Raw genomic sequence first — 54,867 nt, 5'->3', positions numbered from 1 at the left:
TGTTCGATCAGGCTCCGCGAAATCGAGATCGGTGGCGACAGGCGGATGCCCTGGCCGTCGTCCTCCACATCGCGCGCCAACGCGGCGCCGACCTCGTCGGCACTGAACCAGCGCGCGTCTTCCAGCTCGCCATCCACGGTCGGCAGGTCGTCATGCGCCTGTGCACGGAAGCCGACCATCAGCGCGCCGGGGAACGGCCACGGCTGCGAACCGAGGTACTGGCAGGCGGTCACCCGCACCTTGCTCTCCTCATGGACTTCGCGCACCACGGTCTGCTCGAAGGTCTCGCCAGGTTCGACGAAGCCGGCCAGCACCGAGTAACGGCGCGGGGCCCAGTTCGACTGTCGGCCCAGCAGCAGCCGGCCCTGGTTTTCCACGGCGACGATCACCGCCGGATCGACGCGCGGATAGTGTTCGGTGGAACACTGCGCGCAACGGCCGACGAAGCCGCCACGGGCAAACGCCACCGCGCCGCCGCATACGCCGCAGAAGCGGGTGCGCGAGTGCCAGTAGGACATGCCACGGGCATAGCTGAAAGCGGTGGCATCGGCCATCGGCCACAACAATGCAGCCTGGCGCAGATCGAGTCGGCGTGGCGCGCTCACGGTGACATGGGTGGCTTCGACCGAGAACCATGCCTGATCACCGCGAAGCCCCAGGAAAACTGCGGCGCCCGGGCCACCGCCGACGTCGGCGCCGGTCAGCGCCAGCGGCTGGTCGTCATCGCCGGTGAAGGCGCTGCCATCGTGATCGAGGACAAGGATGCGCGCGCCCGGCCACAGGCGCGCCAGTGCATCGGCATCTTCGCGCAGGGCATCGGCGCGCTCCAACGGTTCGCCAACGAAGGCAAAACCGGAAAGCGGCGAAGGAGTATTGGGCATCCGCCAAGCGTGCCGCCAATCGATGCAGGTGGCAAGCCGCAGGCTTTGCGGAAACCGTCTGTGGGTGTGGAGCTTGCTCCACACACCTTGTCGCGCGGGAAACAGGCCCCGCGCCCTGCTTACATGCTGAAACTGCTGCCGCAGCCGCAGGTGGTCTTTGCGTTCGGGTTGCGGATCACGAACTGGGCACCCGTCAGGCTCTCGGTGTAATCCACCTCCGCGCCCATCAGGTACTGCAGGCTCAGCGGATCGACCAGCAGGGTCACCCCGCTGGTCTGTACCGCCAGGTCATCCTCGGCACGGTTCTCGTCGAACTCGAACCCGTACTGGAAGCCCGAACAGCCGCCTCCCTCGATGTACACACGCAGGGCCAGGTCGGGGTTGCCCTCTTCCTGGATCAGGGATTTGACCTTGGCGGCCGCCGACTCGGTGAAGTTCAGCGGGCGCTCCAGCGATTGGTAATCGGGCGCGGCAACCGGGGTGGCGCCGGGCAGGGAGACTAGCGTGCTCATGCTGCGAGCATGGGGGTGCCGACGACGGCTTTCAAGCCATCGCCTCGGCCAGCTTGCGACGCGCGGCGGTATCGCCCTTGCCATCATGGGCGTCTTCGCCTTCCGGCGCCGGCAAGGCTGCCATCGGGGCGCTGGCATGGATCAGGCGGCCGTTCAGCTGCGCGCCCGCGTTCATCTCCACCACCTGGTAATGGACGTTGCCATTGACCCGTGCGCTCGGGGTCAACTCGACCTTCTCGGTAGCGTGTACATCGCCGTCCAGGCGGCCACTGATGACCACCACCTGGGCCCGGATCTCACCTTCGATCACGCCGTGCTCGGCAACCGTCAGGGTCGCACCACTGGCGCCTTCGGCGGCGATCACCTTGCCGTGGATGCGGCCTTCCACATACAGGCCCCCACTGAATTCCACATCACCGCGGATCACCACCTGGTTGCCGATCAGGGCATCCACCACCAGCTGGCCTTCACGGTTGGATTTGCTGCTTCCGAACATCTGCCTACTCCCCTTTGCTGGCCGGCGCACCGGCCTGTTTCCAGTCGAATACCTGGGTGGTACCCCCCGTACCACTCCCCAATGTCACCCGCACGCGTTGCGGGGTGAAGTCAGCCGGCAGCATCACGCTGCCGGTGAGCTGCTGGAAGTACCGGAACGAGTAGTCCTGTCCCGGCACCTTGCTGCGCTGGTGCAGATCATCCCAGCTGATCGTGGCCAGCTTGCCGTTCTTCACGCCTTCCACGGTGAAGCGCATCTGCCCCTGGCTGATGGCCCCGCGGTTGAGGTTCTGGGTCAGCACGGCGGTGTACTGCCAGGTGCCGGCCGCTTCCGGGCTGAACTCGATCGAATGGGTGTTCAGGCCCTTGCGCTGGCTGGTCGAGCCGACCAGCCGCTCATAGAAGGCAACATCGGCGCGCAGCCCGGCGATTTCCTCATCGCGCTCGGCCAACGAGGACTGCACCTCGGTATTGGCGGCACGGCTGATGCGGTCGGAGGCTTCCAGCGTGGCCTGCTTCTGGCGCAGCTCGGTCAGCTGCGCCTGCAGCGCCTCGGCACGCTTCTCGGCGGCCTGCAGGCGCTGGCCCTGGGCATCGCGCGGGGTGGCCATCCAGCAGCCGCCAAGCACCGCCAGCACCAGGCTGAGCAGCCAGATGCCGCCGATCACCAGCAGGCGACGACGGTCGGCAGGCGGTTGCGGCGCGCCGGGCAGGCGGACCTGCACGCGCATGGGAGGACGGTTGGTCATGGGTGGTTTCCGGGGTATCGCAAGGGCGACACCGGTACGGCCCCTGTGGCAAACGACGGGCTAGTGTATGACAGGACGGGTGGGTTTCCTGCGCAGTGGCCGGCCACGGTCGGTGGCGTTCAGGCACGCCATCGTCGATAGTGTGGCCCCCTGCACAGTTCCGTCGCCGGAGCATCGCCATGACCGAAGCCCACCTGTTCGTGATCGGCATCCTGCTGGCCTGGCTGGCCGGTATCCGCGTCTACCTCACCGTGTTCGGTGTCGGCCTGGCCGGGCTGCTTGGCTGGGTCGATCTGCCCCCCGCCCTGCAGGCCACCGAATCCTGGTGGGTGCTGGGCACCTCGGCGGCGCTGGCGGTGGCCGAGTTCTTCGCCGACAAGATCCCTGGCGTGGATTCGGTGTGGGACCTGGTGCAGACGCTCGCGCGCGTACCCGCCGGCGCATTCCTTGCGGCGGCCACGCTGTCGCCGGATGGCCAGCTGGGCACCGGTGCGCTCGCCGCCGGTGCCGGCGTCGCCTTGGCCAGCCATGGCCTGAAGGCCGGTACCCGCGCCCTGCTCAACACCTCGCCGGAACCGGCCAGCAACTGGGTCGCCTCTGCGGCCGAAGACACCGTCGTGATCGGTGGCCTGGCCCTCGCCCTGGCACACCCGTGGATCGCGCTGATCGTGGTGCTGGCCTGCAGCCTGGCCGGTGCGCTGCTGGTGTGGCTGGTCTGGCGCGCCCTGTGGAAGGGCGTGCGCTGGCTGGCGCGCGGTGCATCGGCAGCACCGCCAGGGCACACCGGTACCGGCTGAGCGCCGGGCTTGTCGCATAATGGACGCGAACACCAGGAGCACCGATGGCCGCAAACGAATCCCCCGCGGGCGCCCGCCCGGGACGCGCTGAAACCCCTCCGGCCGACCATTGGCAACGCTGGGCCCCCGAGACGGCACCTCCGGCCGTGGACCCACGGATGGCGGCGACCCCATCCCCTGTCGCGGCCGATGCGTCCACGCCGGCCAACAGCGCGCCGCCGCCGCTGCCCGGCCCGGTCGCACTGGCCGACGCCGGCAACAACGATCTGGCCCCGTCGCCATTGGACTCGCCCTACCGCGTGCTGATCGTTGAAGACGATCGCGCGCAGGCCCTGTTCGCGCAGAGCGTGCTGCACGGCGCCGGCATGCAGGCGATCGTCCACAACGATGCCGATGCCGCGCTGCAGGCCATCAAGGAGCACCGCCCCGACCTGATCCTGATGGATCTTCATCTGCCCGGCCTGGACGGCATGCGCCTGACCGCGCTGATCCGCCAGCAGCCCGGCCTGCAGCTGCTTCCGATCGTGTTCCTCAGCGGTGATCCGGATCCGGAGCGCCAGTTCGAAGTTCTCGACAGCGGCGCGGACGACTACCTGAGCAAGCCGATCCGGCCCCGCCACCTGATCGCAGCGGTGGCCAACCGCATCCGCCGCGCACGAGCCCAGGCCGCGACCCTGCCCGGCGCCACCGGCGCACCGGCCACCAGCAATCCGGAAACCGGCCTGCCGACGCGCCACCACGTGCTGCAGCAGCTCAACACCGCACTCGCCCACCGCGATCAGGGCGGCGTGTTCTTCATCGAAGTGGCCAGCGCGCTGGGCCTGCGCGAACGCTATGGCTATGCCGCGTTTGAACGGCTGATGGTGCAGGCCGGGCAGCGCCTGGCCGAAGCCGGCCATCCGCACCTGCTGGCACGCCTGAACGACAACAGCTTCCTGCTGCTGGCCCGCAGCGCCGACGAGGACGCCCTTGACAGCATCGCTGCCAGCCTGCGCGAGCAGCTGTCGGCACGTGCCTTCGTGATCCGCGACGACGAATCCGTGCACCTGCGCGGCGTCGTTGGCTACGCACCGCTGTCACCGGGCTTCGACGATGCCAACAGTGCGTTGGAAGCCGTCGAGCGCACCACCCTGCAGGCGCGCCTGCTCAGCGCCGGGGTGGCCGGCCATGTGCACCGCCAGGCAGTCACCGAACAGGAACACCTGGCGCTGCTGGAAGGACAGCTGGAACTGGCCTATCAGCCGATCGTCGCTGTTGCCGGCGGCAACACCGCGCAGTACCAGTTGCTGTTGCGCCTTCGCCAGGCCGACGGCACCGTGCTGGCGGCCGGGCAGGTGATCCCGGCCGCGGAAGCCGCAGGCCGCATCGCCGATCTCGACCAGCAGGTGATGGATCACGCGCTGGGGCTGCTGGACCTGTACCGCCACGCGACGCAGCCACTGAACCTGTTCGTCTCGCAGTCGCTGCGCACCCTGCAGCGCGACGCCTTCGCCGACTGGCTGCTGGAATCACTGCAGCAGCGCGACCTGCCGGGCAGTGCACTGGTGATCGACGTGCGCCTGCCGGACGCACTGATCCACACCGTGCCGCTGCAGCAGTTCTGCCAGCGCATGGCCAGTGCCGGGGTGCGCTTCTGCCTGAGCCAGTTCGAACCCAGCGGCGAGGCCGATGCCCTGCTGAACCAGCTGCCGCTGTCGTTCGTGCGCATGGCTGCGCGCTTTTCCAGCAGCCACGCCAATCCGGCCACGCGCGAGGAGCTGCGCAAGGCGATCGATCAGGCCCATGCCGCCGGGCTGCAGATCATCGGCCAGCAGATCGAGGATCCGCAGGCTGCGGCGGCGATGTGGGTCGGCGGCGTCGACTACATCCAGGGCAACATGGTGCAGTCGGCCGGCAGCGACCTGAACTTCGACTTCCACAACGCGGTGCTCTGACGTGCCGCTGTGGGGCGTGCTGCTGGTTGCCCTCGCCGCGGCCACCATCGCGCTGATGGTGCTGGGCCTGCGGCTTCGTGCGCGCGACCGTGCGCTGGCGCAGCTGCAGCGCACGCACGGCGCGCTGGCCGCTGAACGGGACCAGCTACGCCATACCACTGAACGCCAGGGCCAGCTGGAACAACAGCTGCTGCAGGCCAAGCAGGCCGCCGAGGCGGCCGTGCTTGCCAAGGGCGAGTTTCTGGCCACGATGAGCCACGAGATCCGCACCCCGCTCAATGGCATCCTGCCGATGCTGGAGCTGATCGCACGCGGGCCACTGGGCGAGGACCAGCGGCAGATGCTGGCCACCGCCTCGGCCAGCTCGCAGCAGCTGCTGCGCATCGTCGACGACATCCTCGACTACTCCCGGCTGGAAGCACAGGCGCTGGAGCTGGAAATCACCAGCTTCAACCTGCGCGATCTGCTCGACGGCGTGGTGCAGCTGATGCAGCGCGCCGCCGACGCCAAGGGCTTGGCACTGGGCCTGCAGCTGGATCCATCGGTGCGCCTGCCGGTGCGCGGCGACCCGGTGCGCCTGCGCCAGGTGCTGAGCAACCTGCTGGCCAATGCGATCAAGTTCACCGCCCGCGGCCAGGTGCAGCTGCGTGTGCTGCGCCTGGGCGAAGGTGCCGCGCAGCACCAGCTGCGCTTCGAGATCATCGATACCGGCATCGGCATCGACGACGCGCTGCAGGCACGCCTGTTCCAGTCTTTCAGCCAGGCCGACGCATCCACCACGCGCATCTACGGCGGCACCGGCCTGGGCCTGGCCATCTGCAAGCGCATCATCGACCTGATGCACGGGCGTATTGGTGTGCAGTCCACGCCCGGCCAGGGTGCTACGTTCTGGTTCGAGATCCCGCTGCTGAAGGTTCCTGGCGACCTGCCGGCGATGACGCGCGCGCCGGCACCGCTGCTGCTGTTCAGTGCCGATGCAACGCTGCAGGCACGCATCGAGCGCATCGCTGCCCACCATGGACTGCAGGTGGAGGTGCTGGCGCAACTGGACAGCGTGGTCGAGCGCCTGCGCGCTCCCGCGCGGCCCGGAAAACCGGCACCCGCCTGGCTGCTGGTCGATGCGCGCGCACGCCGCAACGGCGAGGCCACGCTGCAGCTCGCACTGGGGGAACGCGACGACGACGATGCACTGCAGGTACTGTGGCTGCAGGAGGATGCGATTGCGCAACGCCCCCGCCAGCGCCAGCTGCCCTCCCACTTCGACGACGCCGCCCTGCATGCACTGCTGGCGGCACCGGTCGCCTCTGCCCGCCCCGCTGCGCTGCTGGCCAGCGCGGAACACGAGCAACCGGCTGCCACGCTGCCGCCGCTGCATCTGCGCGTGCTGGTGGTGGAGGACAATACGGTGAACCGGATGGTGGCCGAGCAGCTGCTGCGGGTGTTCCAGTGCGAGGTGCGCAACGCCGCCGATGGCGAACAGGCCCTGGCCGCCCTTCGCGAAGGCGGGCTGGACATCGTGCTGATGGATTGCCAGATGCCGGTGCTGGACGGCTACGCCGCCACGCACCGCTGGCGCGCCGAAGAAGCGGAAACCGGGCGTGCGCGACTGCCGATCATCGCGATGACCGCCAATGCGATGGCCGGCGACCGCGAGCGCTGCCTGCAGGCCGGCATGGACGATTACCTGTCCAAGCCGATCGCGCGCGCAACGCTGCATGCGCTGCTGCAGCGCTGGGGTGGCGGTAAAGCCGCAGCACCTGCACGGCCTTCTGTGGAGCCGGGTGATGCTCGCCTGACGGCCAATTGCAGTCGCACGCCATCAGCCGAGCATGGCGCGGCTCTACAGAATCCGGAAAAGCAGGTGGCGCCAGCACCACAACCGGTGCTCGACCGCGATGTGCTGGATGAACTGCACGCGGTGATCGGCGATGCTGCCACCCAGATCGTCACGGCATTTCTTGAAGATGCGCCAGCGATGGTGCAGCAGTTGCAGCTGGCCGCGCGGAACAGCGATGAACCGCGCATGCAGGCCGTCGCGCACAGCCTGAAATCATCAAGCGCGAACGTGGGGGCGTTGTCGCTGTCGGCGATCGCGCAGCGGATCGAGCACGAGACCCGTAGTGGCAGCCTGCAGCGCCCCGCAGTGGCGGTGGCGCTGCTGGTTGCGGAATTCGCCCGGGCGCGCGTTGCACTGACGGGCTACCTGGCACAGCATCGCGCCGGCCAGGACCGCTGATTCACTCTTCCAGCTTGCTCAGCAGGTACTTCGGCTCGCCGATACGCTCGATCAGGTCGAGCTGGGTTTCCAGCCAGTCGATGTGTTCTTCCTCCGAGTCGAGGATCTTCACGAACAGCTGGCGGCTGACATAGTCGCCAACCGAATCGGAATAGGCCACCGCCTCGCGCAGGGTGACCACGCCATCGCGTTCCAGCGACAGGTCGCACTGCAGGATTTCGGTGGGGTTCTCGCCGATGCGCAGCTTGCCCAGCGCCTGGAAGTTCGGCAGGCCTTCGAGGAACAGGATGCGGTCGGCGAGCATGTCGGCATGCTTCATCTCGTCGATCGATTCCTTGTACTCGTGTTCGGCCAGTTCCTTGATGCCCCAGTTCTTCAGCATCTTGGCGTGCAGGAAGTACTGGTTGATCGCGGTCAGCTCGTTGTAGAGGACCTTGTTGAGGAATTCGATGACCTTGGTGTCGCCCTTCATGGGGATGCTCCTGCACGCTGAAAACGCAGGCACTGTAACGCCTTGCGTGCGGTGGTGAAGGAACGCGAATCGTGCGCATTGGCCTGCGCGGTTGCAGGTGAAGGACGCGAAAGCGCGGCGTCAACAGGCCGCGAGGAAACGATCAGGCAACCTGGGCCAGGCCCAATACCGGCAGCGGCAGATCGTGCGTCGCGCGTGCCTTGGCCAGCAGGTCGCCGGCCATGTCCAGGCACGAACCGCAGGTGGCACCGCAACCGGTACGCATGGTCAGTTCGGCCACCGTGCTGACGCCATGGCTGGCGGCTTCGCGGATCTGGTGGTCGGTGACTCCGTTGCAGATGCAGACGTACACAGGCGGGAACCGGGCTGACAGGCCAGAAGCGGCCTGTTGCGTATTCCAATGGAAACGAGAATGGTTGTCAATCAGAGACCTGAACCATTCTCGATACCGTTCAGAGTCGGATTGACCGGCCCGGCGGGCAGCCAGGTCCTGCTGGAAACAGCCGGCGGGGGACGCGTTGTGACGAATCGGCCCACAGCCTGCGTGGCCTCCCATTCAAACCGCCCCGGACTCCCCCTTGGCCTTGCGCGGCCAGTAGCCGCCGCGCTTGGGCGTGCGCTTCCGGGGCCTGTCGTGGCCGGCTGCGTGGCCCGGCATCCAGGCCTCGGCGGCACTCTTGGGCATGGCGCTGACGCCCTGCCCGGCCACCCCACGCGCCAACGGCGCCAGGTGTCGCAGCGCGCGCGCATAGACGCCACGCTTGAACATCACCACGTGCTCCACCGGGTACCAGAAGTCCACCCACCGCCAGTGGTCGAACTCGGGCGAGTCGGTATGGTCCAGCTGCACATGCGATTCATCGCCGGTCAGGCGCAGCAGGAACCAGACCTGCTTCTGCCCGATGCAGACCTGCCGCTCATTGCGGCGGATGGCCCGTGCCGGCAGCTTGTAGCGCAGCCAGCCGGGCGTCGCCCCGAGCACTTCCACGTGCTCAGGCAGCAGGCCGGTCTCTTCCTGCAGTTCACGATACATGGCCTCGACAGGCGTCTCGTCGGTGTTCATGCCACCCTGCGGGAACTGCCAGCCGTCCCGGCGCACGCGTCGTGCCCAGAACACCTGGCCGTCCTGCCGCATCAGCACGATGCCGACGTTCGGTCGATAGCCGTCCGGATCGATCACGATGCGGACTCCTAAGAAAATCTACTGGTCGGGACTATCCCATGCCCTCTGTCGGCCCACAAGCGCGGCACAAAAGTGTTGACAGGGCCGATACACATCCGCAGAATAGCGGGCTCACCAAGGCTATGTAGCTCAGCCGGTTAGAGCACAGCACTCATAATGCTGGGGTCGGTGGTTCGAGTCCACCCATAGCCACCACGCTGAAAATCAAGTTGTTTTTCAGTGTGAAAAGTGAGAAAATAGTTGCACGTTTTGCCCCGTCGCCAAGCGGTAAGGCACCTGACTCTGACTCAGGCATTCGGTGGTTCGAATCCATCCGGGGCAGCCAAATTAAAAGCAAAAGGCCAGATCGAAAGATCTGGCCTTTTGCTTTTGATTTGGTCGCGCATTCCACCTTATCCCCGCGCCTGTCGGCGCGCCCCCCTTGAACAACAAGGGGGCTCTTCTCCAGAGAGAGGCCCGGGGTCGGATCCTTTTCCCAAGGAAAGGGCTCTGACCCCACCCCTTCCGAGATGCGAAACCATGGGTAGTGCCGGCCGCTGGCCGGCAACCCGGAAATGCATCCCCCCCGAAACGACAAAAGCCCGGCCGAAGCCGGGCTTTTGCTTTCCCATCCAGCGGGCTCCTGAAGGAGCCCAACCAGGCGCGGTAGATCAGCGCTTGGAGAACTGGGTGGCGCGGCGGGCCTTGTGCAGACCAACCTTCTTACGCTCGACTTCACGGGCGTCACGGGTCATGAAGCCAGCCTTGCGCAGCTCGGACTTCAGGGTTTCGTCGTACTCGACCAGAGCACGGGCGATGCCCAGACGGATCGCACCGGCCTGGCCGGTGGTGCCGCCGCCAGCGGCGGTGACCAGGATGTCAAAGCTTTCGGTGTTCTTGGTCAGCTCGAGCGGCTGGCGCACGATCATGCGCGCGGTCTCACGACCAAAGAACTCGTCCAGCGGACGACCGTTGACGGTGATGTTGCCCGAACCCTTGCGCAGGAACACGCGAGCGGTGGAGGACTTGCGGCGGCCAGTGCCGTAGTTTTGAGTGATAGCCATGATTAGATATCCAGAACCTGCGGCTGCTGTGCGGCGTGCGGATGCTCAGTGCCGGCGTAGACCTTGAGCTTGCGGTACATCTGGCGACCCAGCGGGCCCTTCGGCAGCATGCCCTTGACGGCGATCTCGATCACGCGCTCCGGGTGGCGCTCCAGCGCCTGGGCCAGGGACTCGGTCTTCAGGTTGCCGATGTAACCGGTGAAACGGTGATACATCTTGTCCTGCAGCTTCTTGCCGGTGACGGCAATCTTTTCTGCATTGATGACGACCAGGTAGTCGCCGGTATCAACGTGCGGGGTGTAGACCGGCTTGTGCTTGCCACGCAGACGGCGGGCCAGCTCGGTGGCGAGACGGCCCAGGGTCTTGCCCTCGGCGTCGACGAGGTACCAGTCGCGCTGGACGGTCTCGTTCTTGGCAGTGAAAGTGCTCATGAAGAACTCTATGTTAGGTCGGGCTCATTGCGGCGAACGGCTCGCCGGAACTCTGCCACGCGTTGTGAAAGGTGAAGCGTAAGAGGCGGGATTGTACGCAGGTCAAGCCCCCGGTGCAAGCCGGCCATGTCCCGGGTTGGCAGGGGGCCGGAGCCGGGGGAGAATCGAGGGGTCTTCCGTCCCACCGCGTACCGCCATGACCGTGCTCCGCCAGACCACACCGCTGGACCACCTGCTGACCGAAGCGCAGCGCGCCTTGGACACGGTGTTCGGCAACCCGCCGGCGGCCCGCCCCTACCCGGCCGCGGACACCAGCGAGCCGGGCATGGACAACGCTGAACGCCGCCACGCGGCCGGGCTGATGCGGATCAACCACGTCGGCGAAGTCTGCGCACAGGGCCTGTATTTCGGCCAGGCCGCCGTGGCCCGCGACCCTGCCACGCGTGAACACCTGCTGGAAGCGGCCCAGGAAGAGACCGACCACCTGGCGTGGTGCGCCACCCGGCTGGGCGAGCTGGGCAGCCGCCCGAGCCTGTTCAACCCGTTGTGGTACGCCGGCAGCTACACCATCGGCACCCTGGCCGGGCTGCGCGGCGACGGCTGGAACCTCGGTTTCGTGGTCGAAACCGAGCGCCAGGTGGAAGCCCATCTGGACGAGCACCTGGTCGACCTGCCGGCCGGCGACCTGCGCAGCCGTGCGGTCATCCAGGTGATGAAGGAAGACGAAGCCCGCCATGCGGAGCACGCCGAGCAGGCCGGCGCACGCCGCCTGCCGTTCCCGATCCCGGGCGTGATGGCGCTGGCCTCCAGGGTGATGAAGACCATCGCCTACCGCATTTGAAGGGTCGCCCGCACCAACGGTGCGGGCCTACCAGGAGGTGCGGGGGGCGACGGTGGGGCCCGACCGTTGGTCGGGCCATCCATCAGTTGGGCGACACCAGCTTCAGGCCGATCACGCCGGCCACGATCAGGCCCACGCAGGCCAGGCGGGCCGGCGACGCACTGTCATTGAACAGGTAGATGCCGAGCACAGCCACGCCCATGGCACCGATGCCGGTCCAGATCGCGTAGGCCGTACCGACCGGGATGCTCTTCATCGCCTGGCTCATCAGGTACAGGCTGATCAGGGCCGATACCACCGTGGCAACGGTGGGCAGGGGTTTGCTGAAGCCTTCGGAGTACTTCATTCCGAGGGCGAAACCGATCTCGAACAGGCCGGCCAGCAGCAGGTAGATCCAGGGCATGGGTGGGGGCTCCTTACCTTTCTTGAGAAAAACGAAACGGCCCGGTGTTTTCACACCGGGCCGTGGGTCGGTACATCACCGTGGAACTGTAACGTGTGTGGGGCACTGGTTCCACGGGGCGGGTCGTCCCGCCTGGGTGGCGATGCCTGCGGGCATCGCACATGGGACTTACTCGGACAGGTTCCGGCCGTGGAACAGCTCTTCGATCTCGCGCTTGAGCAGCGCTTCGATCTTCATGCGTTCCTTGAACGAGAGGTTCTTGGCCTTTTCCTCGAACAGGTACTGGTCCAGGTCGAAGTCCTTCAGGTGCATCTTCGTGTGGAAGATGTTCTCCTGGTAGACGTTGACGTCGAACATCTCGTAACGCGACTTGATGTTCTTGGCCAGGAAGTTCTGGATCGAGTTGATCTTGTGGTCGATGAAGTGCTTCTTGCCCTTCACATCGCGGGTGAAGCCACGGACGCGGTAGTCCATGATCACGATGTCCGACTCGAGGCTCTCGATCAGGTAGTTCAGGGCCTTCAGCGGGGAAATGACGCCACAGGTGGCCACGTCGATGTCCGCGCGGAACGTGGCGATACCTTCCTGCGGATGGGTTTCCGGGTAGGTATGGACCGTGATGTGGCTCTTGTCCATGTGCGCGACCACGGCGTCGGAGATCAGCTCCTTGCCGGCCAGCTTCTTGTCGATCACCGGTTCTTCGGAGATCAGGATGGTCACCGAGGCACCCTGCGGATCGTAGTCCTGGCGGGCCACGTTCAGGATGTTGGCGCCGATGATCTCGGCGACATCGGTCAAGATCTGAGTCAGCCTGTCGGCGTTGTACTCTTCATCGATGTATTCAATGTAACGCTGACGCTCCTCTTCGGTGCGCGCGTAACACACGTCATAGATGTTGAAGCTCAGCGCCTTGGTGAGGTTGTTGAAACCCTGCAGCCTCAGGCGAGGCAACGGCTTGACCACGGCGGTCGATTCCTGTGTAAGAAGGGAAAGGGGGAATTATGGGGCAAACTGCCCCCGGGGGGAACGTGAAGACGCAAGAGTTCTGGCACACTGTTTGCCCTTAACAATTGCGCTGGTTAAGCTCCGCTATCGACCCCGTGAATCCGTTCATGCGCAGAGGGAGCGCTCCTATCGTGTCAACCGTGCGCCTAGCTAGCAGTCCACTGGCCCTGGATATCGCCACAATCGATCGTTTCCTGGCGCACAGCCACAGGCGGCGATATCCCACCCGTACCGACGTCTTCCGGCCCGGAGACCCGGCGGGAACCCTGTATTACGTCATCAGCGGCTCGGTTTCGATCATGGCCGAGGAAGATGACGATCGCGAGCTTGTGCTGGGCTACTTCGGTGCCGGCGAGTTCGTCGGCGAGATGGGCCTGTTCGTCGAATCGGACCGCCGCGAGGTGATCCTGCGGACCCGTACCGCCTGCGAGCTGGCTGAAATCAGCTACGAGCGCCTGCATCAGCTGTTCCTCGGCCCGCTGTCGGCCGATGCCCCGCGCCTGCTGTATGCGCTGGGCCAGCAGATTTCCAAGCGCCTGCTCGACACCAGCCGCAAGGCCAGCCGCCTGGCATTCCTGGACGTTACCGACCGGATCGTGCGCACCCTGCACGACCTGGCGCAGGAACCGGAGGCGATGAGCCACCCGCAGGGCAGCCAGCTGCGCGTCTCGCGACAGGAACTGGCGCGACTGGTCGGCTGCTCGCGCGAAATGGCCGGCCGCGTGTTGAAGAAGCTGCAGACCGACGGCCTGCTGCATGCCCGCGGCAAGACCGTGGTGCTGTACGGCACCCGTTGATTGCAAGGCAACCCAACGCTGCCGGAGCCATCCTGTAGAGCCGAGCCGACGCTCGGCTGCGGTACGTCAAAGGCAGCCGCGCAAGGGCTCGGCTCTACACGGCCCCTGCGCGGCCCGCTGAGCTAGGCTCGGTACATGGAGCTGAGCAGCGAATTCTGGTGGTTCATTCTCATCGGCCTCGGCGCACAGCTGGTGGACGGTGCATTGGGCATGGCCTTCGGCCTGGTGTCCTCGTCGGTGATGCTCAGCATGGGCCTGCCCCCGGCACAGGTCAGCGCCAGCATCCACACCGCTGAAGTGTTCACCACTGGCGCCTCGGGGGTGTCGCACCTCGCAGCCGGAAATGTCGATAAACGCCTGTTCGTGCGCCTGGCCCTGCCCGGCGCAGTGGGCGGTGCCGTGGGCGCGTACGTGCTCACGCAGCTCCCGGGCGAGATCATCCGGCCACTGATCTACCTGTACCTGCTGGTGCTGGCGATCATCATCCTGGCCCGCGCCGCTGGGCGCTTTATGCCCAAGGGCGAGATCCGGCGGGTGCCGGTGCTGGGCTTCTTCGCCGGCCTGCTCGACGCCAGCGGCGGCGGTGGCTGGGGGCCGATCGCGACGTCCACCCTGCTCGCCCGCGGCGGCCAGGCGCGCACCACCATCGGAACAGTCAACGCAGCCGAGTTCGTGGTCACGTTGACGGTGTCAGCGACCTTCCTGTTGTCGATGGGCGTGCAGCATCTGCAGATCGTCGCCGGCCTGCTGATCGGCGGCATGATGGCCGCGCCGGTGGCGGCGATCCTGGTCAAGCGGGTGAAGGAGCGCTGGGTGCTGGTGGCCGTCGGCGTGCTGGTGCTGGGCATCAGCCTGTTCCAGATCGGGCATGCGGTGTACGGGCACCTCTACCGCTGAAGCATCCCCTGTAGAGCCGAGCCATGCTCGGCTGAGGACGCACGGATCCCGCAACGAAGAGCAGCCGAGCATGGCTCGGCTCTACAACAGGCGCGGGTCAGGCCTTGTCGCCGCCGCGATCCACGCATCCCCAGTTGAGGATGCGGGTGCCGGCCGGCAGCACGCGGCGGAAAAACGCCACCCGCCCCGGCTTCGGGTTCACCACCACCGGCGCCTTGGCCGCCAGCAGCAGCGGAAGGTCGGCGGTGCTGTCGGAGTAGGCGATATCGATGTCGCCATAGCCGCGTTCGCGCAGCATGCGCATCTTCTCTTCGTTGTGGCAGTGCCGGGTCGGGCCAACACCGCCCAGCCGCGGGCCGACCTCGGTACCGATCACCGGTACGTCCTGATGGGCGACGAAGGCCAGGATCGCGCGGGCCAGCTCCGGCGGCGCGCCGGTGGCAACCACCACGCGATCGCCCTTGGCGCGGTGCGCGGCGAACACCTCCAGCGCCTGCGGCAGCAGCTTGGCGCGCATCTGCGCCTGGTTGCGCAGCACGTAGGCGTCGATCACCTTGTTGAAATCGCGCGCACGGTGCAGGCCGAAGCTGCCGATCCACACATAGACCGAGATGCCCGCGCGACGGGTCGGCAGCATCGCCACCATCGGCCCGGCAATCGGCGTGACCAGCAGCGCCGCCAGCATGCGCAACGGGTTGCGCTTGATCAGCGAGGCGAACAGGTGGGTACCCGAATCGCCGTCGTAGAGGGTGTGGTCGAAGTCGAAGACCACCAGCGGCGCATCCTCGCGCGGCGTCGGATAGTGCGTTGTCATGTTGCGAAGAATAGCTGACGCAGGCCCTCGCCCGGCTCTTCCACGCGCATGAAGGCCTCGCCGACCAGGAAGGCATGGATGCCTGCATCGCGCATCAGCGCCACGTCCTGCGGGCCGAGGATGCCGCTCTCGGTGACCAGCAGGCGGTCACGCGGCACCGCCTGCTGCATGTCCAGCGTGGTCTGCAGCGACACCTCGAAGGTGCGCAGGTTGCGGTTGTTGATGCCGATCATCGGCGCCGGCACCTGCAGCGCGCGCTCCAGCTCGTCGATGTCGTGCACTTCCACCAGCACGTCCATGCCCAGCGACAGCGCCAGTTCGGACAGCGTGGCCAGCTGGGTGTCGTCCAGCGCGGCGACGATCAGCAGGATGCAGTCGGCGCCCAGCACGCGCGCCTCGTACACCTGGTAGGCGTCGATCACGAAGTCCTTGCGCAGCACCGGCAGCGTGCAGGCTTCACGGGCCTGCTGCAGGTAGGTATCGGCGCCCTGGAAGAAGTCCACGTCGGTCAGCACCGACAGGCAGCTGGCACCACCGAACTCGTAGCTGACCGCGATATCGGCCGGCCGGAAATCGGGGCGGATGACGCCCTTGGACGGGCTGGCCTTCTTCACCTCGGCAATCACCGCCGGGTCGCCGTTGGCCACGGCCGCCTGCAACGCGCGTACGAAGCCACGTACCGGCGGGGCGCTGGCCACGGCGGCCTGCAGCTCCTCGAGCGGGCGCTGGGCGCGGCGCTGGGCCACTTCTTCGGCCTTGCGGGCCAGGATCGTCTGCAGGATGTCGCTCATCGTCTTCGATTCGGTGCGGGGGCGCTGAGGACGGCCATTATCGGCCATCGACGGGGTCAGGCTGAACCGCGCGCTCAGGCAACCAGCGCGCGGGTGGTCTCCACATACTGCTGCAGGCGCTGGCGGGCGCTGCCATTGGCGATGGCGGCACGGGCGCGGGCCAGGCCATCACCGATGTCGCTGGCCACGCCGGCCACGTACAGCGCGGCGCCGGCATTGAGCGCGACGATGTCCAGCGCCGGGCCGGGCTCGTTGTCCAGCACCGCGCGCAGCATCTGGATGGACTGCTCCGGGCTGTCCACGCGCAGGTTGCGGCTGGCCGACATGGCGATGCCGAAGTCCTCCGGGTGGATCTCGTACTCGCGCACCTTGCCGTCGCGCAACTCGCCCACCAGGGTGCCGGCGCCGAGCGAGATCTCATCCATGTTGTCGCGGCCCCAGACCACCATGGCGCGCTCGGTGCCCAGCTCGCGCAGCACGCGCGCCTGGATACCCACCAGATCAGGATGGAACACGCCCATCAGCACCGACGGCGCGCTGGCGGGGTTGGTCAGCGGACCAAGGATGTTGAAGATGGTGCGCACGCCCATCTCGCGGCGGACCGGCGCGACGACCTTCATCGACGGATGATGGATCGGCGCGAACATGAAGCCGATGCCGGTCTGCTCGATGGCAGCGGCCACCTGCGCTGGCTGCAGCTCGATGGCCGCGCCCAGTGCTTCCACCGCATCGGCGCTGCCGGACTTGGACGACACGCTGCGGTTGCCGTGCTTGGCCACGCGCGCACCGGCCGCAGCCGCCACGAACATCGCGCAGGTGGAGATGTTGAAGGTGTGCGAGCCATCGCCACCGGTGCCGACGATGTCGACCAGGTGGGTGCTGTCGGCCACCGGCACCGCCAGCGCGAATTCGCGCATGACCGTGGCGGCGGCGGCGATCTCGTCGATGGTTTCCTTCTTCACCCGCAGGCCGGTGAGGATGGCGGCGGTCATCATCGGCGACACGTCGCCGCGCATGATCTGCCGCATCAGGTCGACCATCTCGTCGAAGAAGATCTCGCGGTGCTCGATGGTGCGTTGCAGGGCTTCCTGGGGGGAGAAGCTCATGGGAATGCTCCTTGGATCAGGCCGCCGGGCGCTGCAGGAAATTGCGCAGCAGGGCGTGGCCGTGTTCGGTGAGGATGGATTCGGGGTGGAACTGCACGCCTTCCACCGGGAACTGGCGGTGGCGCAGGCCCATGATCTCTTCGATCGAGCCGTCCTCGTTCTCGGTCCAGGCGGTCACTTCCAGGCAGTCCGGCAGACTGTTCTTGTCCACCACCAGCGAGTGGTAGCGGGTGGCCTGGTAGCGGTCCGGCAGGCCGGCGAACACGCCCTTGCCTTCGTGGCGGATCGGCGAGGTCTTGCCGTGCATGATGTTGCCGGCGCGGATCACGGTGCCGCCGTAGACCTGGCCGATGCCCTGGTGGCCCAGGCACACGCCGAGGATCGGCGTGGTCGGGCCCAGCCGCTGGATCAGCTCCAGCGACACGCCCGCTTCGTTGGGCGTGCACGGGCCGGGCGAGATGACGATGCGCTCGGGCTTCTGCGCGGCGATCTCGTCCACGCTCATCGCATCGTTGCGCACCACCTTCACCTCGGCGCCCAGCGTCTGCAGGTACTGCACGAGGTTGTAGGTGAAGCTGTCGTAGTTGTCGATCATCCACAACATGGTCAGGTTCCGTCGCTTATCAGGAAAATGGCGTACACGTTTTCGGTGTAGGTGATGGGGCCGGCTTCGACCGACTCGGGCAGGCGGGAGCCCGTGGTCTCGATGCTGTTCATCGGTGCCTCGGGCGCGGGCGGCGAAGGCGGCGTCACCAGATCCCCACTGCTCGGCCAACTGCCGGCCTGGATGCCATAGGCAAAGTTCGGCGCTACGTCGGAAATGCTGTACAGGCCGCGCAGCCGGGTGCCGTAGGCCTTGGCCAGGCCCTGCGCGGACTCGCGGGTCCGGGCCGCCGCCTCACCCTTGAGTTCGCGGCGCAGCGCCACTTCACCCGAATAGGTTGGCGCCAGGCTGCTCACCTGTACGTTCTCGTCGGCCTTCAACGCACCCAGCACATCCTGCATCGCCTTCACGCTGGCGAAGCTCGCACGCAGCTGGCGCGATACGCGGGTACCGATGAAGACCTGCCGGTTCTGCTCATAGCGCGTCGCCGGGCCGATCCGCAGGTTGTCCGCACGCACGCTGCCGTCCACCGCCTTGTGCTGCTTGAACAGCGCCAGCGCGCGCGCCACGTTGTCCTGCACGCGGCGGCGCGCGGCGTCGGCGTCCATGTCGGTTTCTTCGATGTTCAACTGCAGGCCGAACCGGTCCGGCATCACCACCCGACGCGCCTCGCCCTTCACCAGCAGGTGCGGCTGCGACGGAATGGTATTGGCCTGCGCCCACGCAGACGGGGCCATCGTGGCCAGCAGCGACGACCACAGCAATGCGCTCAGCAGCTTCATGCGGTACTCCTTGTCTTCAACGGGAACAGCGGAAGATGCCGCGGCGCAGGCCACGGCACGGGGAGCGTCACAGGCCCTTGGCGGCCTGGGCGACGGCGCGGAACAGCGCACGGCCCTTGTTCATCGTCTCGTCCCATTCCTTGTCCGGGTCCGAGTCGTAGACGATGCCGGCGCCGGCCTGCACGTACAGGCGGCCATCCTTGATGACCGCAGTGCGGATCGCGATCGCGGTATCGGCATCGCCGTGCCAGCCGATGTAGCCGATGCTGCCGGCGTAGACGTTGCGCTTGATCGGCTCCAGTTCGCGGATCACTTCCAGCGCGCGGATCTTTGGCGCACCGCTGACCGTGCCGGCCGGGAAGGTGGCGCGCAGCACGTCGGCATAGCTAAGGCCCGGCTGCAGTTGGCCGGTCACTTCGCTGACGATGTGCATGACATGGCTGTAGCGTTCGATCACGAACTGCTCGCCCACTTCCACGGTACCGGCCCTGGAGACGCGCCCGGCATCGTTGCGGCCGAGGTCGATCAGCATCAGGTGCTCGGCGCGTTCCTTGGGGTCGGCCAGCAGCTCGGCTTCCAGTGCCAGGTCCAGCTCGGGCGTGGCACCACGCGGGCGGGTGCCGGCGATCGGGCGCACGGTGACTTCGCCATCCTGAAGGCGTACCAGGATCTCCGGCGAGGAACCGACCACCTGCAGGTCGCCGACATCGAGGAAATACATGTACGGCGAGGGATTCAACGCGCGCAGCGCGCGGTACACATCCACCGGGCGCGCCTTGAACGGCACGCTCAGGCGCTGGCTGAGCACTACCTGGAAGATGTCACCGGCGCGGATGTATTCCTTGCTGCGCTGGACCGCATCGACGAAGCCTTCGCGGGTGAAGCCGGAGACGAAATCCGATTCGTCCAGCACGTCGCTGTTGAGCGGTGCCGGATAGCCGGCGCCCGGTGCACGCAGCTTCGCAGTCAGTGCGTCCAGGCGCGCCTGCGCCTGTTCGAAGGCACCGTCGACACGCGGGTCGGCGTGCACGATCAGGTACAGCCGGCCCTTGAGATTGTCGAATACCGCCAGCTCGTTGGAGTCCAGCAGCAGGATGTCCGGCGTGCCCAGCTCATCACGGCCGGCCGGCGGGGCCAGGCGCGGCTCGATGTAGCCGATGCACTCGAAGCCAAACCAGCCGACCAGGCCGCCGGTGAAGCCCGGCAGGCCTTCCAGCTTGGGCACCGAGTGGGCGCTGCGCAGCGCCTCGACTTCGGCGAAGGGATCGGCTACCTCGCGGGTGTCCACCACCTGGCCGTCTTCGCGCACGGTCAGCGTGTGGCCGTGGAAGGCATACACGCGGCGCGCCGGCAGGCCGATGATCGAGTAACGACCAAAGCGCTCGCCGCCTTCGACGGATTCAAACAGGTAGGTATTGGGGCCGTCGGCGAGCTTCAGATAGACCGAGAGTGGCGTGTCCAGGTCGGACAGCACTTCGCGGACGACGGGAATGTGGGTGTGGCCTTCAGCGGCCTGCTGCTGAAACTGAGCGTGCGAGTTCAAGACGACTTTCCTTCCGGGACACAGCGTTATGGGGGCGGACGACGGCAACGGGCCACCATCGCCACCAACGGCGTGCGGAAGAAAGAGTATGCGGGGTCGTCAGGCTGGACACCCCTTGACTGTATCGCAGCTTGCGCGGCAGGGGAACCCTGGGAAACTGAACCACTGGACGCCCGCAGCGGCCGCGGGGACCGATGACTCTACCCCTGCCCGTCCAGCAACGGGCAACCGACCGGCAGGTGCATCCGCACCCTGCCCGGCACGCACTCGACGCGGAAGTGACGGGCCTGCACGGGTTCGCCGTCCAGGTTGAGCGTCAACGGACGCTCGGATTCCACCTGCAGCCACGGCAACCGCGCCCGTGTGGCCAGCTGTTCCAGTGCGGCCTGGGTACCGGACTTCAGCATCTGGCCGAGGGTGGCGGTGACCTCCCCTTCCAGTTCCGGAAGCACGGTCACATCCAGCAGTCCATCATCGATCAGTGCCTGCGGGCACAGCTGCTGGCCGCCACCGGCCTGGCGCCCGTTGCCGATGCCCAGCGCGATGAAGTCACCTTCCCAGGCGAAGTCCGGGCCGGACAGCCGCGCGGCGATCGGCTCGATGCGGCCCAGCTTGGCGATGCCGGTGATCACGTAGGCCAGCCCACCGAGCATCTTCTTCAAGCCGGCATCGGTCTCCACCGTCACCTGCGTGCCGAAGCCACCACTGGCGAGGTTGGCGCACCACCAGGGCGTGCCATCGGCATCCACGCGCAACAGGTCGATGGGCCGTGCCGGCACCTGGCCGATCAGCGCGAGGGCATCGCCGGGCTCGGTGGGAATGCCTGCCGACGTGGCGAAGTCGTTGGCGGTCCCCATCGGAATCAACGCCAGCGAAGGCAGCGCTTCTGCCGGTTCCTCACGATGGGCCAGCGTCTCGGCCACCGCACTGAGCGTGCCATCGCCACCGGCGGCCACGATCACGTCCACGCCATGATGGATGGCCTCGGCAACGTAGCGTTCAGCGTCACCGTCTTCCCAGGTCACCCGCACCTCCAGCTGCACGCCCTGCCCGCGCCAATGGCCCACGGCGTCGCGCAACTCTTCGTTGCCTGCGGATTTGCCATTGAGGATCAGGCGCCAGCGCGGGGTGGTCATGCGGTACTTCCAGGTCGGGGCGGCACAGGCTAGCAATGCACTGTTTGCCCGCAGTGAATGTCACGCAGGTGTCATTCAGCTGCTGGAGAATGGAAGGCCATAGCAGGGACGACGGATGGAGGCAGGATCAGCCTCCCACGCATGCAGCGAGGCCACGCCAGTGATTGGCGTGGCTTTTTTTTTTGGGGGGGGGGACGCAGGGAGTGCGAACCAGGGTTCGCACCCACCGGGTTGCGGTTCGCACCCACCACACGCCTCACCCGTTGGCGAAATCGTGCAGCGCCTGCCCCTGCAGCCGGTACACGGTCCACTCGTCCTGCGGTTTGGCACCGGCGGCGGTGTAGAACTCGATGGCCGGAGTGTTCCAGTCCAGCACCGACCATTCGAAACGGCCGCAGCCTTCGGCCACGGCCTGGCGTGCGATGTACTTCAGCAACGCTTTGCCGGCACCGGCACCGCGCTTTTCCTGGCTGACGTACAGGTCTTCCAGGTAGATGCCCTTGCGGCCCAGCCAGGTGGAGTAGTTGTAGAAGTACACCGCATAGCCGATGGCCTCGCCGTCGGCCTCGCAGATCAGCGCGCGGGCGGTGGCGTCGGCGCCGAACAGGCTCTCGGCGATGCCGATCTCATCGGTCTGCACCGAATGCTCGGCCTTCTCGTAGATCGCCAGCTCGCGGATGAAATGCAGGATCAGGCCAGCATCGGCCACGGTGGCCGGGCGAATGTTCAACACGGCCACCGTACTCATGGCTCAGCCCCGTGCCGCAGCGACGTTGGCGCGCATCTGCGCGATCACGTCCTGGTAGCTGGTCCTGGCGTTGAAAATGGCCGAACCGGCAACGAAGGTGTCGGCGCCGGCGGCGGCGATCTCACCGATGTTGTCGGCCTTCACGCCACCGTCGATCTCCAGGCGGATGTCCTTGCCGCTGGCATCGATCATCTTGCGCACCACCTTCAGCTTGTCCAGCGCCGAGGGGATGAAGGCCTGGCCGCCGAAGCCCGGGTTGACCGACATCAGCAGCACCAGGTCCAGGTCATCCAGCACCCAGTCGAGGATGTCCACCGGGGTGGCCGGATTGAGCACGATGCCCGGCTTGCAGCCCAGCGAGCGGATCAGCTGGATGGTGCGGTGCACGTGCCGGCTCGCCTCCGGGTGGAAGCTGATGTAGGTGGCACCGGCCTCGGCGAAGTCCGGGATGATGCGGTCCACCGGCTCGACCATCAGGTGCACGTCGATCGGCGCGGTGACGCCGTGCTTGCGCAGGGCCTGGCAGACCATCGGGCCGATGGTCAGGTTCGGCACGTAGTGGTTGTCCATCACGTCGAAGTGGACCCAGTCCGCACCGGCAGCGAGGACGTTGTCGACTTCCTCGCCGAGGCGGGCGAAGTTGGCGGACAGGATGGAGGGGGCGATGAGGCAGTGGGACATGGCCGGGCCTTGCAACGAGGGGAAAGTGGGTCAGCGCTTGCGCAGGGTCTTGATGCGGTCGTAGGCGGCATTGATCCGCCGCGACTTCTGCTCGGCCTGCTGCTGCAGCTCGGGGGCGGCGCCGCCAAGCCTGTCGGGGTGGTACTGCGAGATCAGCTTGCGGTAGGCGCGCTCGATCTCGGCATCGGTGGCCTCGGAGGTCAGCCCCAGCTCCCGGTACGGGTTCTCCTTGTTCAGGCGGAACCAGTCCGAATCGAAGGCGTGGCCAATCAGCAGGCCGACCACCGCGCCGAACAGCGGATTGGGCCGGAACAGCAGGGCGCCGGCGATGAATCCGAGCAGTTTTCCGTACCAGCGCATGGCGCTCCGGGGTCGACCGACGAAATGGACGCTCATTTTACGTCACAGCGGGCCCGGACGGCTTTACACTAGGCCGCCCGCTGGTCAGCGGGCCCGCCGGGTCCGTTGGGCAGCAGCCGTATCGACAACGCCCCAGGAGTGCCCGTGCCAACCACGCTGTTGCAATCCGATCTCCCCGGCCTGCCCTTGCGCCATCGCGGCAAGGTGCGTGATGTGTTCGATATCCCGCGCGAGCGGCTGCCAGCCGGAACCCCGCCGGGCGACTACCTGCTGATGGTGGCCACCGATCGCCTGTCGGCGTTCGACGTGGTCCTGCCCGACCCGATCCCGGGCAAGGGCGAGATGCTCTGCCAGGTCTCCAACTTCTGGTTTGCCAAGACCGCGCACCTGATGCCCAACCACCTGACCGGCATCGACGTGGCCAGCGTGCTGCCCGAAGGCGTGGACCCGGCGCTGTACGCCAAGCGCGCGGTGGTCACCCGCAAGCTGAAGCCGGTGCCGGTGGAAGCGATCGCCCGCGGCTACCTGATCGGCAGCGGCTGGAAGGATTACCAGCGCACCGGCAAGGTCAGCGGCATCGACCTGCCCGACGGCCTGCGCCAGGCCGAACAGCTGCCCGAGCCGATCTTCACACCCTCGACCAAGGCCGCGGTCGGCGACCATGACGAGAACATCGATTTCGACGCGATGGTGAAGCAGGTCGGTGCGGAACTGGCCGAGCGGGTGCGCGACGCCACCCTGCGCATCTACAAGTTCGCCGCCGATTACGCCCGCGAGCGCGGCATCATACTGGCCGACACCAAGTTCGAGTTCGGTACCGACGCCGATGGCCGGCTGTACATCATGGACGAGATGCTGACGCCGGATTCCTCGCGTTACTGGCCGGCCGACGAGTACGAAGTGGGCACCAGCCCGCCGAGCTATGACAAGCAGTTCGTGCGCGATTACCTGGAGACGCTGGACTGGGGCAAGACCGCCCCGGGTCCGAACATCCCGGCCGACATCATCGAGCGCACCCGCGCCAAGTACGCCGAGGCGCTGCAGCGCCTAGCCGGGATCAGCGTCGACTGATCCGCCTGCGCCCCTGGCCGGAAAGGCGGGGGGCGCGTTCGGTAGTGCCGGCCGCTGGCCGGCGCTTCGGTGAACCTGCAACCAGGCATGGCCTGGTCCTGGTAGTGCCGGCCGCTGGCCGGCGACGTCGCGAACTCGGCTATGCTCTGGTTTGCCGGCCAGCGGGCGGCACTACCGTTGTCCGAGGAAGCGACGCAGCATGCAGACATCCACCGAGCTTGCGCGGCCGATCGACCGCTATTTCGCCAGCTACTCCGACGACCACCGCAACGTGATCAACCAGCGCATCCACGTGGTGGCGGTGCCGGCGATCCTGTGGTCGGTGGTGGCCCTGCTGTGGTGCCTGCCGCCGCTGATCACCTGGTTCCAGTACGGCATCTGGTCGGCGTTCGCGATGTTCAGCGCCTGGTGCTTCTACAACAAGCTGTCGCGCCCCTTGGGCATCGGCATGCTCGTCCAGTTCTTCGTATTCGGCTGCCTGTGCCGCCTGCTGGAGGCCGAGATCGGCCTGCAGGGGCTGCGCTGGCTGGCGGTAGGGGTGTTCGTGGTGGCCTGGATCGCGCAGTTCATCGGCCACACGTTCGAGGGCCGCAAGCCCAGCTTCCTGACCGATCTGACCTACCTGCTGATCGGCCCGGCCTGGGTGATGGCCAAGTTCTATCGCAAGCTCGACTGGCGCTACTGATCGCCGGCGGCCGACAGCGGCTGTCGTTTCCTGAACGGGCGAATTCCATCACCCACACTCCACGGCGGCCCTGCCAGCCTGCGCCGGTGACTCGCTCCCCGCTTCCCGTCCGTTGACGGCAGCCCCTGTGCGACAGGGCCTGCGGTCTCCCTGCGTGGGCGTAGGGTGTCCCCCGAGGGCAACCGGGAGGGACCGCAGGAATGTGATGTTGCGCCGCGGAAAAAATGAATCAGCGAACGTTACATGCAATTGATCGCTGTTTGATGGGTTTCGGCGACATTTCGCAGCCTGTTATTCTCCCTGACCTGCTCGTGAATCATGGATTCCCTGCATGCTCTCCAGCCTGCCCCTGCTGCTGGCCCTGCCGTTCCTGATGGCAGCGGCTGTTGCGGCCTTCCCCCGTAGTTCGCGCTCGGCTGCTGCCTGGCTGGCGGCACTGGCGCCGTTGGGCGGGCTGGCCATCCTCGGCTGGCTGACCCCGGCGGTGCTCGATGGCCAGGTGGTCCGCACCCTGGTCCCCTGGCTTCCACAGATCGGCCTGGACTTCACCCTGCGCCTGGACGGGCTGGCCTGGATGTTCGCCGGGCTGGTGCTGGGCATCGGCGCCCTGGTGGTGCTGTATGCGCGCTACTACCTGAGCCAGCAGGACAACGCGCACCGCTTCTACTGCTACCTGCTGCTGTTCATGGGCGCGATGCTGGGGATGGTGCTGTCGGGCAACCTGCTGTTGCTGATGATCTTCTGGGAAATGACCAGCATCAGCTCGTTCCTGCTGATCGGCTTCTGGTCGCACCGCCAGGACGCACGCGAAGGCGCGCGCATGGCGCTGGTGATCACCGGCGGCGGCGGCCTGGCCCTGCTCGGTGGCGTGCTGTTGATCGGCCGTATCGTCGGCAGTTTCGACCTGGATGTGGTGCTGGCCGCCGGCGAGCAGATCCGCGCCAGCACGCTGTATCCGTACGCCCTGTTCCTGGTGCTGGCCGGCATCTTCACCAAGAGCGCGCAGTTCCCGTTCCACTTCTGGCTGCCGCACGCGATGGCAGCGCCGACCCCGGTCTCGGCCTACCTGCACTCGGCCACCATGGTGAAGGCCGGCGTGTTCCTGCTGGCGCGGCTGCATCCGGCGCTGGCCGGCAGCGACCTGTTCTTCTATACGGTCAGCGGCATCGGCGCGCTGACCCTGCTGATCGGTGCCTGGAACGCGATCTTCCAGCACGACCTGAAAGGCCTGCTGGCGTACTCGACCATTTCCCACCTGGGCCTGATCACCCTGCTGTTCGGCCTGTCCACGCCGATGGCGGTGGTCGCCGGCGTGTTCCACATCCTCAACCACGCCACCTTCAAGGCCTCGCTGTTCATGGCCGCCGGCATCATCGACCACGAAACCGGCACCCGCGACATGCGCAAACTGGGGGGGCTGCGCAGGCTGATGCCGTTCACCAGCGCGCTGGCGATCATCGCCTCGCTGGCGATGGCCGGGATCCCGCTGCTCAACGGCTTCCTGTCCAAGGAAATGCTGTTCGCCGAAGCGATTACGGCCGGCGGCCCGGGCATCATGCGCACGGCGGTGTCGATCGCTGCGTTGCTGGCAGGCGTGTTCGGCGTGGCGTACAGCCTGCGCTTCGTGCACGACACCTTCTTCGGCACTGGCCCGCACGACCTGGACCGCGTGCCCCACGAGCCGCCGCGCTGGATGAAGGTGCCGGTGGAGCTGCTGGTGGTGATCTGTGTGGCGGTGGGCGTGGCACCCGCACTGACCGTCGCGCCGGTGCTGCACGCCGCTGCGGCCTCGATCCTCGGCACCGCCATGCCCGAATATAGCCTGGCGGTGTGGCATGGCTTCAACCTGCCGCTGGCGATGAGCGCGATCGGCGTGGTCGGTGGCGTGGCGCTGTACTTCGGCCTGCGCAGGCTGATCAACCTGCATGCCGTGACCAATGTCAGCACGGGCCGCAATGTGTTCCACGCCCAGCTGGACGCCGTGTCCGCGCTGGCCATGCGCCTGACCAGCGGCATCGCCAATGGCAGCCTGCAGCGCATGCTGCTGGGCCTGGTGCTGGTGGCGATCGTGGTTGCCGCTGCGCCGTTCGTGGCCAACCCAGCCTCGCCGAACTGGACCGCGCCGCAGCCGATTCCGCTGCTGGGCTGGGCCCTGTGGCTGGTGATGATGGCCTGCGCGGTCGCCACCCTGCGCATCTACAAGCAGCGCCTGCTGGCGGTGCTGCTGGTCGGCGGCGTCGGCCTGATGGTGGCGCTGACCTTCGTGTTCCTGTCCGCGCCCGACCTGGCCCTCACCCAGCTGCTGGTGGAGATGGTGACGCTGGTGCTGATGCTGCTGGGCATGAATTACCTGCCCGCGCAGTCCGGGCCTGAGCGGCCGCGCTGGCGCAAGCGCCGCGACGCGGTGATCGCGATCATCGCCGGTGCCGGGCTTGGCGCGCTGGCCTATTCGGCGATGACCCTGCCGCCGAACACCATGGCCGGCGAGCTGCTCGCCCGCGCGTTGCCCGAGGCCTACGGCCAGAACGTGGTCAACGTGATCCTGGTCGACTTCCGCGGCTTCGATACCTTCGGCGAGATCACCGTGTTCGGCATCGCCGCGCTGGTGGTGCATGCGCTGCTGCGGCGTACGCGGATGGCACCGGAGCAGATCATGCCCGGCCCGCCGATCAAGCTGCCGGTGCCGGCCGACCTGGCGCAGATCATGTTCCCGCTGACCCTGACCGTGTCGATCTTCCTGTTCCTGCGCGGGCACAACGCACCGGGTGGCGGCTTCATCGCCGGCCTGGTATTGGCAGTGCCGCTGCTGATCCAGTACGTGATCCAGGGCACTGCATCGGTGGAGTCGCGCTTCGGCTTCGACTACATCCGCTGCATCGGCATGGGCCTGCTGATCGCCCTGCTCAGCGGCAGCGCCTCGATGCTGTTCGGCGTGCCGTTCCTGACCAGCGGCCATCTCGACCTGCACCTGCCGCTGATCGGCGACGTACCGCTGGCCAGCGCGATCGGCTTTGACATCGGCGTCTATCTGGTGGTGTTCGGCGGTGCCATGCTGATGCTGTCGATGATGGGCACGATCAAGCCGTCGCGAACCCGCACCGCCCGCAAGGGTGAGATCGACCTGCAACGCCGCTCGGCACGCACCGGGGAGATGCACTGATGGAACTGGCCCTGGCTACCGCGATCGGCGTGCTGACCGCCATCGGCATCTACCTGCTGCTGCGTGCGCGCAGCTTCGATGTGATCCTCGGCATGACCTTCCTGTCCTACGCCACCAACCTGCTGATCTTCGCCGGCGGCCGCGTGGTACTGGGCAAGGCGCCGGTGCTGCAGGAAGGCGTGGACAGCCACCTGGGCAACTACACCGACCCGCTGCCACAGGCGCTGGTGCTGACCGCTATCGTGATCGCCTTTGCGATGACCGCGGTGAGCATTGTGCTGGCCATGCGCAGCCGCAGCGACAACCACAGCGACCACGTGGATGCCCACGAGCCGGATGACGACCTGCAGGATGAGCGCGTGCCGCCGCGCCGGGGCGAGGACCGCGCATGAACCACCTGGTGATCCTGCCGATCCTGATTCCGCTGCTGGGTGCGGCGCTGTCGCTGTTCGTCGAACACCGCCGCTATGGCCCCAGGGTGCAGCGGGCGGTGGCCTGGACCGCGCTGTCGGCGCTGGCGCTGGCGGTCGGGCTGCTGTTTGCCACCACGGCCAGTGGTGAAATCAACGTCTACCTGCTTGGCGACTGGCCGTCGCGGCTGGGCATCGCACTGGTGGCCGACCGGCTGTCGGCGTGGATGCTGCTGACCACCCTGCTGCTGGCCATTCCCTGCCTGCTGCACGCCTGCTCGGGCTGGGACCGCCGCGCGCCGCACTTCCATGCGCTGTTCCAGTTCCAGCTGGTCGGCCTCAACGGCGCGTTCCTGACCGGCGACATCTTCAACCTGTTTGTGTTCTTCGAGGTGATGCTGATCGCCTCCTACGGCCTGCTGCTCAGTGGCGGCCGCGGCCTGCGCATGCGCATCGGCCTGCACTACGTGGTGTTCAACGTCACCGCCTCGACCCTGTTCCTGGTCGCGCTGGGCCTGCTGTATGCCTCGCTGGGCTCATTGAACATGGCCGAGCTGTCGCAGCGCATCGCCGAGGTACCGCCGGCACAGCTGACCCTGGTGAAGGCGACCATGGGCCTGTTGCTGCTGGTGTTCTGCGCCAAGGCCGCGCTGATGCCGCTGTACCTGTGGCTGCCGGAAGCCTATTCGCGCGCACCGGCGGCCGTGGCTGCGCTGTTCGCGATCATGACCAAGGTCGGCCTGTACTCGGTGCTGCGCATCCAGATGCTGTGGTTCGGCGACGATGCCGGCGCGATGGCCGGCTATGGCCGCGACTGGATGTTGTGGGCGGGCGTCGCGACGCTGGTGCTGGGCGGCCTCGGCGCACTGGCCGCCACCCGCCTGCGCGTGCTGATCTCCTACCTGGTGATCGTGTCGGCGGCCACGCTGTTCATCGCCTTCTCGGTGGGCACGCCCCAGGTGCTCTCGGCTGGCCTGTACTACCTGCCGCACAGCAGCTTCGTCGCTGCCGCGCTGTTCCTGGTTGCCGATCTGATCCGCCGCCGTCGCGGTAGCGCCAGCGACCGCAAGGAAGTGGTCGCGCCGATGCCGGGCAAGGAGACGCCCGCCGTGTTGTTCCTGATCGGCGCGGTGTCGGTGGCCGGCCTGCCGCCGCTGTCCGGCTTCCTGGCCAAGGCTGCGCTGCTGGCCGGCATGCCGGTGCAGTACACCGCCCCGGTCTGGACCGCTGTGCTGGTCAGCAGCCTGCTGGTGATCATGGGCCTGACCCGGGGGGGCATCCGCCTGTTCTGGCGCGTGCCGCCGGTCGATCCGGAAGCGCCGGTACCGCGCAAGGCGCGGCTGCGCCGGGTCGAGCTGTACGCGGCCTGCATCCTGCTGGCCTACGGCATCGGCATGACCCTGGCCGCAGCACCGCTGATGCGCTACACCGACGCCACCGCCGCGCAGCTGCTGCACCCCAGCGAGTACGTGCAGCAGCTGCGTGCGACTGCACCGGAGATCCGCCAGCCATGACCGCCCAGCGCTCCCTGTTCCGTCGCCTGATTCCGTCGCCGATGCTGAGCATCATGGTGGTGGCGTTCTGGCTGCTGATGTCCGACAGCTTCACCCTCGGCCAGATCGTGCTGGGCCTGCTGCTGGGCGTGGTGGTGCCGCTGTTCGCCGCACGCCTGGACCGCGAGTTCGCCCGCATCGGCACCCTGCGCCCGTTGCCGAAACTGCTGTGCGTGACCCTGTGGGACATCCTGATGTCCAACATCCGTGTCGCCCTGCAGGTACTGGGGCCGGAGAAGAACATCCACCCCGGTTTCATCTGGCTGCCGCTGGACATCGCCAACATCCATGGCATCGCTGCGCTGACCAGCATGATCACGCTGACCCCGGGCACGGTCTCGGCCGCGCTCAGCGACGACCGCAAGTACCTGCTGGTGCACGTGCTGCACCTGGAGGACCCGCAGGACCTGATCGATACGATCAAGCGCCGTTACGAGGCGCCGTTGATGGAGATCTTCCCATGACCGGTTTTGAAGTCATCCAGACCACCCTGGTGGTGTGCATGCACGTGGTCGGCCTGGCGATGCTGCTGGCCACCTGGCGGCTGTTGCGCGGGCCGACCGTGCCCGACCGCATCCTCGCGCTGGACACGCTGTCGGTGACCGCGATCGCTGAGCTGATGCTGTTCGGCATGTACCTCAACTCACCGATCTACTTCGAGGCGGCGCTGATCATCGCCATGCTCGGCTTCGGCAGCACCGTGGTGCTGAGCAAGTTCGTGCTGCGCCGGGACATCGTCGAATGATCACCGCGATCCAGATCGTCCTGTCGATCCTGCTGCTGTTCGGCTGCTTCTTCATCCTGGTCGGCGCACTGGGCCTGGTGAAGCTGTCCACCTTCTTCAAGCGCCTGCACGCACCGACCAAGGCCAGCACGCTGGGCGTGGGCTGCGTGCTGGTGTGCTCGGTGTGCTACCACATCTTCCTCGGCCAGGACCCGCAGCCACGCGAGCTGCTGATCACCGTGTTCCTGTTCATCACCGCACCGATCAGCGCGCACATGATGGCCAAGGCGGCGTTGTCGCTGCTGATGGAGACCCGCCCCAGCCTGCCGGGCAACGAGCCGGCCGCCGAGGAGCAGCTGCCGCCGCCGGAACCGGTGCGGGAAGAAGAAACCACGCAGAACCGGTAGTGCCGGCCGCTGGCCGGCAATGTGACGCCCGGTAGGTGCCGACCGCTGGTCGGCACGAACAGCAGCCGAGCATGGGCTCGGCTCTACAGCGCCGGTGCGCCGACCAGCAGCAGCTCCAGCACGAACCAGCCTACGAACGCGACCAGCAGGATCCCGCCTTCGCCACGACTGATCTTCAGGTCGCCGCGCAGCATCGGGTACAGCACCAGCGCAAACGCCAACAGCGCCGGCAGTTCCAGGCGCACGAACGAGGCCGGCAAGGCCAACGGCTGCAACACCGCCATCGCACCGATCACCAGCAGCAGGTTGACCACGCTGGAACCCAGTACGTGGCCGAGCACCATGTCACCATGCCCGCGACGCGAGGCGGCAATGGCGGTGGCCACCTCGGGCAGTGCGGTGCCGATCGCCACCGGCAACAGGCCGACCAGCAACGGCGTCCAGCCCAGTGCGGCACCGAAGTCGGCCGCAGCACCCACCACCAGGCGCGCGCCCCAGTACAGGGTCAGTGCGGCGATCAGCACGCGCAGCACGTTCAACGGCAGGCTGGTGCGGCTCAGCGCGGATTCGGCGATGGCTGCCTGCACCTCGGCGCTCTCGACGCGGCCGCGGCGCAGCAGCAGCACCTGCATGACGATGAAGCCCGCCACCAGCACGCCGCCTTCCCAGCGCACCAGGCGACCATCCAGGCCGAACAGGATCAGCAGCACGCCGGCCGCCAGCAGCGACCACCACAGCACCGCCTGCAGGCGCGCGCGCAGCAGCAGGGGGGCGGCGATGGCGGCCACCGCCAGGGTCAAGCCCAGATTGACGATGCTGCTGCCCACTGCATTGCCCAGCGCCAGCTCCGGTTGGCCGACCGCCAGCGCACGTGCGTTGACCGCCAGTTCCGGCAACGAGGTGGTCACGCCGAGCAGCAGCAACCCGGCAGTGAACGGGCTGGCCCCGAAGCGCTGGGCCAGGCCAGAGACGGCCTTGACGATGGAGTCCCCGCCCAGTGCCAGCAGCAGCAGGCCGAGCAGGAACCAGGCAATGGCAATGGCGATCATCGAGCACTTCCCAGCAGTGGTGGCGCGATTCTACGCTTGGCCCGAGCGCATGGCTGGGCGGTGGATCAAGGATCAGCCACAGCCTTCCGCATAGTCGACCTGCGGGGTCTGCCCGACCCGCCAGGCCCCCACCCGGCCATCGGCACCGAGCGCGAAGTCGATCACTGCCCCGCCCTCCTGCACCGGCCGCACGCGCAGGTGCTGGGCCTTCTCGTCGTACTTGTCGGGACCGACGTCAGCGCGCTCGGGATACAGCACCTGCAGCTCGCCCAGGGTCATGCCGACCTTGCCGCCGCCCGGTGCAGTGATGGCGGCGCTGCGCACGTCGTAGCGCACCAGCTTGCGGCCTTCGATCATCAACCGCGGGTCCTCGGCATCCTGCGGGCGCAGGAAGTAACAGCCGTCGTTGCCGTCGTCCGCGGGCAGCGGCTTGCCGGCGGCATCGGTGCCCAGCCCCTGCAGCGGCGTGCCGAAGCCGCTGCGGACCTCGGCGATGCTGGCGCCCAGCGTGACGCCGCCGAAGCCATCCAGGCGCGCCGGGCTGTCCTTGCGGAGGTCGTTCGCCGGGCGGGCCGCCAGATCAGGATCCGTCGATTGGGCCGGACCGGTCGCCGAGGCGGTTTCCGCCGGGGTGTCGCTGCCGCTGCCGGCGGCGCCCTGCTTGTCGGGGCCGCCACTGCAGGCGGCGAGCGAAAGGAGCAACAGACCAGCAATCGGGAGGTGCTTCATCGGTGCGGTTCCCTGGCACGAAGGTAGCTGCACGCTAGCGCAGCGCGCGTGCAGATGCTGCATTGTCATCGCGGTTTCATCGCCCTCGTTCAGGCTCGGCGTGCACCGACCTGGCTGTCCCTTCCATGCAACCGCGCAAGACCGAACTCGCCCGAACCGCGCTGCAGGCCCATCGCGCGCCGCTGGACATGCGCCAGCGCCGGTTGCTGATCCTGTGCGACGGCCAACGCAGCATCACCGACCTGACCGGCCTGCTCGGCCAGGACGCGCCCGCGATGGTCATCCAGCTGGTGCAGGCCGGCTACCTGAGCACCGGTACCGGTGCCGCAGCCCCGCCACCGCCGCCGGCAGCCACGGTAGCGCCGCAGCCCGCAACACCTGCCGCAGCCGCGTCCACAGCGGTCGAACGCCGCCGCTCGCTGGTGGCTGCGCGCATCTACGTGCTGGGCATCCTGGAAATGCAGCGCCACCCGCAGGCGGCGGCGCTGTTCCGCGACCTGCAGCAGGCACGCGCCGAAAGTGAAGTGCTGCAGGTGCTGCACTCGGCGATGCAGATGCTGCCCGGGCTGACTTCGGAAGGCTATTGCCAGCGTGTACGCCAACGCCTGCTGGAAGCGCTGCCGTTGGAGCACTGCGACGCGTTCGCCGAGATGGCCTGAAGAAAAAGGGGACGGAGGGGATTAAGTCGTTTCAAGCACACGTGTGCTGATTGCGGCTTAATCCCCTCCGTCCCCTTTTTCGGGTCAGCGGAAGTTGTTGCGCAGGCCGTTCCAGCACTGCTGGTAGTCGCCCTGGCGGTGGCCAGCGGCCAGGGCCTGTGCGGTCGGGCGGATCACCGCGCGGGTCTCGAACATGAAGGCCATCGTGTCCTTGATCACGTCCGCCTTGGACAGATCGGCATTGGACGCCTTGTCGAAGGTCGGTGCGTCCGGGCCGTGGCCGCTCATGCAGTTGTGCAGCGATGCGCCGCCCGGCACGAAGCCTTCGGCCTTGGCATCGTAGGCGCCATGCACCAGGCCCATGAACTCGCTGGCGATGTTGCGGTGGAACCACGGCGGGCGGAAGGTGTTCTGCGCCACCAGCCAGCGCGGCGGGAAGATCGCGAAGTCCATGTTGCTGGTCCCCGGCGTGTCGCTGGGCGAATGCAGCACCAGGAAGATCGACGGGTCTGGATGGTCGTAGCTGATCGAACCGAGGGTGTTGAAGCGGCGCAGGTCGTAGCGGTACGGCGCGTAATTGCCGTGCCAGGCCACCACGTCCAGCGGCGAATGGTCGATCGGCGCACGCCACAGGCGGCCCTCGAACTTGGCGATCAGCTCGAAGTCACCGTCGATGTCCTCGAACGCCGCGTGCGGGGTTTCGAAGTCGCGCGGATTGGCCAGGCCGTTGGAACCGATCGGGCCAAGGTCGGGCAGCTTCAGCAGCGCACCGTAGTTCTCGCAGATGTAGCCGCGGCTCGGGCCATCGGGCAGTTCAACGCGGAACCGCACGCCGCGCGGGATCACCGCGATCTGCTGCGGCTCGATCTCGATCACGCCCAGCTCGGTCAGCAGGCGCAGCGCGCCCAGCTGCGGCACGATCAGCAGCTCACCGTCGGCATCGTAGAAGTAGCGGCCGACCATGTCGCGGTTGGCAGCGTAGAGGTGGATGCCCACGCCAGCATGCGCATCGGGCGAACCGTTGCCCCCCATCGTGTACAGGCCTTCGACGAAGTCGGTCGGCAGCTCCGGCAGCGGCAGCGGACTCCAGCGCAGCTGGTTCGGCGAGGCCGGTTGTGCGCCGAAATCACATTGCAGCTGCGACTGCGCGAACGGGGTGAACTCGCCATGGGTCACCGCCGGACGGATCCGGTACAGCCAGCTGCGGCGGTTGCTGCCGCGCGGCGCGGTGAAGGCGGTGCCGGTCAACTGTTCGGCGTACAGGCCGTGGGCCACCTTCTGCGGCGAGTTCTGCCCGACCGGCAGCGCGCCGGCGACGGCCTCGGTGGCGAATTCGTTGCCGAAGCCGGACTGGTAGCCGCGGGCGGTGAGGGCGGGGGACATGGGGGCTCCTGAAAAACGGCAAGACCGGAACGGAAAGCAGCCGAGCATGGCTCGGCTCTACAGGCAAGCAGGCGCCGGGCGTGACCCTGCGCTGCCCAGGACCTTACAGCACGCCGCGGCGGATCTGGTCGCGCTCGATGCTCTCGAACAGCGCGGTGAAGTTGCCTTCGCCGAAGCCCTCGTTGCCCTTGCGCTGGATGATCTCGAAGAAGATCGGGCCGATGCAGTTCTGGGTGAAGATCTGCAGCAGCTTGCGCTGGTGGGTTTCCGGATCGGCATCGATCAGGATCTTGTTCCTGGCCAGGCGCGGCACGTCTTCACCGTGGTTTGGCACGCGCTGGTCGATCACGTCGAAGTAGGTCTCCGGCGTGTCGAGGAAGTCCACGCCCTGCGCGCGCATCGCTTCGACCGTGTCGTAGATGTTCTCGGTGAAGCAGGCGATGTGCTGGATGCCCTCGCCCTTGTACGCGTCCAGGTACTCGTTGATCTGGCTCTTCGGGTCGGACGATTCGTTCAGCGGGATGCGCACGATGCCATCCGGCGCGGTCATCGCCTTGGACACCAGGCCGGTCTTCAGGCCCTTGATGTCGAAGTAGCGGATCTCGCGGAAGTTGAACAGGCGCTCGTAGTAGTCCGACCACTGCTGCATGTTGCCGAAGTACAGGTTGTGGGTCAGGTGGTCGATGAAAGTCAGGCCGAAGCCCACCGGGTGCAGGTCGGCACCGGCGATCGGCTCGTAGTCGCCGTCGTAGATGCTGCCGGCCGCGCCGTAGCGATCGACCAGGTACAGCATGCAATCGCCGATCCCCTTGATGACCGGCGCGCTGACCGCCTTGCTGTCCGGCTTGAAGGCGATGGCTTCGGCGCCGTTGCCCAGCGCGGCCTGGTAGACCTCCTGGCCCGGCTTCTTGAAGCGGATGGCGAAGCCGCAGGCGCACGGACCGTGCTTTTCGGCGAAGTCGGCGGCGAACGAAGCGGGGTCTTCATTGACCAGGAAGTTGACGTCGCCCTGGCGATAGACGGTAATCGGACGCTGCTTGTGCTTGAGCACCGCGCTGAAGCCCATCTTCCGGAAGTACTCGTGCAGCTCCTGGCCACGGCCGGCCGGGGCGGCGAATTCGACGAACTCGAAGCCGTCGATGCCCATCGGGTTCTCGAAGGTGGTGACCTGCATGCCGGGGTTGGGATGCGAGGCGGTCGGGACTGCGGTATTCATGGCGTGGCTCCGAATCGGTACCGCATCGGTACAAACCAGGTGCGGGCAGGTAGGGACCCGGCGAGAATGCAGGGTCTGGACCCACCCCTTATAGTTACACTTGAAACCACCAGCAAGGTGCACCGCAACATGAGCCCCGCCGATCCTGCCTCGACCCGCCTGCGTGCCTCGCACGTCCTGCTCGACCTGGAACAGTTCCTGCCGTACCGGCTGAGCGTGCTGTCCAACCGGGTCAGCGGCAACATCGCCAAGCTATACGGCGATCGTTACGGTCTGGCGATCCCCGAGTGGCGGGTGATCACCATCCTGGCGCTGTACCCGGGCTCCTCGGCCAGCGAGGTCTCCGACCGCACGGCGATGGACAAGGTGGCGGTCAGCCGCGCCGTGGCCCGCCTGCTGGAGCGCGGCTTCATCAAGCGCGAGACGCATGGCGACGACCGCCGCCGCTCGGTATTGGCGCTGTCGGCCGCCGGTTTCGAAGTGTACGAGACCATCGCGCCGATGGTGATCGAGATCACCCGCAAGCTGATGTCGGTCCTGAGCGACGAGGAAGAGCAACTGCTGGAAAAGCTGATCCTGCGCCTGGCCGGCGAAGGTCTGGAGCGGATGGGCGAAGGGGTCTGAACGAAAAAGGGGACGGAGGGGATTAAGTCGTAATGAGCACAGGTGTGCCTGAAACGACTTAATCCCCTCCGTCCCCTTTTTTCAGCTCAGGTGCTTGCGCCTTGCGTGGATCCACGGCACGGCCAGTGCTGCGATGGCGCCGCCGGCGAAGCCCAGCGAGGCGGCAACCGTGGCGGCTTCGACGGCCCCGGGCAGCGCCAGCGCCGCAGCCACCAGCAGCAGCGACGGCAGGCCGACGAAGGTGCCCAGGAAGAAATGCCAGCGCGGTGACCAGGTATTGAGCTGCAGCAGGCTGACCGGTTGCCAGGCGTCGGACGCGGCATCCTCGGCGATCTTCGCCACCACCTTGCCCAGATCCACTTCCGGCAGCGCGCGCCCCAGGCGGGCGGTCGCCAGCAGTTCGGCCACGGCCTCCACCGGTGGGAAGCTGGACGGCCACGCCACCGGGGCCGGCACGCCGTAAGCGGTCAGCAGCGGCACGCTCAGCCACGGCGCCACCAGCGGGCGCATGCGGCGGCGGCCATGCACGCACCAGATCTGCGGCTGTCCCTGCGCGGTGACGTTGTACAGCGCCAGTTCGTTGGCGGGCGGATAACCCAGCATGGTCACCCGCGCCGCCAGGCTGTCCTGGCCCATCGCACGCAGGAAGCCCGGGCGGCTGCGCCCTTCCTGCATCCACGCCAGGCCCAGCGCACCCACCAGGTACGCCTCCGCCACGTCCTTGCTGCCCGCCGTGGCGCGCTCGTCACTGGCCAGGTACCACGCCAACGACTTCGGCTCGGTGACATCCTCCAGGCCCCATCGGCTGTCATCCCCCAGCACGTGCCGCACCGGCAGACGGGCAGGCGCGGTTTCGCCACGCTCCCCGGTCTGCAGGAACGGCAGCACGCCCTGGATGAAGGTGGACAGCTCGATCGCGCGCGCGCCATGGCCCTGCCATTCCGGCGGCAGCAGTCCGGCCAGCTGGCCTTCGGCGGCCAGCGCATCAAGGCGCGCCTTCTGCTCGACCAGTTTCTGCACCGCACCCTTCAGCACCACGTTATCGGGCAGCGCGATCTGCGGCAGGCGATGGCGCGGCGGGGCCAGTTCGACGGTTTCCTCGCCGGTGCCGGCGTCGTCCAACAGGGTTTCCTGCGCCGGCAAAGTCACGCCCTCGCCTGCCCCACCCTCGGCCAGGTGGCTGGCAGGTTCGGGCAATCGTTCGGCGTGGTCGCTGTGCATGGGCGTTCCGGTAGGTAGCATCGACGGAATGTCGACTGAGGTCCTTGCCGGTAACGGCGAGCGCGTTGCGAAGTTGAGATGCCGATTCAGGGAGTGTGACGGCGCGCGCAGTAGAGCCACGCCATGCGTGGATGCGACCCGGCATCAGTGCCGGCCAGCGGCCGGCCCCTCCCCACCCTGCCGGCCAGCGGCCGGCACTACCGGTCAGGTGCCCACTGCTTGAGGAACGCGCTCACCCGCGCAGGCTGGAAGGCTTCGCCCTTGCGCAGCTCAGCAGTGGCCTGCGAGACCAGCAGGCTGCCATCGGCGTCCAGTACCAGCAGGTGCGGGTAGTCGCGCTCCATCACCGGGAACTGGGCGAAGAAGGCCGTGTTGGGCTGTTCGTCGCTGGCGTTGACCTTCACCCACACGTAATGGGCGTCGCGGAAGCGGCGCAGGTCTCCGTTGCCCTCGACCATTTCGTCCAGCGCCCGGCAGCGATCGCAGGCGGCGTTGCCGATCTCGAGCAGGATGCGCTTCTTGCCGCGCTGGGCTTCCACCTTGGCGGTGGCCAGGTCATCGGCGGGGTTGCGGGCCGGGTCGAACTGCGCACCGAGCCCGGCGATGGCGGCGATATCTGCCGCCACCGGGGTGTTGCCCGAGGCCACCGGTTCGCTGGGGTCAGCGACCGGTGGCTCGGTGGGTCGGGTATCCAGCGGCTGCGTGGGCTCGGCGGTGGCAGGCGGTTGCGGTTGGGAACAGGCGCCGATCAGCGCCGCACAGACCACCACCATTGCACCACCGAGCTTGCTACGCATGCCTTCTACCCTCTCATCATTACTTGACGCCGTGCATCAGCTTGTTGATCAGCGGGGCGATCAGGAACAGCACCACGCCGGAGCCGATCAGGGCCCAGAACCCGAAGGTATACCCCTTCAGGGCCGACTCGACCGTCATGCCGCCTTCACCACTGACCACGCCAGCGAAGATGCCCGACAGGTTGTTGCCGATGCCGGTGGACAGGAACCAGCCACCCATGCCGAAGCCGACCAGGCGCACCGGGGCCAGCTTGGTCACCATCGACAGGCCGATCGGCGACAGGCACAGCTCACCCACGGACTGGATGACGTAGACCATGAACAGGGTCCAGAACGGGATCTTGCCGTCCACGACCATCTGCGACAGGGCGAACATCAGCAGCGCGAAGGCGGCGCCGTTGAACAGCAGGCCCAGGCCGAACTTGCGCGGAATGGACGGATTGGCGCGGCCCATCGCCACCCAGATCCAGGCGATGACCGGGGCCAGGGTGATGATGGCCACCGAGTTGACCGACTGGAACCACGCGGTCGGGAAAGTCCAGTCGCCGAACTGGCGGTTGACGATGTTCTCGGCCAGGAAGGTGAACGAGCTGCCGGCCTGTTCGAAGAACATCCAGAACATCACGTTGAAGGCGAAGATGATCAGCATCGCGATCACGCGGTCGCGCTGCACCTTGCCCTCGCGGATGCCCTCGACCAGCAGCAGCACGGCCAGGGCCGTGAACATCGCGCCCAGGATCCAGGCCAGCGCGGTGGCGCCGGTGGCCAGCAGGAAGTACGCGACCGGGATGGCGACCACGGCACCGGCCAGCACCATGATGATGCGGCCGAAGCCTTCAGCGCCGGCCGGCGGTGCGCCGATGCCCTTCAGGCCGGCACGACCGATGTAGAACCACACCAGCGAGATCAGCATGCCCACGCCCGAGGCGATGAACACGACCTTGTAGGACGGCATCGCATCGGTACCGAACACCTTGCGGGCCAGGTACTCGGTCAGCACCGGGGCGATCATCGCGCCGATGTTGATGCCCATGTAGAAGATGGTGAAGCCCGAATCGCGGCGCTCGTCCTTCAGGCCGTACAGCTTGCCGACCATGGTCGAGATGTTGGGCTTGAACAGGCCGTTGCCGACGATGATCGTGGCCAGGCCGAGCTTGAAGATGTGCTCCTGCGGCAGCGAGATCATGAACAGGCCGGCGGCCATGATGATCGCGCCGGTCAGGATCGAGCGCTGGTAGCCCAGTACCCGGTCGGCCACGTAGCCGCCGAAGATGGCCGCGGCGTACACCAGGGCCAGGTAGGCGCCATAGATGCGGCTGGCGTCGCCTTCACCGGCAGCGCTGCCGTTGTAGAACTGGGCAACGATGTAGAGCACCAACGCCCAGCGGATGCCGTAGAACGCAAAGCGTTCCCAGAACTCGGTCATGAACAGCATCCACAACGGGCGCGGGTGGCCCAGCGTGGTCTTGAAGTCCGGCAGTGCCGGCTCTGGGGTGTTCGCAGTGGCGTTTACGCTCATGCGGATTTCCTGGTTCGGTGGATGACGAGCACGTCCGCTGTGCAGTTGGAGCAACGCGCGAGGATCACCGACTTCTGGCGTTCACGTCAAATACACGCCGTTTGAGGCAGGTGGCAGCCTGCTCCCTGAACTTGCATCTGAAACGATCCAGCCGCGGGCCGGGAACCAAGCTGAATGGGGATCAGCCCAGCGCTGCCGGGGGCACGGCCTGCAGGCTGGTGCGCACCTGGAACAGCTCGGGGAAGAAGGTCAGTTCCAGCGCCTTGGCCAGGAAGCCCACGCCGGACGAACCGCCGGTGCCGCGCTTGAAGCCGATCACCCGCATCACGGTGCGCATGTGTCGGAATCGCCACAGCTGGAAGGCCGTCTCCAGGTCCACCAGGTCCTCGCACAGCGCGTACTCGCGCCAGTAGCGGTCGGTGTCCTGGTAGATGCGCTCGAAGACCGGCTGCAATGCGTCGTCGGCCACGTGCGGCTGGGTCCAGTCGTGGGCCTCGTAGACCGCCGGCACTGCATGGCCGAAGCGGGCCAGGTACTTCAGGAATTCCTCGTACAGGCTGGGCGCCTCCAGCACGGTGCGCAGCTGCGCCTGCCCGGCCGGGTCGTGCTCGAACACCTGCAGCATCTGCGCGTTCTTGTTGCCCAGCAGGAACTCGATGTAGCGGTACTGCAGCGACTGGAAGCCCGACGACGGGCCCAGCACGTCGCGGAAGCCCATGTATTCGGACGGGGTCAGCGTTTCCAGCACCGACCACTGCTCGGTCAGCTGGCGCAGCACCTGCTTGCTGCGCGCCAGCACCTTGCGGCACTGCCAGACTTCATCGCGCTGCAGGAAGCCGATCGCGGCACGCAGTTCGTGGCCCAGCAGCTTCAGCCACAGCTCCGAGGTCTGGTGCTGGATGATGAAGAGCATCTCGTCATGGTGCGGCGGGCTGGACAGCGGCTGCTGCGCGCTGAGCAGCTGGTCCAGCCGCAGGTAGCCGCCGTAGGTCAGGCGCCCCTGCAGGTCGGTGTGGATGCCGGCTTCGAGATCGCGTTGGTTGTTGTCGACGGACATGGGTGCGGCCAGATCGGGGGCGGCAAGGGTAGCGCGTTGCCAGCCGCGCGGGCAGCCGCGCCGTCCATACCGGGGCGTGCGGTGCCCCGTGGAGCATTGGCCGATGCGGGCCCTGCGCGTGGAACCGATCGGGTCGTTGCGCCAGCGGTCAGCCAGAGGCGTATTCTGATGCTTTGCAGCAACGACTGAATACGTTGTTGTTATTGGCCCCCCACCCGCCGGCAGGGGTAAAACGGGGAATCTCCGTGTTGCGGCGCAGGAAGGCTATTCCGTACGCGTTCCTTAACATGGCGATTCATATCATTTGTAACTTCTCTGTCGAAGGTGCAGTACGCAATGACGGTTGCCGCTGAATTCAAGATCGAATACCTGCAGTACCTGGACACGGACGGCACGCTCGTCCGTGACGACCTGCCCGCGTCGCTGCGCGACCCCAAGGTGCTGGTACCGCTGTTCAAGCAGATGCTGTTCGTACGTACGTTCGACAGCAAATCCATCGCGCTGCAGCGCACCGGCAAGCTCGGCACGTATGCCGCCTGCCTGGGCCATGAAGCCGCGCACGTGGGTATCGGCGCGGCGATGCAGAAGGACGACGTGTTCGCGCCTTCGTACCGCGAGTATGGCGCGATGTTCATGCGTGGCGTACGCCCGCACGACGTGCTGATGTACTGGGGCGGCGACGAACGCGGCAACGATTACGGCGGCAACGCGGCCAGGGACTTCCCGTTCTGCGTGCCGATTTCCACCCAGTGCCTGCATGCGGCAGGTGCTGCGCTGAAGTTCAAGCTCAACAAGGAACCGCAGATCGCCGTGGCGGTGTGCGGCGACGGCGGCAGCTCCAAGACCGACTTCTACGCGGCACTGAACTCGGCCGGCGCCTACAAGCTGCCGCTGATTCTGTGCATCGTCAACAACGGCTGGGCCATCTCGGTGCCGCGCTCGGCCCAGACCGGTGCCGAAACGCTGGCGCAGAAGGGCCTGGCGGGCGGCCTGCACTGCCTGCAGGTGGACGGCAACGACCTGATCGCGGTGCTGGCGGCAATGGAACAGGCGCGCGAACGTGCGCTGGCCGGCGACGGTGGCACCGTGCTGGAACTGATGACCTACCGCCTGTCCGACCACACCACCGCCGATGACGCGCGCCGCTACCGCGACGACGCCGAAGTGAAGGATGCCTGGCAGCGCGAGCCGATGCTGCGCCTGCGCAAGTACCTGATCAACGCCGGTGTGTGGAGCGAAGAAGAGGAAACCGCCTGGGTCGCCGAGTGCGGCACGCGCGTGGACGAGGAAGTGAACCTGTACCTCAACACGCCGGTGCAGCCGGTCGAGGCGATGTTCGACTTCCTGTATGCCGATCCGCCGCCGGACCTGCTGGCCCAGCGTGCCCAGGCGATCGCCCTGGAGAAGCGCCATGGATGAGATCAAGAACGGCGCGCCCGGCGCGCACACCAACGCCGCCGACAGCGCTGCGGTCGCGCGCGGAGATGACAGCATGACCACCACCCCGATCACCCTCATCGAAGCCATCACCCAGGCCCTGGCCTGGGAGCTGGAACACGACCCGTCGGTGCTGGTGCTGGGCGAAGACGTGGGCGTCAACGGCGGCGTGTTCCGCGCCACTGCCGGCCTGCAGCAGCGCTTCGGCTCGGACCGTATCCTCGACACCCCGCTGGACGAAACCACCATCGCCGGCCTGACCATCGGCCTGGCCGCACAGGGCATGAAGCCGGTGGCCGAAGCCCAGTTCGACGGCTTCATGTACCCGATGGTCGACCATATCGTCTGCCATGCCGCACGCCTGCGTTACCGCACGCGTGGCCGTCTGCACTGCCCGATGGTGCTGCGCGTGCCGTGGGGCGGTGGCATCCGCGCGCCGGAACACCACAGCGAAGCCAACGAGGCGATCTTCACCAACGTGCCGGGCCTGCGCGTGGTGCTGCCGTCGTCGCCGCAGCGTGCCTACGGCCTGCTGCTGGCTGCGATCCGCGAGCCGGATCCGGTGATCTACATGGAGCCCAAGCGCATCTATCGCCAGTACAAGGAAGTGGTCGTCAACGACGGCGAAGCGTTGCCGCTGGACGTCTGCTTCGTGCTGCGCGATGGCACCGACGTGACCCTGGTGACCTGGGGCGCGCAGGTGAAGGAAGCCCTGGAGGCGGCCGACAAGCTGGCCGGCGAAGGCATCAGTGCCGAAGTCATCGACGTGGCCACGCTGCGCCCGCTGGACTTCGCCACCATCGCCGAATCGGTGGCCAAGACCGGCCGCTGCGTGATCGTGCAGGAGGCCCCGAAGACCGCAGGCTTCGGCGCCGAGATCGCCGCGCGCCTGGCCGAGGAATCGATCTACGACCTGCTGGCCCCGGTCGAGCGCGTTACTGGCTACGACACCCACATTCCGCTGTTCCGCCTGGAAATGAAGTACCTGCCGAGCGTTGAGCGGATCGTGGCGGCGGCCAAGCGCGCGGTGGCGGCCGGCTGACATGCGGGCCCGCCTTCTGGGGGCTTACCGCAGCCAGTATCCCAACCCGCTCCGGTTCCACACCGGCCAGATCGTCGAAGTAGGTGTACGTGACGAGGAATGGCCGGCGTTTGCCTGGGTACGCACCAACGATGGGCGCGCTGGATGGGCGCCCATTGCCTGGTTGCAGCTGCTGGACGAGGGTCGCGCCGAAGCCCTGTGCGACTACGACGCCCGCGAGCTGGATGTGGAAAGCGGCGAGATGGTGAAGCTTCATCACGAACACGGCGGGTGGTGGTGGTCCGAGCGCGCCAATGGCGCGACGGGTTGGCTGCCGGCCCGCGAACTGGAACTGCTGGAAGAGAACTGCAAATGAGCCAGACCAAGAACTTCAACCTGCCCGACCTGGGCGAAGGCCTGCCGGACGCGACCATCGTCGAGTGGTTCGTCAAGGAAGGCGATGTGATCAAGCTGGACGAGCCGCTGGTGTCGATGGAGACCGCCAAGGCCGTGGTGGAAGTGCCCTCGCCGTTCTCCGGCAAGGTGCTGAAGCTGTCCGGCGGCGCCGGCGACATCATCCCGACCGGCTCGGTGCTGGCCAGCTTCGAACTGGACCCGAACCTGCCGCAGCGTGCCGATGGCCAGGACACCGGCCACAGCCATGGCCACGCCGCACCGTCGGCGCCGACCCCGCCGCCGCTGCCTGCCGCAGCCGCACCGGTGGTCGCGGAAGAAGCCAAGCCCGCCGCTGCCGAGCGTGACGACGCCGGTACCGTGGTCGGCGCGATGCAGAGCTCCAACGCCGTGCACGCCGAACAAGCACTGGCCGTCGGTGGCGTCAAGGCCGTGCCGGCCGTGCGTGCGATGGCGCGCAAGCTGGGCGTGGACCTGAGCCGCGTGGCCGCTACCGGCACCGATGGCGCGGTGACCATGGCCGACGTCAAGCAGGCCGCCGCCAACGGCACCGCCAAACTCGGCGCCGCCCCGGCACCGGTTGCTGCCGCGTATGCCGCGCCGGCCCCGGCGCAGGTGTCTGCTCCGGTGCAGAGCGAAGCCCGCACCCCGCTGTCCGCCGCCGGCAAGCCGATGCGCACCCAGCCGCCGGGCGTGGTCGCCAAGGGCCAGCCGGAACCGCTGAAGGGCGTGCGCCGCAACATGGCCCGCGTCATGGCCGATGCGCACAGCAAGGTCGTGCCGACCACGCTGAACGACGACGCCGACATCCACGCCTGGCTGCCGGGCAACGACGTCACCGCCCGCCTGGTGCGCGCCATTGTCGTTGCCGCGCAGAAGGTGCCGGCCATGAACGCCTGGTTCGACGGTGAAGCACTGACCCGCACACTGCACGCGCAGGTAGACATCGGCATCGCCGTGGACACCGACGACGGCCTGTTCGTGCCGGCCCTGCGCAATGCCGACATGCTCGACGCACGCGGCATCCGCGAAGGCGTCAACCGCCTGCGCGAGCAGGTGGAATCGCGTTCGATCGCCGCCTCGGAACTGAGCGGCTACACCATCTCGCTGTCCAACTTCGGCATGTTCGCCGGCCGCTACGCGACCCCGGTCGTGGTGCCGCCGTGCGTGGCCATCGTCGGTGCCGGCCGTGCCCGCCACCAGATGACCCCGGTGATGGGCGGCGTGGAAGCGCACAAGGTAATCCCGCTGTCGGTCACCTTCGACCACCGCGCGGCGACCGGCGGCGAAGCCGCCCGCTTCCTGCGCGCGATGATGGACGACCTGGCGCTGGCCAGCTGATCGGCCACCACCTCTGAAGCACAAGGAACGCCGGGCAATGCCCGGCGTTTTTTTGTGCCGCTCTACTGTAGAGCCGAGCCATGCTCGGCTGCGTTGCAATGTATCCACGTCATGCGTGGATGAAGGCAAGAAGCAAGCCGAGCATGGGCTCGGCTACAGATCGCCTGCGATCAATCGCGCGCGACCATACCCTCGGCACGGCTGTACACACGCAGGCGATGACCATCCGGATCGGCGCCGACGAAGGTGTGGCCGAATTCCAGCGTTGTTGGTGCCTGCAGGATCTGCACGCCCAGCGCGCGCCACGCATCGTGCATCTGCTGCACGGCGTCGGGGTTGGAGACCACCATCGCCAGTTCGGCGGCACCGGCCTGCGCGGACACCGGAGGCTGCACGTCATCGCGCTGCCACAGGCCGAGTGCGGCACCATCACCGAGCAGGAACAGCGCAAAGCCGGGCGACTGTTCAACCGGTGGTTTGCCGAGGATGCCACTGTAGAAGGTTGCGCTGGTGGCGACGTCGTGCACGTACTGCAGCAGGGTGCTGGGCGTGAACATGGGGAAGCTCCGTTGTTGGGAGCATTCATGGTGGTATGGGCCTGCTGACACATTCTGTCAGTAGAGGGGACTACCGGTAGAGTCGACTCTACCCCCCGCTCTCGGCTGTTGCTGTGGTTATGAGCGATCCAGCCAGTCCGGCGCGATGCCCTGGGCCTTCTGCCAGCGCCGCAGCAGGGTGGCGCGCGGCACGCGGTAGCAGTCCTCCAGCACACGCACCTGGCGGATGCGATCCAGCCGGAAATGGCGGAAATCCTCGCGGCTCTCGCACCACGCCGCCAGCATCGGCACCTCATCGAAGTAGCCCAGCGCGAACGGCCAGACGCGCGCGCTGCGCTGGCCGTGCGCATCCTCGTAAGCGAACTTCAGGCGCTGCTGCGATCCCACGGCTTCGCGCACAGCCTGCAGGCGTGCTGCCGGCACCTTGGCCGCAGCACGCGAAGGTCCCACGCGCAGGCCACTGTCACGCAATGCCTCGCGGCGTGCCGCAGGCAACACATGGGCGATACGCGCCAGGGCATCACGTGCGGCCTCGGCCAGCGCCGGCTCGGTGCGCGCGGCGACCCAGCGCAGGCCCAGCACCAGCGCGTCGATCTCGGCCGGTGGCAGGGTCATGGGAGGCAAGGTATCGCTGGGTGCCAGCTGGTAACCGACGCCGGCCTCGCCACGCAGGTCGGCGCCCTGCTCGCGCAGGGTCTCGATATCGCGGTACAGCGTGCGCAGGCTGATGCCCAGCGCTTCGGCCAGCGCCTGCCCGGCCACCGGCCGTCGATGACGGCGCAGCAGCTGCAGCAGCTGGGTCAGGCGCAGCGCTCGCGACATCAGCCGACCAGCGTGCGCGACGCCACCACGTGCTCGCCCGGCTGCGGGGCCAACGCAGCCTCGACCAGCGCCCTGGCAATCTCGGTGGCCGGATTGATCCGCCACGCACGCGGCAAGACCGGCCCCAAAGCGCCCAGCACCGTCAGCGCCAGGCGCTCGCCACGACGCACCTCGTTGCGCTCGCCCCCGATCAGCCCTGGGCGGACCAGGGTCAACGAATTGAAGCCCAGCGCGCGCAGGTCCCGCTCCAGCTCCCCCTTCACCCGGCTGTAGAAGATCGACGACTGTGGGTTGGCGCCGGCTGCGGAATTCAGCACATAGGTCTGCGCCCCCTGTGCTTTTGCCAGGCGTGCGAACGCCAACGGGTAGTCATGATCGATGCGATGGAAGGCCTCGCGGCTGCCGGCCTGGGCGATGGTGCTGCCCAGCGCGCAGATGACCGCGTCAACGCGCGCCCATTCTGGCGAAGTGGGCAACGCTTCGAATGCCAGCACCGGGTTCTCCAGCTTCCCGTGAGTCAACGCCAGGGGGCGGCGGGTCGGGGCAACCACGGCGCCGCAGCGCGGGTCGTCCAGCAGCCTGCGCAGGGTCAGCCCACCGACCAGGCCGGTCGCCCCCAGCAACATCACGCGCATCACCACCTCCACTGCGGCATCCTATCGCCCATCCTAGCCGTTCAAGCCCTCGGCGGCCGCGCCGATATGCTGGAACCAGTCCCTGCCAGCCCCAGGATTCGCTCCATGACGGACCAGCCCGACCACCGCCCTGCCCCCGGTACCGCCCTTGGGCCGCCGGCACGCGTGCGCGCGGTCGTGGACGATGGGCGGGGTGACCGCGTGGTGCTGCAGGGCGGCGGTGGCGTGGCCCTGCAGCAGCTGTTCGCGGGCGCCGATGCGCCGGAACCGCTGCTGGCAGCGTTCGCCAACGGCATGGCCACCCTGCCCGGCGAACTGGGCGACATGGGCGACCGCCTGCAGTCGGCACAGGCCAGCGCCGATTGGCCGCGCTATGGGCGCGCGATGCGGCAGCTGATCGACAAGTACATCCGTACCATCGAGCAGCATTCGCCGGACGGGCAGCCGGAAAGCCTGCGCCTGTCCGAGCAGCTGCGGCTGCTGCTGGGCGGTGCGGTGGTGGCCCTGCTGCAGCACGACCCGGACCTGCGCGAGCAGGCGCAGGCGCTGGCCCTGCGCCTGCGCCAATGGCAGCCGGGCACGGCCCTGGAACCAATCGAACAGGGCGTGCGCGAACTTGGCCACCAGGTCGGCGTGCGTGCCGAAAGCTGGCAGGAGCAGCAGGCGCTGCTGCTGGAGCTGTTCGCGCTGCTGCTGGAGAACGTCAGCGAGCTGCTGGATGACCGCAGCTGGCTGCAGGGCCAGATCGCGGCGGTGCGCCAGTTGCTGGACGGTCCGTTGGAAGCCGAGGCAGTCGAGCGCACCCGCGCCGAGTTGCGCGAAGTGATCTACAAGCAGGGTCTGCTGCGCCAGGGCATCGACGATTCGAAGGCGGCGATGCGTGGGCTGATGGGCGAGTTCATCGAGCGCATGGACGGCATGGCGACCAGTACCGGCGAGTATCACGACCGCATTGGCAGCTACGCATTGCAGCTGCGCGAGGCGCGCAGCATCGCCGACCTCAACCAGCTGCTGCAGGAGGTGATGCGCGATACCGGCAAAGTGCAGCAGCAGGCCGCACAGGCCCGCGATCACCTGGCCAATGCGCGGCAGGAAGTGGAGCGTGCAGAGCAGCGCATTGCCGAGCTGGAGCAGGAACTGCGCGCCGCTGGTGACCTGGCACGCATCGATCCACTGACCCAGGCGCTGAACCGCCGTGGCCTGGACGAACTGCTGGAGCGCGAGCTAGCCCGAGCCGCGCGCAACAACTCACCGCTGGGCGTAGCGGTGATCGACCTGGATGATTTCCACCAGACCAACGACGCGCACGGGCATGCCGGTGGCGATGCGTTGCTGCAGCACCTGGTGGCCGTGTGCAAGCTGCTGCTGCGCGCCACCGACGGCATCGCACGGCTGGGCGGCGACGAGTTCGTGCTGGTGCTGCCGGAAACCCAGGGCGCCGACAGCATGGCCACCGTGCAGCGCCTGCAGCGCTCGCTGGCCCATCGCGTGCTGACCGTGCAGGAGCAGCGCGTGCCGGTGCATTTCAGCGCCGGGCTGGCGCAGTGGCAGCCCGGTGACGATACCGAAACCCTGCTGCGGCGCGCCGATGACGCGCTGTATGCGGCCAAGCGGCAGGGCAAGAACCGCGTGCAGGCGGGCTGATGATCCAGCGTGCAGACGCTGTAGCGCCCGAGCCCATGCTCAGGCGGCGGCGCGCAGCACCGTAGAGCAGCCGAGCGTGGGCTCGGCTCTACAGATCATTTCCCGCGCAGCTTCTGGAACCCGGTCACCGCTGCCAGCACGATGGCGCCGGCGATGATGCCGACCACCATGTTGCCCACCGCGCTCACCAGCCAGCCCCACTGCCCTTCGCCGCCCAGCGCCTGCACCGCGTGGTGCAGGGCCGGCACGTTGTGCACCAGGATGCCGCCGCCGACCAGGAACATGGCGATGGTGCCGGCCACCGACAGGAACTTCATCAGCCACGGCGCCGACGCCACCAGCCCGCGACCGAAGGCGGCAATGGCACCGCCCTTGCGCGACAGGTACAGCCCAACGTCATCGAGCTTGACGATGCCCGCCACCAGCCCATAGACGAACAGGGTCATCGCCAGTGCGACCACGCTCAGCGTGAGGATCTGGTTGGTGAACGACGCAGTGGCGACCACGCCCAGGGTGAGCACGATGATCTCGGCCGAAAGGATGAAGTCGGTGCGGATCGCGCCCTTCACCTTGTCCTTCTCCCACGCGACCATGTCTACCTGCGCGTCAGCCAGCGCCTTGCGGCGTTCGGCCTGGCGCTCGGCATCGTCATCGGAGGAATGCAGGAAGCGGTGCGCCAGCTTCTCCACGCCTTCGAAGCACAGGAAGGCACCGCCGATCATCATCAGCGGCACGATCAGCGGCACGTTCCAGCCGCGGCTGTGCAGCCAGGCTTCCAGCGCACTGATCGCCAGCGCCGCCGGCACCAGGATGACCTTGTTGACCAGCGAGCCCTTGGCCACCGCCCAGACCACCGGCAGTTCGCGGTTGGCGTTGACTCCGGTCACCTGCTGCGCGTTCAGCGCCAGATCGTCGCCCAGCACACCGGCGGTCTTCTTCGCCGCGACCTTGGTCAGGACCGAGACATCGTCGAGCAGGGAGGCGATATCGTCGAGCAGGGCAAACAGGCTGGCACCGGCCATGGGGCGTCCAAGAATGGGAATGAGCGGATTCTGACCGATCCGCCGGCCTCTGCGATAGCTGCGGGGTTCACCGCATGCCCACCTTCCCCCGGCGACACTGCCGAATCCGGACATAGCCGGCCAGCGGCCGGCACTACCGTCCTTGCCGCATGGGAGTTCCGCTTGAGCAATCCGCCCACCGCCAATGGCAATCCTCCGCTGGTCAAAGGCATGAACCGGCGCAGCCAGATCCTGCGCCTGCTGCTGCGCTACCGCCATTCGGGCGTGTTCTCCGGCATGAATCTGGACGCCGCCAGCAACCAGGCCGACGTGCCCGCCGATGGCAACCCGGAACAGTTCGTCAGTGACCTGGAGGCCCTGGGGCCGACCTTCGTCAAGCTGGGCCAGATGCTGTCCACCCGCCCGGACATGGTGCCGGTGGAGTTCGCCACCGCCCTGGAACGCATGCAGGAAAAGGTGGCGCCGATCCCGGTCGAGCGCATCCACGCCATCATCGAGCAGGAGCTGGGGGTGGGGGTGAACAAGCTGTTTGCCTCGTTCGATCCCGAGCCGTTGGGTTGTGCGTCGATCGCGCAGGTACATCGCGCGGTGCTGCACGATGGCCGCCAGGTGGCAGTGAAAGTGCAGAAGCCTGAAGTGGCCGCGCAGCTGCGCTCGGACCTGGAAGCGCTGCGCAGCTTTGCGCTGGCCGCCGATCATCTGACCCAGGTGGGCCGCCGCGTGCGCCTGCGCGACTGGCTCAACGAGTTCGCCAAGACCCTGATGCAGGAGCTGGACTACCACACCGAGGCCGAGAACCTGGCCCGCTTCGGACGGCATCTGCGGCCCTTCCGCCGCCTGTGGGTACCGCAGCCGATCTGGGACTACAGCAGCCAGCGCGTGCTGACCATGGAGCTCGCCACCGGCGTGCGTGTGGATGCGATCTCTGGCGTGCGCCGCACCGAGCAGGACATGGATCCGCTGGCAGCGGCGCTGATCCGCGGCTACCTGGACCAGATCTTCGTGCATGGCGAGATCCATGCCGACCCGCACCCGGGCAACCTGCGGGTGATGCCCGATGGCCGGCTGGCGATCTTCGACCTGGGCATGGTCGCGCACATGCCGCCGCGCTTGCGCGAGCGGCTGCTGAAGATCCTGTTCGCCGCCGTCGATGGCCGCGGCGAAGAAGTGGCCGACGATCTGATCAGCATCAGTACGCGGCTGGAGGCCTTCGACGAAGAGCGCTACCTGCGCGAGACCGGCCAGCTGATCGCGCGCTACGCCGCCAGTGGCAGCTTCTCGGAAGGCCGCGTGGTGCTGGACATGGTGCGCATCGCCACTGCCTGCGGGCTGCGCACGCCGCCGGAACTGAGCCTGCTGGGCAAGGCCCTGCTCAACCTGGAAACCGTGTGCCGGCTGCTGGCGCCGGAGCTGGACACGCGCCGCATCGTCGAGCGCCAGCTGCAGCACGTGATGCGCGCGCGCCTGAAGAAATCCCTGTCGGCGGCCAACATCGCCAGCGAGGCGATGGAGCTGCAGCAGCTGCTGCGCGACGGGCCGCGCAAGCTGTCGGACATCATGGCGCTGCTGGCCGAGAACCGCCTGCAGATGAAGGTGACCGGGCTGGAAGAATCACGCCTGATGGAGAACCTGCAGAAGATCGCCAACCGCGTGGCGGCCGGCATCATCAGCGCCGCGTTGATCATGGCTGCGGCAATGATGATGAAGATCGACACCGGCTGGCACCTGTTTGGCTATCCCCTCATCGCACTGATACTGCTGTTGATCGGCGTGGTGCTGGGGCTGGGCATCGTTACCAGTGCATTGCTGTTCGATCGTCGCGCGCGGGCGCGCGAGGAACGCGGGCACCGCTGATGCATTGGCGAAAAGCCGCGTATTCATGCGGTTTTTAATGCAATCCAACGAAGCCTTTCACGCTCGTTTTACCTTCGCGGCGTGATTGCACGCGCATCCTTTCAACAAACATTTCAGTCAGCTTCGTGCATGCACTATCGGGTCATCGGCCTGTCATGTGGATGTGCTTGCAGCAGCGCCGGTCGGATGGACACGCGTCGGTACGACGTCCATCGCCACCACCCCGTCACTGCCGAAGCTGCCTATGCTCTGGATACTGCTGTTGTCGTTGTTGCTGCTGTGCTGGCTGTTCCTCGCGTCCGACAAGTGGGTGTGGTGGAAGGCCGGTGCATTCTCGCTGCTGTTGCTGATGCTCAGCGCGTGGTGGCTGATCGACAAGCTGTCCGGTGATGGGCTCAACGCCGCCACGCTCTATCACCTCGGCGCCGACATGGAAGGCGCTGGTGTCTCCGACTTCAAGGGCTACATCGCCGGCTTCATCGTGCTGGCGCTGGTCTCGCTGCTGCCACTGTTTGCCACGCGGGTGAAGCGCTGGCGCCGGCCCGGCCACGGTGGTGCGCTGTTCGCCGGTTTCGCGACCGTGTGGGTGGCCACGATCCTGATCAGCCCGCTGGCCCGTGACGGCCAACGCCTCTACCAGCAGCTGCGCCCGGTCGATTTCGCCCGCATCGCCCCCGAATACCAGGTGCCGACGCAGCCGCTGCAGCGCCCGCGCAACATCGTATGGATTTACGGCGAAAGCCTGGAACGCACCTATCTGGACGAGGCCGTGTTTCCCGGCCTGATGCCCAACCTCAACCGCCTGGCGTCCAAGTCGCTTGACGTGCGTGGCCTGGCCTCGGCCGAAGGCAGCGGTTGGACCATCGCCGGCCTGGTGTCGTCAATGTGCGGCGTGCCGCTGACCACCTCGCAGGGCGACGAGAACAGCATGGACCGCATGGGCAGTTTCCTGCCCAAGGCGGTGTGCCTGGGCGACTACCTGAAGCAGCAGGGCTACACCAACCATTACCTGGGCGGCGCCAACGGCCAGTTCGCCGGCAAGGGCCAGTTCCTGGCCAGCCATGGCTTTGACGAAGTGCATGACCTGGCCTGGTTCAAGCAGCAGAAGAAGATCGGGCGCATCCACTACTCGGCCTGGGGCGTGCACGACGACGTGCTGCTGGACACCGCCTACCAGCGCTTCGAGCAGCTCTCGCGCGCCGGTTCACCGTTCATGCTGACCACGCTGACCATGGACACCCACCACCCGGCGGGCCACCTGCCGGTGTCATGCAAGGGCGAGCGCTACCGGAGCGGGTACGGCAACATCGGCCTGCTCAATGCACTCAAGTGCACCGACCGCCTGATCTCACAGCTGGTCGAGCGCATCCAGGCCAGCCCGTATGGCAAGGACACGCTGATCGTGATCGCCTCCGACCACCTGGCGATGCCCAACGATCTCAGCCACGTGCTGGCCAAGCAGAAGCGCGAGAACCTGCTGCTGTTCCTTGGCGACGGCATTGCCCCGCAGCAGCTCAGTGCCGACGCTGGCACCACCCTGGATTCCGGTGCGACCCTGCTCAGCCTGCTGGACCCGAACCTGAAGACGATGGGCTTTGGCCGTTCGCTGATCGACCCGCAGCGCGCGCCCAGCGCCAGCGTGGCCGCACGCCGCGATGATGGCCGCGACTACCCGCAGTACCTGGCCTTCGCCCGTTCGCTGTGGCTGGGCCAGCCGACCCGCGAGCTGAAGATCGATGGCGATGACCAGGTGGTCGTTGGCCTGCAGCACGTGCAACCGCCGGTGCTGCTGGAGTACGACAAGGATTGGGGCCTGAAGTCCGTGTATCTGGAAAACACCTCGCGCCAGTTCGATGATGCCAACCCGGACAACACCCTGGCCTACGTCGACCGTTGCACCGCGTTCGAGGACGGCTCGGCCGACGGCGACTGGTGCGCCCTGCTCGTCAACCGCGACAATGGCATCAAGCTGTACCGCGACAACGACCTGCGCGGTGGCATCGCGGTGGATGCACCGCTGGATACGCTCCAGGGCCCGCGCCCGAGCGTACGCCAGGCACACATGATCACCCAGAAGGGACGCCGTACGCGTGCCGGCCAGTACATGCTGCAACTGGTGGCGAGCACGCGCCCGGACCGCGGCTTCTGGATCGAAGCGGTGTCCTCGCAGCGCAAGGTGGTGCTGGCCCAGCAGTGGGTGCAGCCCGATGCCAACGGCAAGATCAATGTGTCGTTCGGGCTGGATCACGAAGTGGACGATCTGGAGATCCGCGCGTGGTTGAACCACGCCGAGAAGCTGGCGGTGGATACATTCGCACTGGTGCCCTCGCGCAGCCGACCGCGGGGGTAGGGCTATTTGCAGGGCTGCGCCCTGCCACCCGTGGTAGTGCCGGCCGCTGGCCGGCAACCTCAGAAGCAACAGCAACAGCTGGCATTCCGTGGGATGGCGGGGCGGTGTGGGTTGGCAGGACACGCCGTAAACCCGTCCATGGGGGCTCGATGGCGCCATCCATGGCGCCAACGGTCCTGCCAACCCACACCGCCCCACCTTTGACAGGTTCCGTGTGCTGTTGGTAGGTGTCGACCGTTGGTCGGTACATCTGTCAGATATCGAA

General features: G+C 67.1%; 55 protein-coding genes, 2 tRNA genes and 1 pseudogene (1 of these 58 only partly in view). 25 read left to right on the top strand and 33 right to left on the bottom strand.

Annotation, left to right across the window (positions count from 1 at the left end; genetic code table 11):
* From nudC to A7X97_RS19175, 4 genes are all read right to left on the bottom strand, one after another.
* Positions 1-881: the 5' portion of an NAD(+) diphosphatase gene (gene nudC / locus A7X97_RS19190; RefSeq protein ID WP_088497350.1), read on the bottom strand. It extends 25 nt beyond the left edge of the window; only the first 881 of its 906 coding nucleotides appear in the window; the start codon lies at positions 879-881; its stop codon lies beyond the left edge, outside the window.
* Positions 882-1,000: 119 nt separating this feature from the next.
* The gene (gene erpA, locus A7X97_RS19185) at positions 1,001-1,393 is read right to left on the bottom strand and encodes an iron-sulfur cluster insertion protein ErpA (protein ID WP_005419789.1); all 393 of its coding nucleotides are present in this window, start codon (positions 1,391-1,393) and stop codon (positions 1,001-1,003) included.
* 31 nt (positions 1,394-1,424) lie between these two features.
* The gene (locus tag A7X97_RS19180; RefSeq protein WP_053497672.1) at positions 1,425-1,889 is read right to left on the bottom strand and encodes a bactofilin family protein; all 465 of its coding nucleotides are present in this window, start codon (positions 1,887-1,889) and stop codon (positions 1,425-1,427) included.
* A gap of 4 nt (positions 1,890-1,893) precedes the next feature.
* Entirely contained in the window at positions 1,894-2,637 is a 744-nt protein-coding gene (locus A7X97_RS19175; RefSeq protein ID WP_005419791.1) for a DUF6776 family protein, read from the bottom strand.
* A 179-nt stretch (positions 2,638-2,816) separates the two neighbouring features.
* Between A7X97_RS19175 and A7X97_RS19170 the strand changes: the two genes are divergently transcribed.
* From A7X97_RS19170 to A7X97_RS19160, 3 genes are read left to right on the top strand one after another with little or no spacing between them, the layout of a single operon-like run.
* Positions 2,817-3,434, top strand: a complete 618-nt coding sequence (locus tag A7X97_RS19170; RefSeq protein WP_005419792.1) for a DUF4126 domain-containing protein — start codon at positions 2,817-2,819, stop codon at positions 3,432-3,434.
* 44 nt (positions 3,435-3,478) lie between these two features.
* A complete protein-coding gene (locus A7X97_RS19165; RefSeq protein ID WP_111008328.1) occupies positions 3,479-5,368 on the top strand; it encodes an EAL domain-containing protein in 1,890 nt (629 codons plus the stop codon).
* A gap of 1 nt (position 5,369) precedes the next feature.
* Positions 5,370-7,604 carry an ATP-binding protein gene (locus A7X97_RS19160; RefSeq protein WP_111008327.1) on the top strand — a complete coding sequence of 745 codons (2,235 nt, stop codon included), beginning with the start codon at positions 5,370-5,372 and terminating at the stop codon, positions 7,602-7,604.
* Position 7,605: 1 nt separating this feature from the next.
* Here the strand turns inward: A7X97_RS19160 and bfr are convergent, their stop codons facing one another.
* From bfr to A7X97_RS19145, 3 genes are all read right to left on the bottom strand, one after another.
* A complete protein-coding gene (gene bfr, locus A7X97_RS19155) occupies positions 7,606-8,076 on the bottom strand; it encodes a bacterioferritin (RefSeq protein WP_005419804.1) in 471 nt (156 codons plus the stop codon).
* Between the two features lie 142 nt (positions 8,077-8,218).
* A complete protein-coding gene (locus A7X97_RS19150; protein WP_005411309.1) occupies positions 8,219-8,428 on the bottom strand; it encodes a (2Fe-2S)-binding protein in 210 nt (69 codons plus the stop codon).
* 204 nt (positions 8,429-8,632) lie between these two features.
* Positions 8,633-9,256, bottom strand: coding sequence for an RNA pyrophosphohydrolase (locus tag A7X97_RS19145; RefSeq protein WP_005419809.1), 624 nt, complete (start codon positions 9,254-9,256; stop codon positions 8,633-8,635).
* Positions 9,257-9,377: 121 nt separating this feature from the next.
* Here A7X97_RS19145 and A7X97_RS19140 point away from each other — a divergent pair.
* A tRNA-Met gene (locus A7X97_RS19140) sits at positions 9,378-9,454 on the top strand.
* Positions 9,455-9,509: 55 nt separating this feature from the next.
* A tRNA-Gln gene (locus A7X97_RS19135) sits at positions 9,510-9,584 on the top strand.
* Between the two features lie 325 nt (positions 9,585-9,909).
* Here A7X97_RS19135 and rpsI read toward each other — a convergent pair.
* Together rpsI and rplM are read right to left on the bottom strand one after the other, a co-directional pair.
* Positions 9,910-10,302: a 30S ribosomal protein S9 gene (rpsI, locus tag A7X97_RS19130; protein ID WP_005411311.1), complete on the bottom strand. Its 393-nt coding sequence runs from the start codon at positions 10,300-10,302 to the stop codon at positions 9,910-9,912.
* A 2-nt stretch (positions 10,303-10,304) separates the two neighbouring features.
* The gene (gene rplM, locus A7X97_RS19125; RefSeq protein ID WP_005414692.1) at positions 10,305-10,733 is read right to left on the bottom strand and encodes a 50S ribosomal protein L13; all 429 of its coding nucleotides are present in this window, start codon (positions 10,731-10,733) and stop codon (positions 10,305-10,307) included.
* A gap of 196 nt (positions 10,734-10,929) precedes the next feature.
* On the opposite strand from rplM, the gene coq7 reads away from it, so the two are divergent.
* Positions 10,930-11,574, top strand: a complete 645-nt coding sequence (gene coq7 / locus A7X97_RS19120; protein ID WP_072168912.1) for a 2-polyprenyl-3-methyl-6-methoxy-1,4-benzoquinone monooxygenase — start codon at positions 10,930-10,932, stop codon at positions 11,572-11,574.
* Positions 11,575-11,656: 82 nt separating this feature from the next.
* Here coq7 and A7X97_RS19115 read toward each other — a convergent pair whose 3' ends face one another.
* The gene (locus A7X97_RS19115) at positions 11,657-11,977 is read right to left on the bottom strand and encodes a DMT family transporter (protein WP_005419816.1); all 321 of its coding nucleotides are present in this window, start codon (positions 11,975-11,977) and stop codon (positions 11,657-11,659) included.
* Between the two features lie 168 nt (positions 11,978-12,145).
* The gene (gene speD / locus A7X97_RS19110; RefSeq protein ID WP_005411315.1) at positions 12,146-12,940 is read right to left on the bottom strand and encodes an adenosylmethionine decarboxylase; all 795 of its coding nucleotides are present in this window, start codon (positions 12,938-12,940) and stop codon (positions 12,146-12,148) included.
* 149 nt (positions 12,941-13,089) lie between these two features.
* On the opposite strand from speD, the gene crp reads away from it, so the two are divergent.
* On the top strand, positions 13,090-13,779 hold the full coding sequence (gene crp, locus A7X97_RS19105; protein WP_010482649.1) for a cAMP-activated global transcriptional regulator CRP: 690 nt from the start codon (positions 13,090-13,092) through the stop codon (positions 13,777-13,779).
* Between the two features lie 135 nt (positions 13,780-13,914).
* Complete coding sequence (locus A7X97_RS19100) at positions 13,915-14,676, top strand: sulfite exporter TauE/SafE family protein (protein WP_072168911.1); 762 nt, start codon at positions 13,915-13,917, stop codon at positions 14,674-14,676.
* Between the two features lie 97 nt (positions 14,677-14,773).
* On the opposite strand, the gene A7X97_RS19095 is transcribed toward A7X97_RS19100, so the two are convergent.
* From A7X97_RS19095 to A7X97_RS19050, 10 genes are all read right to left on the bottom strand, one after another.
* The gene (locus A7X97_RS19095) at positions 14,774-15,490 is read right to left on the bottom strand and encodes a haloacid dehalogenase-like hydrolase (RefSeq protein WP_005419826.1); all 717 of its coding nucleotides are present in this window, start codon (positions 15,488-15,490) and stop codon (positions 14,774-14,776) included.
* Positions 15,487-16,281 carry an indole-3-glycerol phosphate synthase TrpC gene (gene trpC, locus A7X97_RS19090; RefSeq protein WP_005419828.1) on the bottom strand — a complete coding sequence of 265 codons (795 nt, stop codon included), beginning with the start codon at positions 16,279-16,281 and terminating at the stop codon, positions 15,487-15,489. The genes A7X97_RS19095 and trpC overlap by 4 nt, the downstream gene beginning before the upstream one ends.
* Before the next feature lie 74 nt (positions 16,282-16,355).
* Positions 16,356-17,387: an anthranilate phosphoribosyltransferase gene (gene trpD / locus A7X97_RS19085; RefSeq protein ID WP_049443905.1), complete on the bottom strand. Its 1,032-nt coding sequence runs from the start codon at positions 17,385-17,387 to the stop codon at positions 16,356-16,358.
* Positions 17,388-17,403: 16 nt separating this feature from the next.
* A complete protein-coding gene (locus A7X97_RS19080; protein WP_005419831.1) occupies positions 17,404-17,991 on the bottom strand; it encodes an anthranilate synthase component II in 588 nt (195 codons plus the stop codon).
* Between the two features lie 2 nt (positions 17,992-17,993).
* Entirely contained in the window at positions 17,994-18,773 is a 780-nt protein-coding gene (locus tag A7X97_RS19075) for an SIMPL domain-containing protein (RefSeq protein WP_065197061.1), read from the bottom strand.
* A 67-nt stretch (positions 18,774-18,840) separates the two neighbouring features.
* Positions 18,841-20,316, bottom strand: coding sequence for an anthranilate synthase component I (gene trpE / locus A7X97_RS19070; RefSeq protein WP_065178876.1), 1,476 nt, complete (start codon positions 20,314-20,316; stop codon positions 18,841-18,843).
* A 200-nt stretch (positions 20,317-20,516) separates the two neighbouring features.
* Positions 20,517-21,452: a lipid kinase YegS gene (gene yegS / locus A7X97_RS19065; protein ID WP_111008326.1), complete on the bottom strand. Its 936-nt coding sequence runs from the start codon at positions 21,450-21,452 to the stop codon at positions 20,517-20,519.
* A gap of 256 nt (positions 21,453-21,708) precedes the next feature.
* Entirely contained in the window at positions 21,709-22,191 is a 483-nt protein-coding gene (locus A7X97_RS19060; protein ID WP_065178874.1) for a GNAT family N-acetyltransferase, read from the bottom strand.
* A gap of 12 nt (positions 22,192-22,203) precedes the next feature.
* Positions 22,204-22,881: a ribulose-phosphate 3-epimerase gene (gene rpe / locus A7X97_RS19055; RefSeq protein ID WP_072168909.1), complete on the bottom strand. Its 678-nt coding sequence runs from the start codon at positions 22,879-22,881 to the stop codon at positions 22,204-22,206.
* A 30-nt stretch (positions 22,882-22,911) separates the two neighbouring features.
* Complete coding sequence (locus A7X97_RS19050) at positions 22,912-23,241, bottom strand: J domain-containing protein (protein ID WP_065186520.1); 330 nt, start codon at positions 23,239-23,241, stop codon at positions 22,912-22,914.
* 144 nt (positions 23,242-23,385) lie between these two features.
* Here A7X97_RS19050 and A7X97_RS19045 point away from each other — a divergent pair, with 144 nt between their 5' ends.
* The 8 genes from A7X97_RS19045 to A7X97_RS19010 all read left to right on the top strand — a co-directional run bounded on the left by A7X97_RS19045 (position 23,386) and on the right by A7X97_RS19010 (position 31,251).
* On the top strand, positions 23,386-24,312 hold the full coding sequence (locus A7X97_RS19045) for a phosphoribosylaminoimidazolesuccinocarboxamide synthase (protein WP_032954595.1): 927 nt from the start codon (positions 23,386-23,388) through the stop codon (positions 24,310-24,312).
* 199 nt (positions 24,313-24,511) lie between these two features.
* On the top strand, positions 24,512-24,997 hold the full coding sequence (locus A7X97_RS19040; protein WP_072168908.1) for an Mpo1 family 2-hydroxy fatty acid dioxygenase: 486 nt from the start codon (positions 24,512-24,514) through the stop codon (positions 24,995-24,997).
* Positions 24,998-25,328: 331 nt separating this feature from the next.
* On the top strand, positions 25,329-28,157 hold the full coding sequence (locus tag A7X97_RS19035) for a monovalent cation/H+ antiporter subunit A (RefSeq protein ID WP_072168907.1): 2,829 nt from the start codon (positions 25,329-25,331) through the stop codon (positions 28,155-28,157).
* Positions 28,157-28,549, top strand: coding sequence for a Na+/H+ antiporter subunit C (locus tag A7X97_RS19030; protein WP_072168906.1), 393 nt, complete (start codon positions 28,157-28,159; stop codon positions 28,547-28,549). Before A7X97_RS19035 ends, A7X97_RS19030 begins: the two co-directional genes overlap by 1 nt.
* On the top strand, positions 28,546-30,081 hold the full coding sequence (locus A7X97_RS19025; RefSeq protein WP_072168905.1) for a monovalent cation/H+ antiporter subunit D: 1,536 nt from the start codon (positions 28,546-28,548) through the stop codon (positions 30,079-30,081). The genes A7X97_RS19030 and A7X97_RS19025 overlap by 4 nt, the downstream gene beginning before the upstream one ends.
* Complete coding sequence (locus A7X97_RS19020) at positions 30,078-30,584, top strand: Na+/H+ antiporter subunit E (protein ID WP_005419867.1); 507 nt, start codon at positions 30,078-30,080, stop codon at positions 30,582-30,584. Before A7X97_RS19025 ends, A7X97_RS19020 begins: the two co-directional genes overlap by 4 nt.
* Positions 30,581-30,865: a K+/H+ antiporter subunit F gene (locus tag A7X97_RS19015; RefSeq protein ID WP_005411334.1), complete on the top strand. Its 285-nt coding sequence runs from the start codon at positions 30,581-30,583 to the stop codon at positions 30,863-30,865. The genes A7X97_RS19020 and A7X97_RS19015 overlap by 4 nt, the downstream gene beginning before the upstream one ends.
* Positions 30,862-31,251, top strand: coding sequence for a Na+/H+ antiporter subunit G (locus tag A7X97_RS19010; RefSeq protein WP_005419868.1), 390 nt, complete (start codon positions 30,862-30,864; stop codon positions 31,249-31,251). The genes A7X97_RS19015 and A7X97_RS19010 overlap by 4 nt, the downstream gene beginning before the upstream one ends.
* 83 nt (positions 31,252-31,334) lie before the next feature.
* Here A7X97_RS19010 and A7X97_RS19005 read toward each other — a convergent pair whose 3' ends face one another.
* A complete protein-coding gene (locus A7X97_RS19005) occupies positions 31,335-32,300 on the bottom strand; it encodes a sodium:calcium antiporter (RefSeq protein ID WP_049415459.1) in 966 nt (321 codons plus the stop codon).
* A gap of 72 nt (positions 32,301-32,372) precedes the next feature.
* The gene (locus A7X97_RS19000) at positions 32,373-33,029 is read right to left on the bottom strand and encodes a hypothetical protein (protein WP_072168904.1); all 657 of its coding nucleotides are present in this window, start codon (positions 33,027-33,029) and stop codon (positions 32,373-32,375) included.
* Between the two features lie 125 nt (positions 33,030-33,154).
* Here A7X97_RS19000 and A7X97_RS18995 point away from each other — a divergent pair, with 125 nt between their 5' ends.
* Complete coding sequence (locus tag A7X97_RS18995; protein WP_088497356.1) at positions 33,155-33,688, top strand: hypothetical protein; 534 nt, start codon at positions 33,155-33,157, stop codon at positions 33,686-33,688.
* Positions 33,689-33,772: 84 nt separating this feature from the next.
* Here the strand turns inward: A7X97_RS18995 and hmgA are convergent, their stop codons facing one another.
* A complete protein-coding gene (gene hmgA / locus A7X97_RS18990; protein ID WP_111008325.1) occupies positions 33,773-35,071 on the bottom strand; it encodes a homogentisate 1,2-dioxygenase in 1,299 nt (432 codons plus the stop codon).
* 103 nt (positions 35,072-35,174) lie between these two features.
* On the bottom strand, positions 35,175-36,287 hold the full coding sequence (gene hppD / locus A7X97_RS18985) for a 4-hydroxyphenylpyruvate dioxygenase (RefSeq protein ID WP_172412146.1): 1,113 nt from the start codon (positions 36,285-36,287) through the stop codon (positions 35,175-35,177).
* Positions 36,288-36,416: 129 nt separating this feature from the next.
* Between hppD and A7X97_RS18980 the strand changes: the two genes are divergently transcribed.
* Positions 36,417-36,911, top strand: coding sequence for a MarR family winged helix-turn-helix transcriptional regulator (locus tag A7X97_RS18980; RefSeq protein ID WP_072168901.1), 495 nt, complete (start codon positions 36,417-36,419; stop codon positions 36,909-36,911).
* Positions 36,912-36,992: 81 nt separating this feature from the next.
* Here the strand turns inward: A7X97_RS18980 and A7X97_RS18975 are convergent, their stop codons facing one another.
* The 4 genes from A7X97_RS18975 to A7X97_RS18960 form a co-directional block, all read right to left on the bottom strand.
* A complete protein-coding gene (locus tag A7X97_RS18975; protein WP_111008324.1) occupies positions 36,993-38,132 on the bottom strand; it encodes a hypothetical protein in 1,140 nt (379 codons plus the stop codon).
* Positions 38,133-38,329: 197 nt separating this feature from the next.
* The gene (locus tag A7X97_RS18970; protein ID WP_111008323.1) at positions 38,330-38,929 is read right to left on the bottom strand and encodes a thioredoxin family protein; all 600 of its coding nucleotides are present in this window, start codon (positions 38,927-38,929) and stop codon (positions 38,330-38,332) included.
* Between the two features lie 19 nt (positions 38,930-38,948).
* Entirely contained in the window at positions 38,949-40,448 is a 1,500-nt protein-coding gene (locus A7X97_RS18965) for a peptide MFS transporter (protein ID WP_005411345.1), read from the bottom strand.
* A 181-nt stretch (positions 40,449-40,629) separates the two neighbouring features.
* Positions 40,630-41,505 carry a tryptophan 2,3-dioxygenase gene (locus A7X97_RS18960; protein WP_061480234.1) on the bottom strand — a complete coding sequence of 292 codons (876 nt, stop codon included), beginning with the start codon at positions 41,503-41,505 and terminating at the stop codon, positions 40,630-40,632.
* A gap of 336 nt (positions 41,506-41,841) precedes the next feature.
* On the opposite strand from A7X97_RS18960, the gene pdhA reads away from it, so the two are divergent.
* Genes pdhA through A7X97_RS18940 form a run of 4 tightly spaced genes read left to right on the top strand, consistent with a single transcriptional unit; the run spans position 41,842 to position 45,718 of the window.
* Entirely contained in the window at positions 41,842-42,924 is a 1,083-nt protein-coding gene (gene pdhA / locus A7X97_RS18955) for a pyruvate dehydrogenase (acetyl-transferring) E1 component subunit alpha (RefSeq protein WP_010482685.1), read from the top strand.
* Complete coding sequence (locus tag A7X97_RS18950; RefSeq protein WP_005419896.1) at positions 42,917-43,984, top strand: alpha-ketoacid dehydrogenase subunit beta; 1,068 nt, start codon at positions 42,917-42,919, stop codon at positions 43,982-43,984. Before pdhA ends, A7X97_RS18950 begins: the two co-directional genes overlap by 8 nt.
* A 1-nt stretch (position 43,985) precedes the next feature.
* Positions 43,986-44,339: an SH3 domain-containing protein gene (locus A7X97_RS18945; protein WP_005411349.1), complete on the top strand. Its 354-nt coding sequence runs from the start codon at positions 43,986-43,988 to the stop codon at positions 44,337-44,339.
* Complete coding sequence (locus A7X97_RS18940) at positions 44,336-45,718, top strand: dihydrolipoamide acetyltransferase family protein (RefSeq protein WP_111008322.1); 1,383 nt, start codon at positions 44,336-44,338, stop codon at positions 45,716-45,718. Before A7X97_RS18945 ends, A7X97_RS18940 begins: the two co-directional genes overlap by 4 nt.
* A 170-nt stretch (positions 45,719-45,888) precedes the next feature.
* On the opposite strand, the gene A7X97_RS18935 is transcribed toward A7X97_RS18940, so the two are convergent.
* The 3 genes from A7X97_RS18935 to A7X97_RS18925 form a co-directional block, all read right to left on the bottom strand.
* A complete protein-coding gene (locus tag A7X97_RS18935) occupies positions 45,889-46,275 on the bottom strand; it encodes a VOC family protein (RefSeq protein WP_072168897.1) in 387 nt (128 codons plus the stop codon).
* Between the two features lie 117 nt (positions 46,276-46,392).
* Complete coding sequence (locus A7X97_RS18930; RefSeq protein ID WP_111008321.1) at positions 46,393-47,097, bottom strand: helix-turn-helix transcriptional regulator; 705 nt, start codon at positions 47,095-47,097, stop codon at positions 46,393-46,395.
* Complete coding sequence (locus A7X97_RS18925; RefSeq protein ID WP_172412147.1) at positions 47,097-47,732, bottom strand: Rossmann-fold NAD(P)-binding domain-containing protein; 636 nt, start codon at positions 47,730-47,732, stop codon at positions 47,097-47,099. Before A7X97_RS18925 ends, A7X97_RS18930 begins: the two co-directional genes overlap by 1 nt.
* 105 nt (positions 47,733-47,837) lie before the next feature.
* Between A7X97_RS18925 and A7X97_RS18920 the strand changes: the two genes are divergently transcribed.
* Positions 47,838-49,376 (top strand): GGDEF domain-containing protein, encoded by a 1,539-nt coding sequence (locus A7X97_RS18920; protein WP_072168894.1) that lies wholly within the window; start codon positions 47,838-47,840, stop codon positions 49,374-49,376.
* 95 nt (positions 49,377-49,471) lie between these two features.
* Here A7X97_RS18920 and A7X97_RS18915 read toward each other — a convergent pair whose 3' ends face one another.
* Entirely contained in the window at positions 49,472-50,398 is a 927-nt protein-coding gene (locus A7X97_RS18915) for a DUF808 domain-containing protein (protein WP_111008320.1), read from the bottom strand.
* Positions 50,399-50,605: 207 nt separating this feature from the next.
* Here A7X97_RS18915 and A7X97_RS18910 point away from each other — a divergent pair.
* Positions 50,606-52,252, top strand: a pseudogene (locus A7X97_RS18910) (ABC1 kinase family protein); the annotation flags it as partial.
* 244 nt (positions 52,253-52,496) lie between these two features.
* On the top strand, positions 52,497-54,602 hold the full coding sequence (locus A7X97_RS18905) for a phosphoglycerol transferase I (protein ID WP_111008319.1): 2,106 nt from the start codon (positions 52,497-52,499) through the stop codon (positions 54,600-54,602).
* Positions 54,603-54,867: the final 265 nt, after the last annotated feature.

The organism is Stenotrophomonas sepilia (assembly GCF_003244875.1).
Lineage (GTDB): Bacteria > Pseudomonadota > Gammaproteobacteria > Xanthomonadales > Xanthomonadaceae > Stenotrophomonas > Stenotrophomonas sepilia.
This window is presented reverse-complemented; position numbering and strand designations above follow the sequence as displayed.

What these genes read in the sequence shown, in the direction of transcription:
- erpA (WP_005419789.1), bottom strand. Translation starts at nt 1,393, where the DNA reads ATGAGCACGCTAGTCTCCCTGCCCGGCGCCACCCCGGTTGCCGCGCCC.
- A7X97_RS19180 (WP_053497672.1), bottom strand. Translation starts at nt 1,889, where the DNA reads ATGTTCGGAAGCAGCAAATCCAACCGTGAAGGCCAGCTGGTGGTGGAT.
- A7X97_RS19175 (WP_005419791.1), bottom strand. Translation starts at nt 2,637, where the DNA reads ATGACCAACCGTCCTCCCATGCGCGTGCAGGTCCGCCTGCCCGGCGCG.
- A7X97_RS19170 (WP_005419792.1), top strand. Translation starts at nt 2,817, where the DNA reads ATGACCGAAGCCCACCTGTTCGTGATCGGCATCCTGCTGGCCTGGCTG.
- A7X97_RS19165 (WP_111008328.1), top strand. Translation starts at nt 3,479, where the DNA reads ATGGCCGCAAACGAATCCCCCGCGGGCGCCCGCCCGGGACGCGCTGAA.
- bfr (WP_005419804.1), bottom strand. Translation starts at nt 8,076, where the DNA reads ATGAAGGGCGACACCAAGGTCATCGAATTCCTCAACAAGGTCCTCTAC.
- rpsI (WP_005411311.1), bottom strand. Translation starts at nt 10,302, where the DNA reads ATGGCTATCACTCAAAACTACGGCACTGGCCGCCGCAAGTCCTCCACC.
- rplM (WP_005414692.1), bottom strand. Translation starts at nt 10,733, where the DNA reads ATGAGCACTTTCACTGCCAAGAACGAGACCGTCCAGCGCGACTGGTAC.
- coq7 (WP_072168912.1), top strand. Translation starts at nt 10,930, where the DNA reads ATGACCGTGCTCCGCCAGACCACACCGCTGGACCACCTGCTGACCGAA.
- A7X97_RS19115 (WP_005419816.1), bottom strand. Translation starts at nt 11,977, where the DNA reads ATGCCCTGGATCTACCTGCTGCTGGCCGGCCTGTTCGAGATCGGTTTC.
- crp (WP_010482649.1), top strand. Translation starts at nt 13,090, where the DNA reads ATGCGCAGAGGGAGCGCTCCTATCGTGTCAACCGTGCGCCTAGCTAGC.
- A7X97_RS19100 (WP_072168911.1), top strand. Translation starts at nt 13,915, where the DNA reads ATGGAGCTGAGCAGCGAATTCTGGTGGTTCATTCTCATCGGCCTCGGC.
- A7X97_RS19095 (WP_005419826.1), bottom strand. Translation starts at nt 15,490, where the DNA reads ATGACAACGCACTATCCGACGCCGCGCGAGGATGCGCCGCTGGTGGTC.
- trpC (WP_005419828.1), bottom strand. Translation starts at nt 16,281, where the DNA reads ATGAGCGACATCCTGCAGACGATCCTGGCCCGCAAGGCCGAAGAAGTG.
- trpD (WP_049443905.1), bottom strand. Translation starts at nt 17,387, where the DNA reads ATGAGCTTCTCCCCCCAGGAAGCCCTGCAACGCACCATCGAGCACCGC.
- A7X97_RS19080 (WP_005419831.1), bottom strand. Translation starts at nt 17,991, where the DNA reads ATGTTGTGGATGATCGACAACTACGACAGCTTCACCTACAACCTCGTG.
- A7X97_RS19075 (WP_065197061.1), bottom strand. Translation starts at nt 18,773, where the DNA reads ATGAAGCTGCTGAGCGCATTGCTGTGGTCGTCGCTGCTGGCCACGATG.
- yegS (WP_111008326.1), bottom strand. Translation starts at nt 21,452, where the DNA reads ATGACCACCCCGCGCTGGCGCCTGATCCTCAATGGCAAATCCGCAGGC.
- rpe (WP_072168909.1), bottom strand. Translation starts at nt 22,881, where the DNA reads ATGTCCCACTGCCTCATCGCCCCCTCCATCCTGTCCGCCAACTTCGCC.
- A7X97_RS19050 (WP_065186520.1), bottom strand. Translation starts at nt 23,241, where the DNA reads ATGCGCTGGTACGGAAAACTGCTCGGATTCATCGCCGGCGCCCTGCTG.
- A7X97_RS19040 (WP_072168908.1), top strand. Translation starts at nt 24,512, where the DNA reads ATGCAGACATCCACCGAGCTTGCGCGGCCGATCGACCGCTATTTCGCC.
- A7X97_RS19035 (WP_072168907.1), top strand. Translation starts at nt 25,329, where the DNA reads ATGCTCTCCAGCCTGCCCCTGCTGCTGGCCCTGCCGTTCCTGATGGCA.
- A7X97_RS19030 (WP_072168906.1), top strand. Translation starts at nt 28,157, where the DNA reads ATGGAACTGGCCCTGGCTACCGCGATCGGCGTGCTGACCGCCATCGGC.
- A7X97_RS19025 (WP_072168905.1), top strand. Translation starts at nt 28,546, where the DNA reads ATGAACCACCTGGTGATCCTGCCGATCCTGATTCCGCTGCTGGGTGCG.
- A7X97_RS19020 (WP_005419867.1), top strand. Translation starts at nt 30,078, where the DNA reads ATGACCGCCCAGCGCTCCCTGTTCCGTCGCCTGATTCCGTCGCCGATG.
- A7X97_RS19015 (WP_005411334.1), top strand. Translation starts at nt 30,581, where the DNA reads ATGACCGGTTTTGAAGTCATCCAGACCACCCTGGTGGTGTGCATGCAC.
- A7X97_RS19010 (WP_005419868.1), top strand. Translation starts at nt 30,862, where the DNA reads ATGATCACCGCGATCCAGATCGTCCTGTCGATCCTGCTGCTGTTCGGC.
- A7X97_RS19005 (WP_049415459.1), bottom strand. Translation starts at nt 32,300, where the DNA reads ATGATCGCCATTGCCATTGCCTGGTTCCTGCTCGGCCTGCTGCTGCTG.
- A7X97_RS19000 (WP_072168904.1), bottom strand. Translation starts at nt 33,029, where the DNA reads ATGAAGCACCTCCCGATTGCTGGTCTGTTGCTCCTTTCGCTCGCCGCC.
- A7X97_RS18995 (WP_088497356.1), top strand. Translation starts at nt 33,155, where the DNA reads ATGCAACCGCGCAAGACCGAACTCGCCCGAACCGCGCTGCAGGCCCAT.
- hmgA (WP_111008325.1), bottom strand. Translation starts at nt 35,071, where the DNA reads ATGTCCCCCGCCCTCACCGCCCGCGGCTACCAGTCCGGCTTCGGCAAC.
- hppD (WP_172412146.1), bottom strand. Translation starts at nt 36,287, where the DNA reads ATGAATACCGCAGTCCCGACCGCCTCGCATCCCAACCCCGGCATGCAG.
- A7X97_RS18980 (WP_072168901.1), top strand. Translation starts at nt 36,417, where the DNA reads ATGAGCCCCGCCGATCCTGCCTCGACCCGCCTGCGTGCCTCGCACGTC.
- A7X97_RS18975 (WP_111008324.1), bottom strand. Translation starts at nt 38,132, where the DNA reads ATGCACAGCGACCACGCCGAACGATTGCCCGAACCTGCCAGCCACCTG.
- A7X97_RS18970 (WP_111008323.1), bottom strand. Translation starts at nt 38,929, where the DNA reads ATGCGTAGCAAGCTCGGTGGTGCAATGGTGGTGGTCTGTGCGGCGCTG.
- A7X97_RS18965 (WP_005411345.1), bottom strand. Translation starts at nt 40,448, where the DNA reads ATGAGCGTAAACGCCACTGCGAACACCCCAGAGCCGGCACTGCCGGAC.
- A7X97_RS18960 (WP_061480234.1), bottom strand. Translation starts at nt 41,505, where the DNA reads ATGTCCGTCGACAACAACCAACGCGATCTCGAAGCCGGCATCCACACC.
- pdhA (WP_010482685.1), top strand. Translation starts at nt 41,842, where the DNA reads ATGACGGTTGCCGCTGAATTCAAGATCGAATACCTGCAGTACCTGGAC.
- A7X97_RS18950 (WP_005419896.1), top strand. Translation starts at nt 42,917, where the DNA reads ATGGATGAGATCAAGAACGGCGCGCCCGGCGCGCACACCAACGCCGCC.
- A7X97_RS18945 (WP_005411349.1), top strand. Translation starts at nt 43,986, where the DNA reads ATGCGGGCCCGCCTTCTGGGGGCTTACCGCAGCCAGTATCCCAACCCG.
- A7X97_RS18940 (WP_111008322.1), top strand. Translation starts at nt 44,336, where the DNA reads ATGAGCCAGACCAAGAACTTCAACCTGCCCGACCTGGGCGAAGGCCTG.
- A7X97_RS18935 (WP_072168897.1), bottom strand. Translation starts at nt 46,275, where the DNA reads ATGTTCACGCCCAGCACCCTGCTGCAGTACGTGCACGACGTCGCCACC.
- A7X97_RS18930 (WP_111008321.1), bottom strand. Translation starts at nt 47,097, where the DNA reads ATGTCGCGAGCGCTGCGCCTGACCCAGCTGCTGCAGCTGCTGCGCCGT.
- A7X97_RS18925 (WP_172412147.1), bottom strand. Translation starts at nt 47,732, where the DNA reads ATGCGCGTGATGTTGCTGGGGGCGACCGGCCTGGTCGGTGGGCTGACC.
- A7X97_RS18920 (WP_072168894.1), top strand. Translation starts at nt 47,838, where the DNA reads ATGACGGACCAGCCCGACCACCGCCCTGCCCCCGGTACCGCCCTTGGG.
- A7X97_RS18915 (WP_111008320.1), bottom strand. Translation starts at nt 50,398, where the DNA reads ATGGCCGGTGCCAGCCTGTTTGCCCTGCTCGACGATATCGCCTCCCTG.
- A7X97_RS18905 (WP_111008319.1), top strand. Translation starts at nt 52,497, where the DNA reads ATGCTCTGGATACTGCTGTTGTCGTTGTTGCTGCTGTGCTGGCTGTTC.